A 57,671-nucleotide genomic window follows, 5' to 3' on the forward strand; every position below is an offset into this window, starting at 1 on the left:
CCGGAGTCTGTCAACATAGTTGCCATATAAAATGACTTCAGCTCTTTAAAATCCTGCGGCCTGTGGCACTGGGTCCCGTTCGGGATTTAGGTGCACTACATCCGGCAGGCTGAGTTTCCGGATGTCACCTGACCACCGTTCCGGGTGGCGCTGCTTCGCGGCTTCAAAAACCTCTCGGCGCTGCGTCAGAATGCCTTTTGCCTCGCCGTTATGACGCTGGCTCGGCGTGACGTAGCGCAGGGCGCTGTGCCGGTGCTCATGGTTGTACCACTCGGTGAATTGCTGGACCCAGTCTTGTGCCTCGGCCAGTGTGGCGAAGCCGTCGGCGGGGAACCCCGGCCGGTACTTCAGTGTCTTGAAGGCCGACTCGGCGAAGGCGTTGTCGTTGCTGACCCTTGGCCGGCTGTACGACGGGGTGATGCCCAGATCGTAGAGCTTTTCCAGGAAGGTCGCCGCCTTCATCGGGCTGCCGTTATCGGAATGCAAAATCAAAGGCTTGTGACGATCGGTGAGGTGCTCTCGCCAGCAGGCCTTCTGGATCAGCTCGGCGGCCAGCTCGCCGGTCTCGGTTTCATAGACCTCGTGCCCAACGATCTTGCGGCTGAAGACGTCCATGATCAGGTACAGGTACCACCAGGTACCGCGTGCAGGGCCCGGCAACCAGCTGATATCCCAGCACCAAAGCCGGTTTGGCGCTGTGGCCTGGTGCGTGGTCGGCGGTCGCTTGCGCTGTGGGGCCTGCTGTCGGCCCCGATGGTGTTGCTGGTCATATTCATGAAGCACTCGGTACATCGTCGACTCAGAGGCCAGGTAGTGGCCCTTGTCCGCCTGATCGGCCACGATGAAGGCGGGAGGGCGGCTCCGATACTCCGGGGCGTTGCACAGCGCCACAACAGCCTCTCGTTCCTCGGGCGACAGCTTGTTGGCCGGCTCCGGGCGATCGGCGTCGGGGCGGCGATCCGCCGTCACCTCGCCTTCCGCAACCCAGCGGTAATAGGTTCGCACATGGATGCCCATCACCTGACAGGCCTTGGCCAGCCGAGCACCGTCACGCTGGGCGTCTTGCACCAGAGTCACGATACGCTGGCGATCCGGGAGGCTGGTCAGTCGTCCTCGTCGTTGGTCGTGCCCCAGATCGCCTCGGCTTTTTTTGACAGGGCCAACAGCGCCGCCGTCTCGGCCAGGGCCTTGTCCTTGCGGTGCAGCTCGCGCTCCAGCTTACGGAGCCGCTTCTGCTCCGCCTTACGCGCCTGTCGAAGCTGCTTGGCCTGCGCTGCCGCATCGTCGTTGGCGTTCATGCAGGCATCCCGCCAGGCCTCCACCTGCTCGGGGTAGAGCCCGCGCTCGCGGCAGTAGGCGCTGACTTCAGCCTCGTTCATCGGAGCTGTCTCCAGGACGATCTGGAACTTCTCCTGACTGGTCCACTGATCTGGCTGGGTAGAACGTGATGGCAAAACCTGTCCTCGTGCTCTGGCCTGTTTCCGCCAATTGTAGAGGGTTGTTGCTGTGATGCCTTCCTGCGCGGCCAGTTCCGGGATGGTCATGCTCATGGGCGGTGCCATCTTCTTGAGGATGGCTTCCTTACGCTCTGCGGGGTAACGCACGTTGATCACCTCTCAATCGGTTTAGGTGACAACTACCTTGACGCATAGGGATACGCTCACCGCGCGGCTGAACCTCAACCTAAAGATCGCGCGACCCGAGCTGTCACCAGGCCACCTTGAAGCGCGCCACGACAAGCTGTGGGAGCAAGGCCTGGCGGGCCTGACACGCTACAACCAGCTGATGAAGGTCGCGCCGATGGAGCAGAAGCTCGATGAGTTGCAGGTCGGCACCTGGTTCGCCGGGCTGCGCCGCCAGCAGTCCAGCTCCCGCGAGCAGCGCCCGGTGATCGAGCAACGCCACGATGGGCGCCACAAGGTCTACCCGCTGATCGACTGGCACAGCCGCGACGTGCACCGCTACCTCACCGAACACGACCTGCCCTACCACCCGCTGTGGGAACAGGGCTACACCTCGGTGGGCGACTGGCACACCAGCCAACCCCTCCAGCCGGGCATGCAGGAAGAAGACACGCGTTTCTTCGGTATGCAGCGGGAGTGCGGCCTGCATCTGTAGGCGGGCGGTAGGGCACTATGTTCCCGCACGCGCGAAAGCGGCAAGGTGGGCTTGCGTTGTCGTCCGACCGGGGCCTGCCGTCCTGCCCCTCCCCCGGTCCATACCCCTTACCGCGAGCGACTCAGAAAGGAAACACCACCGGCGTCAGCACCAGCACCCCGGCCGAGTAAGTGAGGCTCACCGGTAGCCCGGTCTTGATGAAATCACTGATTCGATAGCGGCCGGGAGAGTAGACCATCAAGTGGGTCTGGTAGCCGTAGGGGATCAGGAAGCAGGCGCTGGCGCCGTAGGCCACGGCCATGACGAAGGGCATGGGGTCGGCGCCGAAGGCCTGGGCGGTCGTCCAGGCGATGGGGAAGGCCAGCGCGGCGGCGGCGTTGTTGGTGACGGTCTCGGTGAGCAGTAGCGTCATCAGGTAGCAGCCCACGAAGGCGGCGTAGATGCCGTAACCCGCAATCAGCGTCTGCATGCCCTGGGCCAGCAGCGCGGCGGCGCCAGAACTCTCCAGCCCCTGGGCGATGGCCAGCGCCGAGCCGATGATCAGCCACAGCTCGAAGGGGAAGCGTCGGCGGAGTTCCGCGGGGCTGAGCACCTTGCCGGCTACCAGCCCTGCCATCAGCAGCAACAGGCCGTGAAACAGCGGCAGTAGTTCCAGAGCCGCCAGGCCGATCACCGCCGCGAAGCCGGCCAAGGTCAGCATGCTCTCGGTGCGCTTGAGCTGCGGGCGCTTGAAGCTGCCACTGAGCAGGTGGAAGTTGCGCTCGATGTTGCGGTGCTGGCGGAAGTCGCTGCCCACCGCCAGCACCAGGCAATCGCCTACGCGCAGCGGGATCTGTCCCAGCTGCCCCTCCAGTCGTTTGCCACCGCGGCGAATGCCCACCACACCGGCGTTGAACATGCTGCGGAAGTCGACGTCCTGCAGCGTCTGGCCGGCAAGCTCCGACTCGTGAGAAACCACCACCTCCACCAGGTTGGTGGCCAGCAGGTCGTCGGCCTGGTGGCCGAACAGGGTAAGCCCGGGGAAGCGCTGAAGTGCCTGCACTTTACCGACTTCTCCGGTGAATACCAGCGTATCCTCAGCCTGCAGGATCTCGTCGGGCCCCACCGGGCTGAGCAGCCGCCCCTCACGCTCGATCTCCAGCAGGTAGAGCCCCTCCAAGCTACGCAGCTGGTTCTCCTCGATGCTCTTGCCCACCAGCTCCGAGTCCGCCTCCAAGTCGGCGGCCAGGAAGTAGGAGAGCTTCTCCTCGGTGTCTTCGGGGGGGTGCGCCGGCAGACGGCGCGCTCGCCACAGCAGCACGCCGAACGTCAGCAGTGCCACCGGTATGCCCACCAGGGTGAACTGGAACATGCCCAGCTCGAAGCCGCCGCGACCCAAAGCGAAGGAGTTCACCACCAGGTTGGTGGAGGTACCCACCAGGGTGGTCACGCCGCCCAGGATCGACGCGTAGGAGAGCGGGATCAGCAGCCGGGAGGGGGCGATGCGCTGCTGACGCGAGATGGCGCCCAGGAAGGCCGCCACCACCGCCGTGTTGTTGAGAAACGCCGAGAGCACGGCACTGGCCCCCATCAGCCGCGCGGTGGCGGTCCTCTCGCTACCCGTGAGGAGGCGCTGGGAGAGCCAGTCGAGCAGCGGCGTGCGCTCCAGCGCCAGGGAGACCAGCAACAGTAACAGCAGGGTCGCCAGCGCCGGGTTGGTGTACTGCGCAAGCAGTGTGGGGGTATCCACCAGGCCAAGCACCAGGTAGGCGCCCGCAAGGCCCACAAAGGCGATGGCCGGCCGCACCCAGCCACCGATCAGCAGAGCCAGCAGGCCTAGCAGGGAAAACAGAACCATCCAGGGAAGCATCGACGTCGAATCCTTGCGCCAGTGAACGCGGCTTGTGGGATTCTACGCAGGCTTTTATGATGACGTCGACTTTGGCCTTATACGAATTCGAGCGTTTTCTATTTTATACCGCATTGTCATACAGTTATCGCATTGAAGACCACTAAACATTTAACGCTGGAAATACTCAACCAGCGCCGACAGCAGGCGGTACGGCTACGCTTGGATGGTCACACGGTCGCCGAAACCGCCGCACGCACCGGCCTTTCCGCGCCCACGGTATCGGCGGCATGGAAGGCCTTCCGCGAAGGCGGCTGGGAGGCGGTGCCGGTACGCCCGCGAGGACGCAAGGCGGGACAAGCGACGCGCTTGGATACCCCAGCAGAAGAGGCGCTTACCGCGTGTCTTGCCGTCCTGCCGTCTGGAGATCTGCCGGCCTGGGGCAGTCGCGCACTGGCTGAGGCGTTGCACCAACAGGGCCATGAGGTATCGCCCCGGGCCATCGAGCACTGGCTTGCGGCGCGCGATCTCAAGCCCGAGCCCATGGCGCTGGAGGCGCTCGCGCACAAGCGTGGCCAGGCGGGCCGCTGGTATCGACACCAGGTGGTGCCAGTGCTCGAAGAGGTACACCAGGCCGGCGGCAGCATCTGGCGCGGCGGCGTGCGAGTCACGCGACCCGGCGATGCCGAGTCAGCCGCACCACCGCGCTGCTACCAGCTCTACCTGCACGGCAAGCGCGGCGTGCTCTATACCCAGGTGCTAAACGCACCACCGCGGGCAGCCAGCTACCTGGCGCTGTTCGAGAGACTACTCGAGCAGGCCAATGGCAAACCGGTCGTGCTGGTGTTTCATGGCGCGGATTTCCGGGCGGCACCCGAGATCGGGCGGTGGCTCAATCAGAACCCGAAAATGCGGCTGGTGGCCGTACCTGTTGGTGCATTTACTTAGGCGCTGCCTTGTGGGCTCCCGGCTTTTTAGGCGCTGCCCTGTGGGAGGCCGGCTTTGCCGGGCGAAGGCGCCGTCAGGCGCCCCAGCGGTGTTGCCTAACTCGCTGGGCTCTACCGGGAGGCCTTCGGCCTCCTTTCGCCCGGGGGACCCGGCCTCCCACCAAGGGCTGGGTGGCCACTTGCACCTTTCGGAGGCCTTCTGCCTCCATTCGCCCGGCAGAACCGGCCTCCCACCATTCACCGCCGAACGCACTCCCGCACGCCAATTTGCGAAGAACCATTTTTCACCCACACAGGCCAACGACATGACGTCACTCACCCATCTTCAGAAGCTGGAAGCGGAAAGCATCCAGATCATGCGCGAGGTGGTCGCCGAGACCGAGAATCCGGTGATGCTCTACTCGGTGGGCAAGGACAGCGCGGTGATGCTGCACCTGGCGCGCAAGGCGTTTGCGCCGGCGCCACCGCCCTTCCCTCTCCTGCACGTGGATACGCGCTGGAAGTTCCGGGCCATGTACGAGTTCCGCGACAAGATGGCCGAGGAAACCGGCATGGATCTGATCGTGCATATCAACCCCGAGGGCGTGGAGAAGGACATCAACCCCTTCACCCACGGCTCGGCGATCCATACCGATGTGATGAAGACCGAGGGCCTCAAGCAAGCACTGGACAAGTATGGCTTCGATGCCGCCTTCGGTGGGGCGCGCCGCGACGAGGAGAAGTCCCGCGCCAAGGAGCGGGTGTTCTCCTTCCGCACCGCCCAGCACCGCTGGGACCCCAAGAACCAGCGTCCGGAGCTGTGGCGGTTGTACAACACCCGCAAGCACAAGGGCGAGTCCATCCGCGTCTTCCCGCTCTCCAACTGGACCGAGCTGGATATCTGGCAGTACATCTACCTGCAGAACATCCCCATCGTGCCGCTCTACTACGCCGCCGAGCGCCCTGTCGTGGAGCGCGACGGCGCTCTGATCATGGTCGACGACGAGCGCATGCCGCTGGAACCGGGCGAGGTGCCGATGATGCGCAAGGTGCGCTTCCGCACCCTGGGCTGCTACCCGCTGACCGGCGCCATCGAGTCCGAGGCCGACACCCTGCCGTCGATCATCCAGGAAATGCTGCTCACCAAGACCTCCGAACGCCAGGGCCGCGTCATCGACCACGACAGCGCCGCCTCCATGGAAAAGAAAAAGCAGGAAGGATACTTCTGATGGCACACGCATCCGACATGATCGCCGGCGATATCGAGGGTTACCTCAAGTCGCACGAACACAAGGGCCTGCTGCGTTTCATCACCTGCGGCAGCGTCGATGACGGCAAGAGCACCCTGATCGGACGTCTGCTGTTCGAATCCAAGCTGCTGTTCGAGGATCAGCTGGCCGCCATCGAGGCCGATTCCAAGAAGTGGGGCACCCAGGGCGGCGAGATGGACTTCGCGCTGCTGGTGGATGGCCTGGCCGCGGAGCGCGAGCAGGGCATCACCATCGACGTGGCCTACCGCTTCTTCTCCACCGACAAGCGCAAGTTCATCGTCGCCGATACCCCGGGGCATGAGCAGTACACCCGCAACATGGTCACCGGCGCCTCCACCGCGGATGCCGCCATCCTGATGGTGGATGCGCGCCAGGGGATCCTGCCACAGACCCGTCGCCACAGCTTCCTGATGTCGCTGATCGGCATGCGCCATGTGGTAGTGGCGATCAACAAGATGGACCTGGTGGACTACTCCAAGGCACGCTTCGACGCGATCGTCGAGGAGTACCGTGAGTTCGCCAAGCAGTTGGGTCTGGAGGACATCACCTTCATCCCGATGTCCGCGCTCAAGGGCGACAACGTCATCGAGCATGGCCACCATATGCCGTGGTACCACGGCCCCACGCTGATGGCCTACCTGGAGACCGTGGAGGTGGACGAGGAGCGCCTGCAGCACCAGCCGTTCCGCATGCCGGTGCAGTGGGTCAACCGCCCCAACCTGGACTTCCGCGGCTTCACCGGCATGATCGCCAGCGGCAGTATCAAGCCGGGCGACGCCATCCGCGTGCAGCCCTCCGGCCAGTCCAGCACCGTCAAGCAGATCTACACCTACGACGGTAACCTGGAGCAGGCGATCGCCGGCCAGTCGGTGACCCTGCTGCTGAATGACGAGATCGATATCTCCCGGGGCGACGTGATCTCCGGGGTCGACCAGCCTGCCGAGACCGCCGACCAGTTCGAGACTAGCCTGGTGTGGATGCACGACGAGCCGCTGCTGCCGGGCCGACCGTATCTGATGAAGATCGGTACCCAGCAGGTCTCGGCCAGCGTCACCGATATCAAGTACCAGGTGAACGTCAATACGCTCGAGCACACCGCGGCCAAGCAGCTCGACCTCAACGCCATCGGCGTCTGCACCCTGAGCCTGAACAAGGCGGTGGCCTTCGATCCCTACAAGGAGAATGCCGACACCGGTGGCTTCATCCTGATCGACCGGATGACCAACAACACCGTCGGCGCCGGCATGCTGAACTTCGCCCTGCGGCGCAGCCAGAATATCCATATGCAGCATGTGGATATCGACAAGCAGGCACGCGCCCTTTCCAAGGCGCAACAGCCCGCGGTGCTGTGGTTCACCGGCCTCTCCGGCGCCGGCAAGTCGACCATTGCCAACCTGGTGGAGAAGAAACTGCACGCCGCCGGCCAGCACACCTACCTGCTGGATGGCGACAACGTGCGCCACGGCCTCAACCGCGACCTGGGCTTCACCGATGCCGACCGCGTCGAGAACATCCGCCGTGTCGCGGAAGTCGCGAAGCTGATGGTCGACGCCGGCCTGCTGGTGATCACCTCCTTCATCTCGCCCTTCCGCAGCGAGCGCCAGCTGGCCCGCGACCTAGTGGACGACGGCGAGTTCATCGAGATCTTCGTCGACACCCCGCTCGACGTGGCCGAGGAGCGCGATCCCAAGGGGCTCTATCGCAAGGCCCGCCGCGGCGACCTGAAGAACTTCACCGGCATCGACTCGGCCTACGAGGCACCGGAGAACCCCGACCTGCACATCAAGACCACCGAGATAAGCAGCGACGAAGCCGCCGATGCCATCATCGCGCTGCTGCGCGAGCGCCAGATCATCACCTGATAGAAGCCTGTGGGAGCGGTGCTCGCACCGCGAAAAAGGGGTTGCTAAACAATCGCCGTGCAAGCACGGCTCCCACAGCATGCAACCCCAGCCTGCTATGCCGGGATACCCTGATATGGATTATCACATGCCACTAAACACATCTGACCTGCTGGAACAGGTCTACACCATCGCCAAGGATGCTGGCGACGCCATGATGGCCGTTTACGCCCGCGACTTTTCCATCGAGGAGAAGGAGGACAAGAGCCCGTTGACCGAAGCGGACAAGGCCGCCCATGACGTCATCGTCAAGGGGCTAAGTGCCCTGCCGGAGGGTATCCCGGTGCTTTCGGAGGAAGACGCCGAAGGCTTCGCCGGGGTAGATGCCCAGGGCCGCTACTGGCTGGTGGATCCCCTGGACGGCACCAAGGAGTTCATCAAGCGTAATGGCGAGTTCACCGTCAACATCGCGCTGATCGAGCACGGCACGCCGGTGCTCGGCGTAGTCATCGCCCCGGCGCTGGAGGTCTCCTATCTCGCCACCGAGGGCCTGGGCGCCTTCAAGATCGATGCCCAGGGCGAGCGGGAGCCGATCGTAGTCGCCGGCCAGCCCGCCGAAGGCACCCCCTGGCGCGTGGTGGGCAGCCGCTCCCACCCCAGCCCGGACCTGGCCGAATGGCTGGATCAGCTGGGTGAGCATGACATGGTACCCATGGGCAGTTCGCTGAAACTGTGCCTGATCGCCGAAGGCGCCGCCGATGCCTACCCTCGCCTTGGCCCTACCTGCCTGTGGGACACCGGTGCCGCCCAGGCGGTAGTGGAGCAGGCCGGTGGCCGGGTGGAAACGCTGGAGGGAGAACCGCTTGACTACTCCTCGCCCGAGCAGCACCTCAACCCCTACTTCGTCGTCTGGGGCCACTGAGGCTGATCGCAGCCCATTAACGCAGCAGCCCGGCGCTAGGCCGGGCTGCTGATACGTATTGCCAGAGATGTTCTCCCCGCCCACTACGCCATGGGCGGGATTACACAGTCACGCCGTCGCCTCTGCCATCACCTCGGCCAGCACCCCGCACGTCTTATCGATCTCTTCCCGCGTGAGAGTGGGATGGCAGAGAAACATCAAACTGGTCTCGCCCAACTCGCGGGCCACCGGCAGCGGCGTTTCCGGGCGCCAGTCGGTGTGCTGGAACGCCTTCTCGCGATAGACCTCGGAACAGGAGCCGGAGAAGCACGGCACGCCGCGCGCCACCGTCGCGGCCTGGATGCGGTCGCGATCCCAGCCCGAGGCGAGGCGCTCGGGCTCGACGAAGACGTAGCACTTGTAGGCGGCGTGTTCGATGTGATCGGGAACGCCCGGCACACGCAGACCGGGGCAGTCCCGGGCGGCCTGCCAGATGCGCTCAGCGTTGGCTCGGCGCGCCGCCTTCCACGCCGGCATGCGCCCGAGCTGAATGCGCCCGATGGCGGCCTGCATCTCGGTCATGCGCCAATTGGTGCCGAAGCTCTCGTGCAGCCAGCGAAAGCCCGGCGGATGCTCGCGTTCATAGACGGCGTTCCAGCTCTTCCCGTGGTCCTTGTAGGCCCACATGCGTCGCCACAGGATCTCATCGTGGGTGGTGACCATGCCTCCTTCCCCGCCGGTGGACATGATCTTGTCCTGGCAGAACGACCAGCAGCCCACGTGGCCGATGCTGCCCACGCTGCGACCGCGATAGCGGGCGCCATGGGCCTGGGCACAATCCTCGATTACATAGAGATCGTGCTGCTCGGCCAGCGCGATCAGCTCATCCATCTCGCAGGGCCAGCCGGCCAGGTGCACCGCCATGATCGCCCGGGTGCGCGGCGTGATCTTCTCAGCCACCATCTCGGCCGTGATGTTCTGACTGTCCCGGTCGATGTCGGCGAACACCGGCACTGCGCCGGCGGTGACGATGCTGGATGCGGAGGCCAGGAAGGTGCGGGAGGTGACGATCACCTCGTCACGCCCCCTGCCCTCGCCCGAGCCGATACCCAACCCCTTCAGGGTGAGATCAAGGGCGTTGGTGCCGTTGGCCACGGCGATGGCAAAGCCCGTTTGCGCGAAGGCCGCGAACTCCTGCTCGAATTCGCGACCCTCGGTACCGGTCCAGTAGTTCACGCGGTTGGAGAGCAGCACGCGCTGCACCGCTTCGGCCTCCTCCTCAGTGAAGGAGGGCCAGGGAGAGAAAGGTCCGTTTAACATACAGCGTCCTGGGTAAGGGAACTCAGTGGATCAAGCGAGGCCGTCATCCAACCACCGTGCGCCAGATATAGCGCAGGTCGTCGGTCAGCCGCCAGTCACGGATGTAGTCCAGGTTGAGGCGCACCTTGTCCGGCCAGATGACCTCGCGGTTGTAGGCTTCCGGATCGTCGGCGGCGGCCAGCATCGCCTCCTCGTCACGATACTTGAGTGTCGCCGGGCCGGTGATGCCGGGACGGATGGTCAGCAGCAGCCGCTCCTCGCCCTCCAACGTGTCGGCAAAGCCCGGCACGTCCGGCCGCGGGCCGACGAAGCTCATGTCGCCCACCAGCACATTCCAGAGCTGCGGCAGCTCGTCGATCTTGGTGCGTCGAAAGAAGCGCCCCAGTGGCGTGATGCGCGGATCGCCCGATCGGGTCACCGTCGTGGTCAGTTCGCGGCTGGGGCGCATGGTCTTGATCTTCACCACGGTGAATAGCCGCCCATCCTTGCCGACACGGCGCTGGGTGAAGAAGCCGTTGCTGCGCGTATCGAGACTGGCCGCCACCCAAGCCAACAGGATCAGCCAACCACTCAGTGTCAACCCCACAGCAGAGACGACGACATCGAAGGCACGCTTCTGTATGGCCTGGGGCACGCTCAGTCCTTCCTGTTCAACCGCGATAGCCATAACGCTCCAACGTCTCCCCGATCAACGCTTCCAACTGTGCGACTTCGCCCTCCTCCAGCGAGGCACGCCCCTTGCCGATGCTGCGGCTGGAAACCCCGGAAACAGCATCTCGCACGGCCTCGCCGCTCACCTGCAGCCCCAGGAACTCGAACAATCGATGCAGTTCCGCCACGGGCTCGCGCACGAAGTGCTCGTAGCGCACGCGGATGACCCGATCGTCGGGCATATCGGCGAAGGCGGCCTCGGCGTTTTCCACGCAGCGCTGCCACTGCAGGGCGCACACCTCGTTGAGCGTGTGCGTCTCCAGCAGTTGCGGCATGTCATCGAGTGTCGGGCCCCAGAACGCCAGGCGCTTCTCCCGGGAGAAAAAGCGATAGAGGCGGCTCCAGAGGTAACGGCTGCCGTAGTAGGGCAGGTCCGTGAACGGCACGAAGCGAACCTTCTCCAGCAGATACGGAATATCGAGCTTGGCCTGCCAGCGCAGCTTGGCGGAACCGGTGGTGTCCAGCCCGTCACGGTAGATATAGACAAAGCGGGCGCCGGGAACGGCTCGGTCGACAAAGGGTACGCGCAGGCTGTTGGCGCAGGTCTTCTCGACCACCGTATGCGCGCTGTATCGCCGCGCCACCCACTCGAACTGCTTGCGCATATAGCTCTGCACGGCAGGCGTGGCGCGCTCGGAGGGTAGCTCGTCGGAGGGATGGCGCACGTTGCCGTGGCGCCACAAGTAGTTGATCTCGTCGCATGGCCAGGTGGCCACACCCTCGAACTGACAGAGCACGTCGCGCAGCATGTTGGTGCCGCTTCGAGGGGCACCTATTATTACCAATGGCTGCATCACTTAATGGTCTTCTTGAGAGAGTGGAAAAGCTCGTAGTATTTATTAGCGACAACAGAAAATTCATGATTGTCGTAAAAGTAGTTCGCGCCGGCTTTTCCGAGCTTATGACAAAGAGACGGATTCTCCTTCAAGCGCATCACAGCATTAGCAATCATGGAAGGATTTCCTGAAGGAACCGTGATACCGCACCTAGCAAAAGCCACGGGATCATAGTCTGTCTTATAGCTGGCGATGACGGGCTTCCCTGCATGCATGTACTCAAAGAGTTTATTGCAGGAGATACCGTAGCGATTCGCTTCGACGTCCTTCAATCCTACATAGCACGCATTAAAGCTCTGCAATTCCCTCAAAACATCGGATTTTGGAACCGGGCCCACAAACTCGATATTCGTCAGCTCATACTGCTTAGCCATATCGCGTAACTTATTGAGATCCTCGCCGCCGCCCACAATGCGGAATCGAATCTGCCGATCATCTTGCAACAGCCGGGCGGCTTCAATCAGATCATTAATACCATAATAACTACTTAAGGCGCCAACATAGCCAACTACGAAAGGTGATTCAGGTGTGCTCAAATCACCACTGCCACATCCTTCTTCAGGAAGCAAGGACACCTCAGGTACTTTATCCACATAAAAGCCGTTAGGGGCATAGAAAAAACGTTGGACGTCGAAGTCATACATCTGCTGGAAGTAATCCTTGTCGCCTGGCTTGACGGAAGCAATGACATCGGCCTTCCTAACGGCGAACCACTCGGTGAACTTCAATAGCAGCAAGTATGGATGGTAGGCAGGTGCTCCGCTCAGACCGCGAATAACCAAGGGCCATAGGTCTCTTACTTCATATAGTAAGGGAACTTTTCGCTGATGGGCTAGGCGATTTGCCGCATAGATCACAAAAGGGTGTGGTGATGAAGCAACTACCACGTCAACGTCTGCTGGAACAAGATCCGATGTGGCATACCGATATGCTTTGAAGGCAAACTGAAACTGGTTAAAAACCTGGCCTAGCCGGCGCTGATAGGATCTAGTTTTCAACCAGACATACTTGATGCCATCAATATTCTCATGGGTGACATCTCCATCAGTATTTGGAAGTTCATGATATTTATGAAAATAAGACGAGCTCACAATAGTGATTCTAAAGTCCAAATCGCGGAGCGCCTTCCCAAGGAAGTACCAGCGCATATTGGGGCCATGGTAGGGCGAGCCACCGCCATGGGTCATGATCACGATGTGCATTCATTATTTCCAAACACGTTATAAAAAACTCGAAACAAAAAATCTGATCAGCCGTTTAAGTACGCTTACACTAGGTGTTCAACAATTCTTTCTGCGGCATTCCCACCGCCATATAGATGCTGATGATCTTCAATCGCTCGACCAAAGTGGGTGCTGGAATGAGCAATGATTTCTTCCTGGTTGGCGCCAACCAGATGGTTAGCTCCGGCAGAGATAAGCTCAACCCACTCTGTCTGATCACGCATTGTGATACACGCCTTGCCGAAGAAAAAGGCCTCTTTCTGCACCCCTCCGCTATCTGTCAGGACCAGACTACAGTGGTTGAGGAGCCAGACCATCTCGAAGTAGCCCACCGGGTCAATGACATTCACCTCTAGTGATAACCCAGCCTTGTCAATCGCGGCACGAGTGCGCGGGTGCAATGGCAAAACGACTGGCGCCACGCTCTGGTGTACATGGTTAAGCGCCGAAATGATGGCAGTCAGACGTTCAGGATCATCAGTATTCTCCGCACGGTGCAATGTGCCTAGCACGAAGTTGCGATTCACTATAAAGTCACGTGGCGCCACCGCACGCTGAGCAAAAAACAACGCCGCATCTTGCATCACGTCACCGACCTGAAGCACATTGACCGGCTTGCTTGCAAAGCCTTCCTTATCCAGGTTACGAACTGCAGTGTCGGTGGGGCAGAACAGCATATCGCTGATTTGATCGGTGAGAATACGATTGATTTCCTCGGGCATTCGCATGTTGAAGCTACGCAGTCCTGCCTCAACATGCGCTACCGGAACATGCAACTTGGCAGCTGCAAGCGCGCCCGCCAAGGTAGAATTAGTATCGCCGTAGACCAGCACTCGATCTGGTTTATACTCTAGAATGCCCTGCTCTATCTCCGCCAGCATCCTGCCCGTCATAACACCATGGTTACCACCATGGATATCTAGTTGAATATCCGGCTTAGGGATGCCTAGTTGATTGAAGAAGATATCCGACATATTAGCATCGAAATGCTGACCGGTATGCAGCATGATCTCTTCGATACCGTCAGTCTTTTTGATGGTACGGGATACCACGCTAGCCTTGATGAACTGCGGGCGTGCACCTATGATTGTAAGAATTCGTTGCATAAATTCACTACTTAGCCAAAGAGGAGTAAAGTTCAAAGAGCTTTTTTTCTTCGATGCTCCAGTTGTACTGATCTTGAACAGCTCGTTGCCCATTGCGGCCCATATTTTTGACCGCTTCTGGATGAGCTACCAAATAGTCAATAGCCTCAGCTATCGCTTTGGGGTCAAGTGGATCGACACAGAGACCACACTGGTTGCCTTCAATAATCTCTTTCCAAAGAGGAAAATTTGAACCTATAACGGGCACACCAGCACTCATGTACTCGAACATTTTGTTAGGCTGGGCATCAATGTGGTTGGGTAAAGGAAGAAAAGTGACCAAACCCGCTACTGATTGAGCCAGCAAATCACGGACCTGCTCCCGGTTCGCAAAGCCCATGGCATCGACTTTCGACCAGCCAAAACTAGATAGAGCGAATTGCTGTGTACTTTTCTTATTAAATTGACCAGCCAACTTAAGTCTCGCATCCGACTCCACCTGCCCCATAGCCTGAACGACTTGCAAAATACCACGAATCTCGCTAATGCTGCCAACGTAACATATCTTGTTTCTTTTCTTTGAATAGTCAACTTCAAAGTTAGATAGCTCACAAACCAACGGATAATTGTTGATATCCACAGACAGAACGCCCATGGCGGCAAACTTGTCACGGATATAAGGCGTGGCTGCTATCACCGCATCAAACTTACGACATGCCCAGCTTTCGTAAGCTGCAAAAGCCTTCGACAAAATCCACTTAGCATGTTTGTTTAGATAGGCCTTACCCAAAATCTGTTTCGGAACATCTTCGTGAGAATCAAAAATTACTATTTTTCCCATTTTTTTCAGTTTCAAACCAATGGGAAGCAACTCAGGATCATGCAGATGGTATAAATCTGCATCTAGACAACATGCCTTTTGTAATACTCGTTTCGTAGCATTTAGGATGCGAGCCAGACGACCTTGTGACTTACCAACATCATAAATAGTTACTTTATTCTTATAATCATCCCCTTCTCCATCAGCCACAATAAGACAAACAGAAAATTCGCTATTCGAAAGAGAAGCACACTCTTTTATAAAAATACGAGTATCCGAGCGGTGATGCACGGTAGTTAAGTGTGCAACCTTCATCGATTGCCCTCATTTAACTGTACCAGGAAATGATAAAGCTCAGACAATTTTTTACCTTCATTCCTCCATGTCAACCCTTCTACTCGTTCTAGCAGCCCTTCTCTAAGAGACACTCCGTCTTGTAATGTTAACTTCCTAAGGAAATTAGAAACTGACTCAACATCATTTTCAACTACCCACCCGGCTTGATGTTTTTTTACAACTTCAGCCTGATCAGGAAGAGGGGACGCCAAAACAGGTAAGCCTGCGAGCAAACTTTCAAATAACTTATTAGGAAGACAGTAACGATGATTTAGACATGTATCCTCATACAAACAAATTCCAACATCCGCACCCGAAGCATGAGAAACAACATCTTTGGGTGGGACTGGATCCTTGTAATGAATACGAAAATCATTCTGTGCGGCGTTTCGTACAGTGTTTTCTAATGGCCCATTTCCCATAAAGACTATATGGTGCGGAACACCTTCTTGTTGAAAAGCTTCAAGCGCTATCTCAATTCCGCGCCCTTTGCTTAACCCGCCTAAGTATATGAATAGAAGGGCGTGATCAGGAATACCAAGAATCTCGCGCAGTGGCACAGCATCAATTGACTCTTCAACGGGAGCGGGAATGTTCCGAATGAGGTGAACTGGAATTTCAGGGTATCGTTCCCCGTACCACTTCTGAATAGATGGACTGACTGTAATCATGGCATCTACTTTGGGTATGAGCCGTTTCTCCAAACTTTTCGCTAAAGATTGGCGCGCACCTCGGGCGCCAGCTGTTTCAGTCTCAAGCTCATGCGCATCATATATAAGCCGCGCTCCTGTGATCTGTTTAAGGCGCACAGCTATTGGCAATGGTGTCAAGTCGTGGCAGTGGATCACATTTAGGCCTGAGTTCCGGTAACGCCGAACCAGTAAGCGGTACCATTCGGCATACTTAATAAATTGACTCACTAAATCCTTTGGAAACTTCCTTGTACGCAGTGAAGCCCTCCAAATTGTACGGCCATCATCAATTTTTTCATTTACAGGAAACCCGTCCTCCTTAAGACCTGAAATTTCTAATCTATTAAAAAGCTCACTCTCAAGAATACTCTCAGTTTCTTTCAAAACACGAGAATCATGACTTACCGAGTTTCTAACTATATGTAAATTCATGCGGAAATGCCTGCGTCTTTATGCTATTAAAAATGACTATACTTTATATTGGCTTTCGATAGGCGATCTGCTGTGATTAGCAACAAAAAACCAGCCACAAGTGTCACTGGAAACATTGACCAACTGAAGCCACTGAAAGCAAACCTACCAAGTTGCAAACCAATCCAGACGGTAGCAACTGCTTTTATGTGCGGTCTGACAATAAAACCTATACACCACTTCCAGAAAAAGAAGTAAGCGCCGACATACAAGGGAGCGACTAATACTCCCACCCACCCAAAGTTAGCATATGCTTCCCCCCAATACATCGTTGGTTGAGAGCCCACCACCCCCCGCTCCGCGAAATGAGGATTGACTATTTTCATTACCTCAGTGGTAATTTGATAGTGATCAAAAGGGAATATTCCGCTAGGATTAGGGAAGCTCCTACCCAAGAGATAATCTACTTTTTCTGGAAATATCCAAAGATAATTATAAGCACCGCTTAACTGTCCTGTAAGTGCTCTAGAGGCTGTAGATGACAGTGCTGAAATAAAGCTTCCACTACCCATAAACAATATGTACATTATCAAAACTGCTGCCAAAGAAACCAGGCTCATAGAAAGCATCTTTGCTGTTGATAACATTTTTCCTGATCGCAAGTATGAATGTACTAAAAAGATTGTTGCTAAAAAGAAAACAAATGGAGCTTTTTGCGCTGTCATTGTAAGAAAAAAAGAAGTACATAAGAAAAAAATTGAGAATAAAAACCAACCGAACACTGATCGATATGTCAAGGCTAAAGCATAAAGGGCCAATGAACAAACCCAACTTAAATCATAAAAAAACAAACTATACCAATGATAAGAACCAGAGAAATTATTAGTCATATTGCTACGTGATTGAGCAACACTTTTTCCACTTAATGATTCTAATATTGCTAAGCTGTCTATTTTGCTTATATAGACATAGGTGACAAACAAGACAACTGAAAATATTAAAGACCAAAACAAAAAAATAGGAGTCAGTGCATTTATATTCTCGTTTTCTTCATCTTTTACGGGATAGTTTAAAAATCTTTTTTTCCTTGAAATAGAGTCAAGAATGCCATAAGCTAGTATAGCTCCTATTAAAGACCATGAAGCAGCCAACATTGCTGTTACAATAATTTTTATATCTGTAATGCCAGTCATGACTCGGTAATCATCTAACTTAAAATAAAGTATTGGATATCCAAGAAATGACATCAAAACAGTCAAAGATAAAAATATTTGTATTTCACTGATCTTGCCAATTGTCAATTTTGTAGCTTTTGTGATAAAAATAAATATAAAAAGGGTTGCCGCCCAGACAAGTAAAAACAATATCGTCATAGCATTTTTCTACTAACTGGTGCCAAACTTTGTGCGTAAGCAAATGCCATCCAAGCTTGGCTCCATCTCGGATAACTTGTTTTATCTGTAACTGCAATTTTAGTCTTCGGAATTAATAATAATTTATTTTTATATTTTTTTGATTTTTTATCCCAAAGTTTTTGGTTTGTGCATTCGATTGCTTTTTCTAGCTTCTCCACCTGCTCTGTACTTAGCATTCCTCTAAATCTATCCAAAAAAAGCAAGCTTTCGGCCAAGCTGTGAGTATCGATAGACTGGCTATCCCGCATAACTTTATTATTTTTTATAAACATATCAACATACCGTCTACACCCCATCCGTAGGATTTTATCTATCCTTTCTGCATACTGAGGATAGGCATCGAATTTTTTTATTCGATCTAAGGAACGAAGGACATACCCAGTATGGTAATTATCTTCTGTAATATTTTTTGAAGGAGGTGCAGAATAGGGAAATGACTCGGATTTCTCAAAATGCTCTATTGAGTGAAGAAGAGCTCCTTCCACCTCATTAGGAATACAGTTACCGCAGGCCTTCAATGCAGCCCCCATTTCTACCGCCATTAAGTTTGCGTTGTGTACAAAGTAGCCGGAATTGGGAGTATACATGTAAAAGGGTAAATCATTATAGACTCTAGTTGGGAACACACTAAGAGAATTTATTGCGATTTTTTTCCAATTAACTTCATCAGGTAAATCTTTAACGCCACAATATTCTGCTGTATGATAAGCCAAATAGCAAAAATATGTAGTTACTAGGTTAGGGGTTTTTGCTAAAATCTCTGCCCCTTGAATGCTATACGGGAAGCCATGGCTCCACGTAAACTTATCTTTTAATCTTTCCTTATTGAGTTCTGAAAGAAGCCATCTTGCTCGCTCCTGGCTAACTTTTGACTCATCATGAAGCATATTTGCAAGAGCCGCTAGTGCCAAACACTTTGGTAACCTAGCTTTTGGAGCCCATTTTTCAGGTGCCAAACGATGACCGAAATATGTCAAACTCCGATAGACGATTGATCGTCTTAGCTTTGCATAAATCGTGTTGCTTTCTTTCCCCGCCAAGCGCAGTACAAGGGGACTAAAACGGATAGTCGATGGATCAAGCCCTTCATAATCAATAGCATGAAGGTCTCGAAGCAATATTTGCAATTTTAGTTCATAATCAATATTCATCGTTAGTACGTATTTTTTCCATGTTCACTTTTAGCTCTCTTAAAGAGATCAAAAATAAAGCAATTGTAATACCGAAAAAACCGATTATCACATCGCCATTTTTCACAACAGTCGAGTGGCAAGCCAATACGGCTAGTAGCGATGTGCCAAAAGATAACTTAAAAAAGAATGTTGTTTTCTGCCAATAGATTACTTGCAGCCTGCTTGAGGTTAGATAGTTTACAATGTATAGTAACACTGCGTAATGGATGCTCGAGAAAAGTGACAGAAGAACTATGGCAATCTCAACAGATTCGAGAAATGCGCCAATTATTATAGATGCAACGCGGAAAGAAAAAACTGATATTTCCCACAGGCTTTCAATAAACTGGTGGTTTACCGCAGTAAGCGTCTTTTTTATTGGAGCTGTTGTCAATTCAAAGTACATCCAGGGTGCTAACAACTGTGCAAAATATCCTGCTTGCGCAAAATCTTTACCGAAAAATATCGTGAATATTTCTTGCCCCCCAGCCAAAAGAAGGAGTGCAGGCGCCAAAGAGACCATCACTAAAACTTTATGCGTTTTTATAACTACATCAGAGAGATTGTTCTCTCTTATACGTTCTTCCAAACTTCCATAAAACACTTGTGCAACAGAAAGACCAACAAGCCGAATTGGTGTCAACATTATCCTTTGAGCGAGGAAATAATACCCAGCTATGGCTGGAGAAAAAAGAGCAGGAAATAATATAAGTGGAGCATTGCTAGATGCCGCATTAAACAAACCGCCCCATGTGCTAAATAACGGGAACCGCCAATGGTTTTTAAGTGCAATGAAAAATGTTAGCCTAATGCTCATCTTATGATTTGAGTGGTGCTGAATCAGCCCTTTGGCTAGTTTTGCCGCTCCCGCAGCCTGTCCCACAATTTGTCCAAGAATAAGAGCTATAGGGCCGAACGAAGATCCAGAAATTTGAATCAACGCCATGCTGCCGGCTTGAGTAAATTTTGTTTTAGATATGTCTTTATACTTTTTTTTCCTTATGCTCCAGTACGACAATGTTTGATAGATACCTAATAGAATCATTCCAACCGGGAGCAGGAAGGCATAGGAAGCTAGGGAAGGTGTATTGAGCAATAAAGCTAATTTTTCAGAAAAGAACCAAACTCCAAGGCTCACTAATAGCGCCGTGACAAAAGAAAAGATCAATGAAATTATCACTAAAGACTTTGCTTCTTGTTCTTCTTGTGGAAGAGGAATGGCCAAATGATATCGGAGCGTAACAATCACACCAAGCAAGGTTAATAAAGAACTATAAACAGCAAGAAGCCCAAAGTGTTCAGGACTATAGAGCCGGGTTAGGATCGGCGAGGCTGCTACTGCAATAATTTGACCTGCTACCGTACCGCCTGCTAAAACAGAAACACTTCTTGCGAAGCGGTTTTTAGGAAAAATATTAATCATTTTGTTTTTAACAAAGTTCAGCATTTTTTTGTAGCCGACTTCAACGAAGAAACAACCGTATTTAACTCACCATTCCCCATATATGGATGCAACGGCAAAGAAATCACTTTCTCTGCGGCACAACCACCTTCCGGAAGATTTGCTTGGCAATCTTTTACCGCCGGCTGATGATTAAGCGGTATAGGGTAATGCACGGACGTCGGGATTCCTTCTTCTTTGAGCGCTAATTGCACTGTTTCTCGGCTCTCTACACGAATAGTGTATTGGGCCCAAGCGCTTCTATTGTACGCCTCAATATGGGGTGTCGTGATGCTACCAGCTTCGTTAATAAGTTGCGTGTAGCGCTCCGCCGCGTGTTGACGCTTTACCAGCTCGTCATCGAAGATTTCCAGCTTGGGTAACAGAATCGCCGCCTGCAAAGTGTCCAGCCGGCTGTTCACCCCTACGCGGATGTGATGGTAGCGCCTATCCTGGCCGTGGCGGGCGATCTGGCGGAGGATTGTGGCCAGTTCTTCATCGTTGGTGAAGATGGCCCCGCCGTCGCCATAGCAGCCAAGCGGCTTGCTGGGGAAGAAGCTGGTGGTGGCGATGGTGCTCAGGTTGCAGGACTTGCGGCCCTTGTAGGTGGCGCCGAAGCTCTGAGCAGCGTCCTCAATGACCGGTATGCCATGTTTCTCGGCAATGGCATTGATGGCATCCATATCTGCACACTGGCCGTAGAGCGATACCGGAATAATGGCCTTGGTGCGCGGCGTGATCGCTGCTTCCAGCAGGGTCGGGTCGAGATTGTATGTGCGTGGGTCGATATCCACATAGACCGGCTTGGCACCCAGCAGGGCCACCGTCTCGGCAGTAGCGATGTAGGTGAAGCCAGGAGTAATCACCTCGTCACCCGGGCCGATGCCCAGTGCCATCTGGGCGATCTGCAGCGCATCGGTGCCATTGGCGCAGGTGATGCAGTATTTGGCGCCGGTGTAGGCGGCCAGCTTCTCTTCGAGCTCGGCGACCTCGGGCCCAAGGATGTACTTGCCATGGGCGAGAACTCGCTGGATGCCGGCATCGATCTTGTCCTTGATGCGCTCCTGCTGAGCGGCGAGGTCGATAAACGGCATCATGAGGCAATCCTCCTCAACTGCTTTCCCTCCAGTACATAGCGCTCGCCGGTATGCTGGCACACCGCCTCCCCCTGCCCCTCCAGCGGCAGCTTGAGCTGTTCGCCGTATTGGCTCATCCAACCGATCTGTCGTGCCGGCACGCCGACCGTCAGCGCATAGGCCGGCACATCCTTGTTAATGACTGCGCCCGCACCGATGAAGGCGTATTCACCGATGGTCACACCGCAGACAATGGTGCAGTTGGCGCCCAGGGTGGCGCCCTTCTTCACCAGAGTGTCGCGGTATTCGTCCTTGCGCTCGATCAATGAGCGCGGGTTGTAGACGTTGGTGAACACCATACTAGGGCCGCAGAAGACTCCCTCTTCCAGATGCACATTGTCGTACACGGAGACGTTGTTCTGCACCTTGCAGTAGTCGCTGATAATGACCTTGTTGCCCACGAAAACGTTCTGGCCGAGCGAGACGCCCTTGCCTATCCGAGCACCGCCGCACACATGCACGAAATGCCAGACGCGGGAGCCTTCGCCGATCTGAGCCCCATCGTCAACGATGGCGGAGTCGTGGATCTTCACGTTGGTGACACTCATCTCACACCACCCTGTTTAGGAAAGGGTGGGCTTCACCGGCCTCCGGGGCCTTCGGCTGTGCGGCACGGATGGTGTTCACGGTCTCGATGCAGTGGCGTGCGTCCTCGATGCCGTAGCCGCGCCCTGCGAGAATCTCCTGATAGCTCACCGTGTGCAGGTCGGTAAAGCCGCCGGAGAACTCGATCTCCTCGCCATCCACGGTGATGGAACGATAGGTAGGTTGCTTGCCCTTGACGCTTTCGGGCAGGTCGCCGGCGTCGATGGAGAGGAACCAGGGCACTCGCGCCTTCTCGTACTCCAGGTAGCCGGAGGCCTTGTCGTTGCTGGCGTAGTGCAACACGTTCTTCTGCAACTTGCCGAAGATGAAGTGCAGCATGTCGAAGAAGTGCACGCCGATGTTGGTGGCCACGCCGAAGGACTTGCGCGGGTCGCCCTTCCAGCTCTCCATGTACCACTTGCCGCGTGAGGTGATGTAGGTGAGTTCCACCTCATGCTTGTCGCTGCGTGACTCCTGCTCCACCTTCTGCTTCAGGTCGAGGATCGCCTGGTGGTGGCGCAGCTGCAGGATGTTGTAGACCCGCTTGCCGGTCTCCTGTTCGATCACTGTCAGCTCATCGAGAAGCTCAGGCGTCGGCACCAGGGGCTTCTCGCAGATCACGTCGCAGCCCAAGCGCAGGCCGGCGGCGATATGGGCGTGGTGCAGGTAGTTGGGCGAGCAGACCGCCACGTAGTCCAACGCGGTCTCGGGGTTGCGCTTGAGCCGCCAGGCGTGCTCCTGAAAGCGCTCGAACTCGGTAAAGAACTCGCTCTGGGGTGAAATGGAGTCGATGATGCCCACAGAGTCGTTGATGTCGTAGCCCACCGCCAGGTGGTTACCGGTTTCCTTGATCGCCTTCATGTGGCGCGGGGCGATATAACCGGCGGCGCCGATCAGGGCAAAGTTCTTCATTCTCTTCCTCAGGCCTTGATGATATGGGCGGCGGGTTCGCGGAAGGTGCCGCGGCTGTCGACGATCAGCTTGGCATGCTGTTGGATCAGTTCGAAGTCGAAGCGGTCATGGTCGGTGGCCAGCACCACGGCATCGAAGCTCGCCAGACTCTCGGCAGACAAATCGACGCTTGCCAGCGCGAAGTGGTGCTCGCGCATCTTGGGAAAGACCGGCACGTGGGGGTCGCTGTAGGCGACTTCGGCCCCCTTGGCCTCGATCAGCTCCATGATCTCCACCGAGGGGGACTCGCGCATGTCGTCGACGTTCTTCTTGTAGGCGATGCCCAGCACGAGCACGCGGCTGCTCTTGAGCGCCTTGCCGTGGTCGTTGAGGCCGTCCATCAGCTTGCCCACCACGTACTCGGGCATGGCGCGATTGACCTCACCGGAAAGCTCGATAAAGCGGGTATGCAGGCCATACTCCCGGGCCTTCCAGGTCAGATAGAAGGGATCGATGGGGATGCAGTGGCCGCCCAGACCCGGGCCCGGATAGTAAGGCGTGAAGCCGAAGGGCTTGGTCGCGGCAGCGTCTACCACCTCGAAGATATCGATACCCATGCGGTCGGCAACGACCTTCATCTCGTTGACCAACCCGATGTTGACCGCGCGGTGGATGTTCTCCAGCAGCTTGGTCATCTCGGCGGCCTTGGTGGAACTGACCGGCACTACCTGGTCAATGGCCGGCTCATACAGGGCCACCCCCACCTCACGACAGGCCAAGGTATGGCCGCCCACCACCTTGGGAATGGTACGCGTTTCAAAGTCCGGGTTGCCCGGGTCTTCCCGCTCAGGCGAATAGATCAGGAAGATGCTCTCACCCACGACCAGACCGCCTTCCTGCACACGGGGGAGCAGCTCCTCCTCTGTAGTGCCCGGATAGGTGGTGCTCTCCAACGACACAACCTGCCCTTCCCTCAGATAGGGCTTCAGTGCATCGGTGGTGTTGATCACGAAGCTCATGTCCGGTTCGCGGTACTTGTTGAGCGGCGTGGGCACACACAGGATGATGGCATCCGCTTCCGCCACGCGTCTGAAGTCGGTCGTGGCTTCAAAACCGGACTGGGACGCCCTGGCCACCTTCTCGGACGGAATATGCTCAATGTAGCTCTTGCCGGCGTTCAGGTGGTCGACCTTCTCCTGGTCGATGTCGATCCCCAACACACGAAAGCCGATATCGTTGTAGCGTAGCATCAGAGGCAGGCCGACATAGCCGAGGCCGACGATGCCGATAACGGCTTCCTTGCTCTGGAGTTTGTGGATCAGCACATCCTGTGGGTTAGACATAAAACCGATTCTCGTGATAGCTATGCATTAGTTTAACCTTTGCAAAGATAATTATTTATCAAGATATAAAATCACGGCGTCGTCGCAGACTAACTTCCTGATCCATCTCAGCGAGCCACTTTCACACTTAAGCCAAGAAGTCAACGCAGCAATTCGCGACAAACAGGACGTCATCAAAAGAGTGGCGACGGGGTGACGAATGGCTATTGGCATGGCTACTGGCAGCGTTCTGCCGAAACACCTGGGCCCGCCAATTGGCGGCATCGACCGTTTCGCCAAAGGCCCCGCCATTTGGCGGGGTGGTCCCGCAGCTTGGCGAAAGCGCATTACCTAACCCATTGATTTTTAAGTGTATTGACGATAAGAGAAGGCTGCCAATCGAGTCCAGACTCAGAAAAACTAGATCAACCCACGCTTTTTGGCATCAGTTAACATTGCTTTAGCAAAACTAATGATTTGTTCTTGGTAATCGTGAGCCGCATTCAACGCATCGGCCAATACTTGGGCAGACTCGATATACTCATGGATCATCTGATTACGAGTCTGACGTATTGCTAACCAGTGATCGGCGGACTCCAGCATTCCCAGCTTCTCTGCCTTGTCGAGGTTATCGACTACCGCACCCCGCTTCTCCCCAAGCGCCTGCAGCCATAGAGGAAGAAGCTTGTCTCCAACGGTGTCTTGCAGTCGGCAGAAACGGCTTGCAAACGCCTCAACCCTTTCGGCAAAAGCTTCATCAGTGGCGAGGCTGGCTGCTCGTTCGACATCCAGTGCTTGGTCAAATACACGTGTAGCAGAAAACCGCAAGTGCTGAATTTCCTTATTGACGACCCGGTTCAGAAAGACAAGGCGTTCTTGATGATTATGCGTCATGAGACAATATGACCCCCTGCTCCCGGGCGATACGGTGAATCGGCAACTCCTCGAGGTTGGGGGCCGCCAGTATCACATCCACCTTGCGACCCTGCGTGGCGCGCATGATTTTGACACTGAGCCAGGCCGACAAGCGCGCAGGATGCTCAACCGCTTCATCGAGTTCCACCATAAGGTCAATATCGCCGCCCTTGGCGGTGTCATCGAGGCGGGAACCGAAGAGCCGGACGACGGCCCTTTCGCCACAGATCTCGGTAACCACTGCCTTGATGGCATCAATGTCAGACAGGGATAGGCGCATTTTCCCTCACAGCAGTATGCCCTTCTCCTTGGCGGTCTCGTGGATCGGAAAACGCTTCAAGCCGGGAGCCTCCAGGAGAACATCGATCTTCTGCTCCCCGAGTTTCATGATGATTGAACCTTCGAGGCGCGCGCAGTCCCAGGCCGGATTCTCGACAGGCTGGGTGACCGTGACCATAAGGTCGATGTCGCCTCCCCTGGCAGCGTCGTCAACGCGAGATCCGAAGAGGCGGATCTCGGCTTTCTTGCCAAAGATCTCGGCAGCAGCCGTCTTGATGACATCGATTTCGTGCTGATTCAGTCGCATGGTCGTCTGTGCCGTGATGCTGGCCCATGGCAGTTGCCTCCTCTGCGTCTATACTGATTACTTATCCAGTATAGTCCAGCCGGTCAGGTGAGGCAGTGCCATGACCCGTGATAGCCGACCCGGCGAGCTCATCGAAGCCGATGAGGCGGTGGTGGAGTTTGAGCGCCTGCCCCAGGTGGTGAAGCGCCTATCGGCCCGGGCACGCCGGCATATCGCCAACAGCGTGTCGAAGAACACCATCCGTGGCATGCGGGCCGACCTGCGCGTCTATCAGCGTGCAGGCGGCCTGCTGCCGGCGGATGAGTTCGATATCGCCAACTTCATCGCCGATCAACGTGCTCTGGGCAAGAAGCCCGCCACCCTCGAGCGTTACCTCAACTCCCTGCATATGTGGCACCGCTATATGAACTTGCCGTCGCCGGTGAGGAGCATGCCGGTGCGTGCGGTGATGCGCGGCATTCGCCGCTCGGCCGGCACGCGACAGAAGGAGGCGCCGCCGCTGCTGCTCGAGGATCTGCATCGGCTGCTGGATCACATCGATCGCACCGACCTGCGTGGCAAGCGCGATAGCGCCCTTTTCGCGTTGAGCTTCCACGGTGCCTTTAGGCTCAGCGAGGTGGTGGCGCTCTACCTGGAGGATATCCAATGGGAGGCTCGCGGGATTCTGGTAGCCCTGCGGCGCAGCAAGACCAACCAGGAGGGGGCCGAGGAGACCAAGGCAATCCTCCGCGCGCCGGAACCCTTCTCCTACTGCCCCGTGCGCCTGCTGGAGGCCTGGTTGGCGGCCTCGGGCATTCGGCGCGGGGCGGTGTTTCGCAGCATCAGCCTGTCCGGGAAGCTGGGGGCCGGGCGGCTGACCGGCTGTGTGGTGGCACAACGCCTGACACATCACCTGAAGGCCGCCGGCATGGCCGAGCGTGGTTTCTCACCGCACAGCTTTCGGGCCGGCTTCATCACCGAGGCGCATCGTCGCGGCAAGGCCGCGGTGGATATCAAGCGCGTCAGCGGTCACCGTTACCAGAGCACCTTCGAGCGCTATATCCGGCGTAGCGATGCCTTCGAGGACCACGCCGGGGACTTCTATGGCGGCGTGGAGGAAGCGCGGCTCTATGCCTGGCGCTGCCGGTAGCGTTTCAGGCTCCCCGCAAACCGCGCCAGGAACACCAGCATCACACCGAGCATGCCACCGAGCACCAGAGAGAGCGCGAGGATCAGCGCCTTGCGGGGCTCGCTGGGGCCGGCCGGGGGGAAGGCGTACTCGACCACATCGACCACGCGCTCGGTGTGGTTGGGCTCGACCCCTTCGTCGACGCCGTAGAGGCGACCACTATCCAGCAGCTGAGCGATGCGCTGACGTTGCTCAAGATGCTGTTCGATGGCACGAATCTGGCCGTTGCTCAGCCCCTGATCGATGGCGTCGCTTAGCGTGTCACGGTCGGCCTCCAGAGCCTGGTAGCCCATGAAGTAGAGCGGCAGAGAGCCATCGCCGTTGATGTTGGCATAGATAACTTCGCTACCGGACGGCTGACGGCCGAACTGCTGTGGTGTTGTCGGCTTCTCGATCTCAAGGCGTCGAGCCACCTTGATAGCCTGTTCCAGAGCAAACAATCGATCCTCACGTGCGCTCTTCAACGACTCCTTCTCTAGTTCCAGATCGGTTTGCAGTCGTGCGATCTGGGCGCGGTTGTAATCATCGAACCGGCTGCGCAGAGTAGCCCACACCTCTTCGGCCGTAGCGCGCACATAGGCGTTGAGAACTTCTGCCCCCTGCTCGCCTTCCGGGTAACGGTAAGTCAGATCCAATGCCAGCCGACCGTCGCGTTCGGCATTCAGCCCGTCGACACTCAAGCGGCCACTGAACACTCTGCCAAGATTGGCATTCTCATCGAGCTGGAACAGATCACGGTGCTCTTCAACGAAGATCTCGAAGTTCTGATAGCTCGAGAGGCGGTTGCCAAGCGTGCGATAGGCTTCATCCGGCGAAATGGTAAACCCGTTGAGTAGGCTGAACCCTGAAAAGTTGGCGCTCGGGGCAGGCACCGCACGGAAGCGGGTCTCATAGGTCGGTGTAGTCACCGCCAGGTAGGCGAAGGCGGCCACCACCGCCACCACAATGGTGCCGAGGATCCAGTACCAGCCTTCGAGCAGCATCAGCGCCAGGTCGCGCAGGTCGATCTCGTCGCTGTAGGCATCCTGCATGGGGTCAGTGCTCATTACGGTGTCCTTTAGGTACTCTACTTCCATCGAGCGGGCACGCTACCGCCCGGGGATTGCTCCGGGCGGATTCCCATGCCCTTGCGGTGTCCTGTGAAACTCAGGCCAACTGAGTCTGCCATGCGGCTGGTAAGTCTGGAGCCTCGCTTTCTGCCAGCATCCATGCGGCACGGCAATTTTTGCTTCGGCAGCATTCTACGCGACTCTCGCGGGAGGCTCTACACTCCCCTGTCGCATCGGTGAAACCTCGAACCGCCGATGTCTGCTGGGGGCGACATCAGCATGCTTGGTACCCGAAGTCAGTCGCTGCCGAAGAGGTCGCGGGTGTAGAGCTTGTCGGTGACGTCGTCGAGCTCGGGGGCGCGGCGGTTGGTGAGGATGAGGTCCGCCTCGGCCTTGAAGGTGTCGAGGTCGCGGATGACCCGGGAACCGAAGAAGCTCTCCTCCTCCAGCACCGGCTCATAGACGATCACCTCGATGCCCTTGGCCTTGATTCGCTTCATCACGCCCTGCATGGCGCTGGCGCGGAAGTTGTCGGAGCCGGACTTCATGATCAGGCGGTAGATGCCCACCACCCTGGGCCGGCGGGCCAGCACCTGCTCGGCGATGAAGTCCTTGCGGGTACGGTTGGCGTCGACCACGGCCTGGATCAGATTGTTGGGCACGTCCTGATAGTTGGCGAGCAGCTGCTTGGTGTCCTTGGGCAGGCAGTAGCCGCCGTAGCCGAAGGAGGGGTTGTTGTAGTGCTTGCCGATGCGCGGGTCGAGGCCCACGCCCTCGATGATCTGGCGGGTGTCCAGGCCGTGGGTCTCGGCGTAGCTGTCGAGCTCGTTGAAGTAGGCCACGCGCATGGCGAGGTAGGTGTTGGCGAAGAGCTTGATCGCCTCGGCCTCGGTGCTGTTGGTGAAGAGCACCGGGATGTCGATTTTCTCGGCGCCCTGCCGTAGCAGTTCGGCGAAGCGTTCGGCACGCGCGGAGCGCTCGCCGACGATGATCCGCGAGGGGTGCAGGTTGTCGTAGAGCGCCCTGCCCTCGCGCAGGAACTCCGGCGAGAAGATCAGGTTCTCGGTGCCGAAACGCCTGCTGGCCTCCACGGTGTAGCCCACCGGCACGGTGGACTTGATCACCATCAGGGCGTCGGGGTTGATGGCCATCACGTCCTGGATCACCGCCTCGACGCTCGAGGTATCGAAGGTGTTGGTGACCGGATCGTAGTCGGTGGGGGTGGCGATCACCACCACCTCCGCGCCACGGTAGGCCTGCTCCCGGTCCAGGGTGGCGGTGAAGTCGAGCTCGCGGTGGGCGAGGAAGTCGCAGATCTCGGCATCCTCGATGGGCGAGACCTTGTCGTTGAGCAGGGCCACCTTCTCGGCGACGATATCCAGCGCCACCACCTCGTTGTGCTGGGCGAGGAGCATGGCGTTGGAGAGGCCGACGTAGCCGGTACCGGCGATGGCGATCTTCATGGGGAGTCCTTTCGCGTCGTAGGGAAGCGTCAGCGCCACATTATACGGGTCGAGCGCCGCCTTGTGTGGCCCTGGCCCGTGCGCGCCCACGCGAAGCAAGCTTTGGCCAAGCCCGAAGCCCGATCTGCTATAACTGAGTGTGCCGCTCCAACAACCACGGTGAATGGATGCACCTGCCCTGCCGCCCTGCCCTCACCACCGCCGCCCTGTTGGCGCTGCTGATCGCCGCCTCCCCGACGGCCGTGGGGGAAGAGGTCGTCCGCATCGGCGTCTACCACAACCCGCCCAAGCTCCACTTGGGTGAGGATGGCGAGCCCGGCGGCATCTTCGGCGATCTGGCGGTGGCACTGGCCGAGGAGAACGGCTGGCGGTTGGCGCCCGTGACGTGTGCCTGGCAGGAGTGCCTTGCGCTGCTGGAGGCCGGCGAGCTCGACCTGATGCCGGACGTGGCCTGGACCGCGGCGCGCGCCGAACGGTTCGCCTTCCACCAGGAGCCGGTGCTGCACAGCTGGTCGCAGCTCTACCATGAGCCGGCGCTCGAGATCGAGGGGATACAGGATCTCGCGGGGCGGCGCATCGCGGTGCTGGAGGGTTCGATGCAGCAGCGCGCCCTGGCGCGGATGCTCGAGAGCTTCGGGATCGAGGCCGAGCTGGTGGCGCTGCCGAGCTTCCAGGAGAGCTTCGCCAGCGTGCAGCAGGGAACCACGGACGCGGTGGTGAGCAACCATCTCTACGGCGGCTGGCAGGCGCCGCGCTATGGCCTGACCGCCAGCCCCATCATGTTCGAGCCCTCGCGGCTCTTCTTCGCCGCCCCACCCGGCCGGCACGCGGCGCTGCTGGAGCGGATCGACGCCCAGCTCCTGCGCTGGAAGCGTCAGCCCGGCTCCCCCTACCACCAGGCGCTGGAGCGCTGGCGCTCCGGCGAGGGAGGACACCCGGTACCGAGGTGGCTGCGCTGGGCGCTGATCGGCTCCTTCGCCCTGATGGGGCTGGCGATGCTCGGCAACCTGACGCTGCGCCGGCGGGTGCGCGACCACCTGGCGGCGATCCGCCAGGTGCGCGAGGACAACCGCCGACTGACCCTCTACGACTCCCTCACCGGCCTGCCCAACCGGCGCCACCTGATGGAGCAGCTGCACCGCCGGCTCGCCACGCCCCCTGCGGCGCACGGCTACACCGCCCTGCTGCAGATCGACCTGGACCGCTTCAAGCGGGTCAACGACACCCGCAGCCACCGCGAGGGGGACGAACTGCTGTTCCAGCTCTCCGAGCAGTTCGAGGCGGCGCTCGGCGGCACCACGACCTTCCTCGCCCACCTCGGCGCCGACGAGTTCGCCGTGCTGGTGGACGGCCTGGGGCAACGCGCCGACCAGGCGGCCCAGCGGGTCGAGCGGCTGGGCGAGCGGCTGCTCTCCGCCGTGGTGGCCGCCCAGACGCCGGAGGTGGCCGACCTGGGCATCACCGGCAGCATCGGCGTCTCGCTGTTCGATGGCGAGGCGACCGCCCCCGAGACTGTGCTGCAACAGGCCGACATGGCGGTGGGCCAGGCCAAGGCCGCCGGCGGCAACCGGCTGCGCTTCTTCGACGACGCGGTGCAGGCGGCGGTCAATCGCCAGGTGCGCCTGGAGGCGGACCTGCGCCGCGCCCTCCAGCGCGACGAGCTCAGGCTCTTCTACCAGGTGCAGGTGGACGAGGACGGCGAGGTCTCGGGGCGCGAGGCGCTGCTGCGCTGGGCGCATCCCCAGCAGGGGATGGTCTCGCCGGGGGAGTTCATCCCGCTGGCCGAGGAGACCGGGCTGATCGTGCCGATCGGGCGCTGGGTGGTGGAGACCGCCTGCCGCCGGCTGGCCGCCTGGACCAGGGATCCCGCGCTCGCCGACCAGGCGATCTCGGTTAACGTCAGCCCGGTGCAGTTCAGCGAGGGGACCTTCGTCAGCGAGCTCAGGGAGATCCTCGCCGCCACCGGCGCCCCGCCCCGGCGGCTGGTGCTGGAGGTGACCGAGTCGCTCCTGATGCAGAACCCGGAGTGCGTCAGCCAACGGCTGAGCGAGCTGCGCGAGCTCGGCGTGCGCCTAGCGCTGGACGACTTCGGCACCGGCTACTCGTCGCTCAACTACCTCAAGCGGCTGAGCCTGCACGAGCTGAAGATCGACGCCAGCTTCGTCGCCGGCATCCCCTTCGAACCCGCCGACATGGCCATCGTCGACACCACCCTGACGCTCGCCAACCGCCTGGGGCTCGAGGTCACCGCCGAAGGCGTGGAGACCGAGGAGCAGCACCGCTGGCTCCAGGCCCGCGGCTGCCGCCGCTTCCAGGGCTTCCTGTTCGGCAGGCCGGAGCCGCTGGCATAAAAGACCTGCGAGGGCGCCTGACGTCGCCAGTCGCGCGGCAAAGCCGCCCTCCTACAGGTAACGCCATCCTCGAATGGCAACACCGACGAGGCGCCTGACGGCTCCCGGACCGCTGGTAGGAGGGATGCTCCGCATCGCGACTGGAGGCCGAAGGCCTCCCCAGTAACGCCAGAGAGTTCAGCAACACCTTCGGGGCGCCTGACGGCGCCAGTCGCGCGGCAAAGCCGCCCTCCTACAAGGCAACCTGCCGCGCGGCGAAGTCGAAACGCCAAACCGCTCCCTCCTACAGCGCGGTATCCATGGTCCTTGACTGGGCACGGTCGAGCAGGCTGTGCCAGCGGGTGAGGATGGGGGCGTCGCTGTGGTGGACCTCGGCAAGCAGGCGGCGGAACGCCTGGCGGGCCTTGGCGTCGGCGGGGTCGACTAGGGTGAGCCAGGCCTCCAGGGCGGCGATCTGCTGGTGCAGGTTGCCGTCGTGGCGGGCGTGCTCCTGGGCCAGCTCGATCAGGGCGACGATCTCCTCGCGGGGGTGGCCGAGCAGGTGGCGCACCCGGGCGAGCTGCACCGCGAGCTCCGGCACGAACAGGGTGGTGCGCTCACGCGCCAAAACCAGCGCCTGGTCCAGGTACTCCTCGGCGCGGGCGTGCTCACCCAGGGCGATGCAGGCATCCACCAGCCACAGCGAGGGACGGGTGTAGGGGTCGCGGCCGGTGAGCTCGGTGAGCTCCTCCTGGGTGGCCTGGATCTGGGCAAGGCCGTCGCGGTCGCCGGCGATGGCGCGCTGCCAGCCGAGCACGCCGCGGGCGGCCATCTGCCAGAGGTGCAGGTCCGGCGTACCGGTGAGCTCATGGGCACGCTCGGCGCGGGCGGCGGCGAGGTGCACATGGCCCAGCTGGCGGTAGAGGGCGGCGGCATACATCAGCGCCATGGCCAGGCTGCCGGGATGGCCGATGCGCTCGGCCAGGCGGATAGCGGACTCCACCTGGGTCTCGGCACGGCGATAGTCGCCGCGCAGGCAGAGCGTCCAGCCCTGGAAGCAGGCGGCGGCCACCTGGGGGTGGTCCGAGAAGGGCAGCCACTCGATCATCATCTCGGACTCGAGGGGGTTGATCTCGTCCAGGTGGTCATAGGCGAGCGGGATGCGCCCGGCCCAGTACTCGCAGCTGGCCTGGGCGTACTCCGCCAGGCGCGCGTAACGCGGATCCTCGAGCTCGCGGGCCAGGTCGGCCAGCTTGGCGGCGAGGCGGAAGGCATCTGCGTGGGCGTGGCGCTGGCTGCAGCCCACCCACAGCCCCCACTTGACCAGGAAGGCCTGCTCCAGATCGACGCTCTCGCCCTCCTCGGCCAGCGCCTGGGTCAGCTCACGGGCGCGCACGAAGCTCTCGTGGGCGGTGGGCGAGCCATGCCCCTCCAGGGCGAAGGCGGCCTGGCCGCGCACGGTGAGCAGGCTGATCTCGCGCTCGGTCTGCCCGGCCACCTGGCGCAGGCTGACCAGGCCCAGGTCGGCCATCTTCAGGGCGGTGCGGTTGGCGCTGACCTTGAGCGCCTCGCGGGCGGCGAGCTCGTAGTAGCGGGCACCGCGGGCATAGTGGCCGCTGCGCCGCAGGTGGGTGGCGAAGTCGCCGGGGTGGCGGCTGATCCACATCGGGAAGCGCCCCTCGATCAGCTCCACCACCTGGCGGTGGATGGCGGTGCGCACGTCCCGCGGGCAGGAGAGGTAGGCGGCCTCCTGCAGCAGCTGGTGGGTGAACTGGAACTCGCGGCCGGCATCGTCGCCCTCGGCGGGCTCGATGATCTCGAGGCGGCGCATCTGCTCCAGCGCCTGGGTGAGGCGCGCGCCGTCGAGCTCGCTGCACTCGGCCAGGAAGTCGTAGCGGAAGCGACGCCCCAGCACCGCCGCCATATGGGCCACCTCGCGGTCGCCGTCGAGCTGGTCGATGCGGCTGGCAAGCAGGCCGAGCAGGCCGTGGGGCAGCTCGTCGAGCTGCACGCTGCGCCCCTCGCGGCGGTCCATGTCGACGCGGCGCACGATCTCCTGGAGATAGAGTGGCACACCGTCGCAGCGCTCGATGATCTGGCCGCGCAGGCGCGGGCTGATATGGATGCGGTAGCGGCGCGCCAGCTGGGAGAGCAGCCGCGAGGACTGCATGGCGTCGAGCTTGCCGAGGGTGATCTGCTGGTCCCAGTGCAGCTTGGCGGGCAGCCCCTCGCGGCCATGGTGGCTGGCCACCAGCATGAAGGCGCAGTTGATGGGTAGGCGGGCCTGCAGGCCGGCCAGCACCTTGACGCTGGGCTCGTCGAGCCACTGCAGGTCGTCGATCATCAGCACCAGGGTGCGCTCGGCGGCGATGCGGCCGATCAGCCGCTGCAGCAGGCCGACCACCAGCTCCACCGCCTCGCCGCTCTGGCTGAGCTCGGCCACGGCGTGGGATTCGCGGGCACCGAGTGCCTCCTCCAGCAGGCGCAGGCGGGCCTCGTCGCACTCCGGCATCTCAAGCGTCTGGCACAGGCTAGCAAGGCTCTCGGCGTCGATCGCATGGCCCAGGTGCCAGCGCAGCAGCTTGCGCGCCACGCCGTGGGGCTCCTGCACCGAGAGGCGGGTGGTGGGCTGCCAGCAGATGGCGGCGTCACGGCTCTGCTCCAGCTGGCGGAAGCCCACCATCAGCGCCGACTTGCCCATGCCGGAGGGGCCGCGCACCAGCACGCTCTGGCGCAACCCGATGCCGGCCCTGGCCAGGGCGTCGCGCAGGGTGCGCAGCTGGGGCTCGCGCCCCACCAGGCTCGGCGGCAGCGCCTCGCGGCCGCCCTCGTTGGCACCGAGTACCAGGGCGCGCAGGCGTACCCTGCCGTCGCTCGCCACCAGTCGCGAGCTGAGCCGCGGCTGCAGGTCCAACGCCGGTGGCATGTGCTGGCTGGCCTCCTGGGAGATAACAAGCTCGCTGCCCTCGGCGGCACTCATCAGGTCGAGCGCGCCCTGGGTCACCTGACCCAGCGGGTCGACCAGGCGTCGTTCGGGCAGGTAGACCACGCGGCCGCTATTGAGGCCGGCGGCCAGCTCGATGCGCGGCGGCTCGCCCTCGCCGCTCCAGTGGCGACGCGACTCCTCCGGCAGCATGCGCCGGCAGTGCTCGTAGAGGGCGACCAGCTCGGCGAGCTGGTGGGCCGGGCCATGGGTACCGAAGCAGGCAAGGCCCAGGCCGCCGGTGGCACCGGGCAGCCAGAAGCCGCCCAGGTGGTGGCACTGCTCCTCCAGCCAGCGCATCAGCTCGAACTGCAGCATCAGGCAGGCGCGGCTCGCCGGGCGCGTGGAGAGGTCACCCTTGAGGCGCAGGCGGATGGCCATCACCGAGAGCTGGCGCTGTTCGATCTCCTCCTCGCGCAGGGGAGAGCTGTCCGGCGCCAGGGTGCGCGAGAAGCCGACGCTGGCTGCGCCCGCGGCATCGGCCTGGGCGTCGGACCAGTAGCGCGCCAGCTGCAGGAAACCGGGCTCGGGCTGCTGCCCGGAGAGCGCCAGCAGCTGCAGGTAGGCGTTGTACTGCTCGTGGGCGGCGGCGAGCTGGCCCTGCTCGGCAAGTTGGCGCACCAGCCGCTCATGGAAGGGGCCATAGCCGGAGAAGCGGTTGACCAGGGTCTCCAGCAGGGAGTCTGGAGCCGACTCGAAGCGGTCCAGCACCGCCTCGGCGAAGCGGATCACGCGCTGGCGCCAGTCGTTGCGCACCTGCACCAGCCAGCGCTGGTACTCGGGGCAGTTGGTGATCTGTAGCTCCTCCACCAGATCGCCGTGGTAGTGCTCGAGCAGCGCGGCCAGGGTCGGCAGGTCGCGCTCGTGCTCCAGCAGGCGCTGGATGTCGTGGAGGTCGAGGCCCCAGGCCGGAGGCAGCTGGAAGGCGATGGTCTGGCGCGAGACCACCAGCACCTCGTCGGCGCTCTCGCCCAGCGACTGGCGCAGGCAGTGCAGCGCATGGCGCAGGTTGGTGCGCCCGGACGACAGCCCCTGGTCGGGCCACAGCAGCTCGGCCAGTGTCGCGCGGCTCACCGGCTGCTGGTGCAGCAGCAGGTAGACGAGCAGCGCCTTGACCTTGTCGTAGCTGAACTGGGTCAGGGTGTCCTCGCCCAGGCCGAGCGAGAAGTGGCCGAAGAGGGTCAACCGAGCCTGGGTCGGGGTATCGGTGACGTCGGAAGCATCCCGCATCGTGGTTTTCCTGCGTCCTGGTCGGCGGGCCGGGATCAGGCCGGCACGCCGCTGTGAAAACGAAAGGCCGTATCCGGCTCTTGTATGAGCGCCGCTTCGCGTTCGGCGAAGAAGGCGATTCGGGACTCGATGGGCGCATCGGTAAGGTGCCGCGCCAGCATCAGGTAGTCCTCATAGTGGCGTCCCTCCGACTTAACCAGAGTGCGATAGAACTTGGCAAGCTCGGCGTCGAGGTGGGGGATCAGCCGGGCGAAGCGCTCGCAACTGCGCGCCTCGATGAAGGCGCCGATGATCAGGATGTCGCACAACCGCTCGGGGTCGTTGGCGCGCACATGGCGGCGTAGCCCCTCGGCGTAGCGCGAGGCGCTGAGGTGGCGATAGGCGATGCCGCGCGCCTCCATCAGCTTGACCACCTGCTCGAAGTGCAGCAGCTCCTCCCGGGCCAGCTGGCTCATCTTGGTCAGCAGCAGCGGCTGGTCGACGTAGCGGTAGAGCAGGCTCATGGCGGTGGAAGCCGCCTTCTTCTCGCACTGGGCGTGGTCGATCAGCAACAGCTCGGGGTTCTCGAGCGCCCAGTCCACCCAGGCATCGGGGGTGCGGCAGGCCAGAAACGCCAGCAGCTCGTCGGAGAGCAGCGCCTCGGCATCGGCGACGGAGGGTTCGGCATGTGACTCGGTGAGTGTCTCGGTCATGGGGTCGCGCTTCAGCGGGTGAACATAACGTTAAAACGCCATGGTAGCGCGAACCGCGACCGGATAGGAGGTCATTCGACCTTGGTGTAGGTGGGGACCAGCCCCCTGAGGCGTTGGGGCTGGCCTTGATGGAGGAAGGTTACTCCCCCGCTCGATAGAGTTTCTGGATGCTGGAGAAGTCGAGCTGACCGTTGCCCTGGCTGCTGTGCAGGGCGAAGAGGTTGCGGGCCTGGGAGCCCATGGGCACGGTGGCCCTGGAGCCGAGCGCCAGTTCCCAGGCGAGGCCGAGGTCCTTGGCCATCAGGTCGGTGAGGAAGCCGCCCTGGTAGTCGCGGCCGGCGGCCGAGCCTTCCATCACCCCGGGCCAGGGGTTGTAGACGTTGAGCGCCCAGTTGCCGCCGCTGCTCTGCTTCATGATCTCGGAGAGTACCGCCGGGTCCATGCCGTTCTTCACACCCAGCGCCAGGGCCTCGGCGGTGCCGCTCATCAGGATGCCGAGCAGCATGTTGTTGCAGATCTTGGCGACCTGGCCGGCGCCGCTGTCGCCGGCGTGGAAGATGTTCTTGCCCATCGCCTCGAGCACCGGCTTGGCCTGCTCGAAGCCGGCCGCCTCACCGCCGACGATAAAGGTCAGGGTGCCGGCCTTGGCGCCGCCCACGCCGCCGGAGACAGGGGCGTCTAGCCAGGTGAACCCTCGCTCCCTGGCGGCGGCGGCGACGGTACGGACATCCTCCGGCGAGATGGTGGAGGCGTCGATGATCAGGGGCCTGGTGTTGGAAGCATGGGCCTCCAGGGCATCGAGCAGGCCGGGGGCGCCGTCGCGACCCAGGTAGAGGCCCTTGACGTGGACGCCGGCAGGCAGCATGGAGATGACCACCTCGGCCCCCTTGGCGGCGGCCTCGGCGCTCTCGGCGCGCCTGGCCCCCTCCCCTTCCAGCGCCTGCATGGCGCTCTCGACCAAGTCGAAGACGGTGACGTCATGGCCGGCCTTGACCAGGTTGCTGGCCATGGGCGCGCCCATGTTGCCGAGGCCGATAAAGGCGATTTTCATGATTGACTCCTTGTGATTGTTAGCCTTAACAGTGCTGGAAACATTGGTGGTACAGCGGGGCATTCACAGCAGTAGGAGGGCGGCTATGCCGCGCGACTGGCGCCGCCAGGCGCCTTGGCGGTGTTGCCGGGGAGGCCTGCGGCCTCCAGTCGCGATGCAAAGCATCCCTCCTACTGAATTCGTTAGCCCACCCGATGCCCCCAGCCGAGGTCGCGCAGCGGATGCGTCTCGGCGGACCAGGGCGACTGGAACATGGCGTCGAGGAAGGCGTCGGGGACGCTGGCCACGTCGGGGTGGGTCCAGCGGGGATTCTTGTCCTTGTCGACCAGCAGGGCCCGGACGCCTTCGGTAAAGTCACCCAGGCGGCCGCACTGCACCGAGAGCACCAGCTCGTCGCGGAAGGCGTCGGCGAGGCTGGAGTGGGCGTGGCGCTCCAGCATGCGCCACACCAGGTGCGCGCTGATCGGGCAGCCGGCGGCGAGACGTGCGCGGTTGGCGGCGAGCCACTTGTCGTCGCTGTCGTCGGCAAGAATCCGCGCCACGGCGGTCTCGACGTCGACGTGGCCGACCAGCGCCTGGATGGCGTCCTGGTGCGGCTGCACCTGTCCCTTGGGGGCCTGGTCGCGGGCCTCGAACCGGTCGAGCACCGCCTGCACGGCGGCACGACGCGCCTCGGGGCCGCGGTCGCCGAAGTCGGCCTCGCCGAGTGCCTCGAGCAGGGCGTCGCGCCTGTCACGGGGCACGAAACGGTCGGCCAAACCCAGATCCAGGGCATCACGGGCGTTGAGCTGGGCGCCGGTGAGACCCAGGTAGGCGCCCACCCCGGGCGGCATTCGGTTGAGGAACCAGCTGGCGCCGATGTCCGGATAGAGCCCGATGGTGATCTCGGGCATGGCGATCAGGGTGGTCTCGGTGACGAGGCGGTGGGAGGCGCCGGCGGTCAGCCCCAGGCCGCCGCCCATCACGATGCCGTCGGCCCACACCATCACCGGCTTGGGGTAGGTGTGGATGCGGTAGTCGAGGCGGTACTCCACGGTGAAGTAGGTGCCCGGCAGCTCGCTGTCGCGACCGGCACCGCTGTTCTCGCCCTCCTCGGTGAGGGCGCGGTAGAGCGCCACCACGTCGCCGCCGGCGCAGAAGGCCTTCTCGCCGCTGCCCTCGAGCCACACGGCGACGATGTTGCGATCCACCGCCCAGGCGTCGAGCTTGGCCTCGAGCTGGCGGGCCATCTCCAGGGAGAGCGAGTTGAGCGAGCGCGGCGCGTTGAGGGTGGCGACGCCGATGCGGCCGCCACAGGCGGTGGGCCGCTCGTCGAAGATCACGGGAAGATCCGACATCCTGGTTTCCTTCTATTGGCAGCGAGCTTATTGAAGCGCTTCGATCACGCCATCGGCGAGCAGGCGCCGGGCCACGATCAGGCGCATGATCTCGTTGGTGCCCTCGAGGATCTGGTGCACCCGGGTGTCGCGCACCAGCCGCTCCAGGGGGTACTCGCGGATATAACCATAGCCGCCGTGCAGCTGCAGGGCCTCGTTGCAAACGCTGAAGCCCATGTCGGTGGCGAAGCGCTTGGCCATGGCGCAGTGGGCGGGAGCCTCGGGGTCACCCTGGTCCAGGCGCCAGGCGGCCTGGCGCACCATCAGCCGGGCGGCGGTGAGCTCGGTGGCCATGTCGGCGAGCTTGAACTGCAGCGCCTGGAACTGGTTGAGCTCGCGGCCGAACTGCTTGCGCTCGGCGAGGTAGTCGCGGGACAGGGTCAGCGCCTGCTGGGCGGCACCCAGCGAGCAGCTAGCGATGTTGAGGCGGCCACCGTCGAGGCCCTTCATGGCGAACCTGAAGCCCTCGCCCTCCTCGCCCAGGCGATTGGTGACCGGCACGCGCACGCCGTCGAAGCTGACCAGGCGGGTGGGCTGGCTCTTCCAGCCCATCTTCTCCTCATTCTTGCCATACTCGATGCCCGCGGCATCGGCGGGCACCACGATGGCGGAGACGCCACCGGCGCCGCTGTCCGGGGCGCCGGTGCGCGCCATCACCACCAGCACCTCGGTGCTGCCGGCGCCGGAGATGAACATCTTTGAGCCCGAGATCACATACTCGTCGCCCTCGCGGACGGCCTTGGTGCGCAGGCTGGCGGCGTCGGAGCCGGCGCCGGGTTCGGTGAGGCAGTAGGAGCCGAGCGCCTCACCCGCTACCATGGCCGGGACCCAGCGCTCGCGCAGGGCGTCGTCCCCCCAGCTGGCGATCATCCAGCTGACCATGTTGTGGATGGTGAGGTAGGCGGTGGTGGCCACGCAGCCCTGGGCGAGCTGCTCGAAGATCAGCGAGGCGTCGAGGCGCGAGAGCCCCAGGCCGCCGTGCTCCTCGGGGGTGTAGATGCCCAGGAAGCCGGCCTCCCCGGCGCGGCGGATCACGTCCACGGGGAAGTGGGAGGCGGCGTCCCACTCGGCGGCGTGCTCGGCCAGCTCGGCCCTGGCGAAGTCGGCGGCGGCCTGCGCCAGCGCCTTCTGGTCGTCGGTCAAGGAGAAGTCCATGGCAGTCCTCGTCTCGTCGTGGTGGCTCTTGTTGTCGTGGCGATGCTGGAAAAAGCGACGTGCATCAGGAATTGGTGTCGGAGCCCAACCTAGCACTTGCTTGGTTTTTACCCTATCACCCCATGGTCGAACAAGCACTTTACGTTAACGTAAACCTCGGCTAGTGTTGCCTGCAGGCGGGCGAGCCACGCGCCGCCAGCCAATAAAAAACGGAAGACGCCCATGACTCAGACCACTTCCTCTCCGGCTAGCGCTCCGAACAGCGAGGCCCACCGGGACGGTCCCCTGCCCCGCCAGCGCCGTACCTACAGCATCGGCGAGCTGGCCAAGATGTTCGAGGTGACCAACCGCACCATCCGCTTCTACGAGCAGGAGGGCCTGCTGGCCCCGGAGCGGCGCGGCCAGACCCGCATCTATAGCGAGAAGGATCGGGTGCGGTTGAAGCTGACCCTGCGCGGCAAGCGCCTCGGCTTCTCGCTGGCCGAGATTCGCGAGGTGGTGATGATGTATGACGCCATGCCCGACGGTAACCGGCGTCAGCTCAAGCGTCTTCTCGAGATCCTGGCCAACAAGCGCGCCGATCTCGAGCAGCAGCTGGAGGATATCCGGCTGATGCAGCTCGACATCGACGACGTCGAACGGCGCGCCCGCGACGTCCTGGCGAGCCTCGGCGACGAGGCCAACGACTAGCCGCCGGCCCGGATCGTGATCGTGTAGTCCCTGGACCTACAAACTGGACGTACAAACGTCGGACCAACAACTTCCAGCCACCATCGCGAGACGCACACATGACACGCCAACACACTCCCGCAAGCTACGTCAGCGGCATCAGCGACACCCCCCTCAAGGGGCAGACCATCGGCGACTGCTTCGATGACACCGTGGCCCGCTTCCCGGACGGCGAGGCCCTGATCAGCCGCCATCAGGGGCTGCGCTACACCTGGAAGGAGCTGCAGGCAGCGGTGGACGAGGCCGCCCGCGCCCTGCTCGCCCTGGGCGTGAAGAAGGGCGAACGAGTCGGCATCTGGTCGCCCAACTGCGCCGAATGGACCATCACCCAGTTCGCCACCGCGAAGATCGGCGCCATCCTGGTCAACATCAACCCCAGCTACCGCACCCACGAGCTGGAGTACGCGCTGAAGCAGTCCGGCACCTCGACGCTGATCCTGCAGGGCAAGTTCAAGAGCTCCGACTACGTGGCGACCCTGGCCGAGCTGGCCCCGGAACTGCGCGACGGCGGCCCCGGCACCTTCAAGAGCGCCAAGCTGCCCGAGCTCAAGCGGGTGGTGTGCCTGGACGCCGATCGCGCCCTGACCGGCATGTTCACCTGGCAGTCGATGCTGGCCCACGCCGACGAGGTCTCCGCGGAGCACCTGGCCGAGGTGCAGGCGACCCTGCAGTTCGACGACCCCATCAACATCCAGTACACCTCCGGCACCACCGGTGCGCCCAAGGGCGCTACCCTCTCCCACCACAACATCCTCAACAATGGCTTCTTCGTGGCGCGCACCATGGCGCTCACCGAGAAGGACCGCATGGTGATTCCGGTGCCGCTCTACCACTGCTTCGGCATGGTGATGGGCAACCTGGGCTGCGTGACCCACGGCGCCACCATGATCTACCCGGGCGACGGCTTCGACCCCGAACAGACCCTGACCGCGGTCTCCGAGGAGAAGGCCACCACTCTCTACGGCGTGCCCACCATGTTCATCGCCGAACTGGAACACCCAGAGTTCGAGCGCTTCGATCTCTCTCACCTGCGCACCGGCATCATGGCGGGCTCCATCTGCCCCATCGAGGTGATGCGCAAGGTGATCGATCGCATGAACATGCAGGACGTCACTATCTGCTATGGGATGACAGAAACCAGCCCAGTCAGCACCCAGACCCAGACCGACGCGCCGCTCGAGAAGCGCGTCACCACCGTCGGCACCATCCACCCCCACCTGGAGGTGAAGCTGGTGAGCCCCGATACCGGCGCCGTGGTGCCCCGCGGCGAGACCGGCGAGCTGTGCACCCGCGGCTACAGCGTGATGCTCGGCTACTGGAACAACCCGGAGGCCACCGACAAGGCTATCGACGAGGCGGGCTGGATGCATACCGGCGACCTCGCCACCATGGACGACGAGGGCTACGTGGCGATCGTCGGGCGCATCAAGGACATGATCATCCGCGGCGGCGAGAACATCTATCCCCGCGAGATCGAGGACTTCCTCTATACCCACCCGGCGATCTCCGATGTCCAGGTGATCGGCGTGCCCGACGAGAAGTACGGCGAGGAGGTGATGGCCTGGGTCAAGCTCACCGACGGCGAATCGCTGGACGAGGAGGCCCTCAAGGCCTTCTGCAAGGGCAAGATCGCCCACTACAAGGTCCCGCGCTACGTGAAGTTCGTCGACGAGTTCCCGATGACGGTCACCGGCAAGATCCAGAAGTTCAAGATGCGTGAGGAAGCCACCCACGAGCTTGGACTGGCGTAGGCGGCCAAGGGAAAAGTAGAAAGTAGAAAGAGAAACCCCGCGGGCCTCAAGGGCCGGCGGGGTTTCTGATTCTATGCACCGCCACCCGCCGGGAGGCCGACCAACTATGGCAGGAAGGCTGGGTGTGGTGGGAGGCTGGGGGCTGTGGTGGGAGGCCGGGTCCCCCGGGCGACTGGAGGCCGAAGGCCTCCCGGTACGTCTCCATACCTTGTCAACACCGCCGGGGCGCCTGGCGGCGCCAGTCGCGAGGCAAAGCCTCCCTCCTACCACAACGGCACCATCGCGCCACTCTTGCGGCTTACATCCCCTTGGGCGCGAAGATCCCCGGGGCGTTGCGCCAGTAACCCTTGATATCCATGCCGAAGCCAAAGACATAGCGGTCGGCGACCTCCAGGCTGCAGTAGTCGGCCTTGAGGCCGGGTACCGCCTTGCGGTCGTGCTGCTTGTCCACCAGCACCGCGGTGGTGATGCTGGCCGCCCCCGCCTCGCGGCAGTAGTCGAGGATGGCGGCGAGCGTCGCGCCCTCGTCGAGGATGTCGTCGACGATCACCACATGGCGCCCGGCCATGGGGATCTCCGGGGAGACGCGCCAGAACAGCTCGCCGCCGCGAGTCTTGCCGCGGTAGCGGGTGGCGTGGAGGTAGTCCACCTCCAGCGGGAAGCCGAGCCGGGTCAGCAGGTGGCCGGTGGTGATCAGCCCGCCGTTCATCACGCAGTAGAAGACCGGCAGCTTGTCGCCCAGGTCGCGGGTGATCTCGTCGGCCATGCGGTCGAGGGCGCCCTCCACCTCCGCCTGGCTGATCAGGCAGTCGGCGCTCTCCATCAGCTCGCGCATATGGTGCAGGGAGTCGTGGGTCTGGGGATCGAGTTGGGACATCGTCGGGCGTCTCGTGGTTAGGTCGAACATGGGTCAGCCCCCTCAGGGGACCGAGGTTCAGGTGGCTTGGTGGTCTGACCCCAGGGCCTCGAGGTGGGCGTGCAGGCGCCGCCAGCGGGAGAGCGCGGGCAGGCTCTCCAGGGTCGGGCGCGCTCGGGAGTAGCGCAGCCTGTTGAGGCGCGGTGCCGGCGAGTGCTGGCGACAGGCATCCAGAACCTCCAGTGCGGCGGCGCGGTCGTTGCACACCAGCAGCATGTCGCAGCCGGCGGAGAGCGCGGCCCGGGCGCGCTCGGCCGGGGAGCCGGCGGAGGCGGCACCGGCCATGCTCAGGTCGTCGGAGAAGATCACGCCCCTGAAGCCAAGGCTCTCGCGCAGCATGCCGAGCCAGGCGGGGGAGAAACCGGCCGGGCGCGGGTCGAAGGCCGAATACACCACGTGGGCGGGCATCATGGCGTCGAGCTGGCCGGCCAGGCGCTCGAACGGCACCAGGTCGTGGGCGCGCAGCGCCTCCAGCGAGCGCTCGTCGACAGGCAGCTCGAGGTGGGAATCGGCCGCCACGCTGCCGTGGCCGGGGAAGTGCTTGCCCACCGCCACCATGCCGGCCTCGTGCAGGCCGTCGATGAAGGCGCCGGCCAGGGCGGCGACGGTCTCGGGAAAGCGTGAGAAGCTGCGGTCGCCGATCACCGTGGAGGTGCCGCCGTCGACGTCGAGCACCGGGGCGAAGGTCAGGTCGAGGCCACAGGCGGCCATCTCCATGCCCAGCAGCCAGCCGCTGTCCTGGCACAGGCGGCGGGTGACCTCGGGATGGCTGGCGGCGTCACGTCCCAGGCGGCGCATGGAAGGCAGTCGCGTCACCCCGTCGCGGATGCGCTGCACGCGCCCTCCCTCCTGGTCGATCCCGATCAACAGTTCCGGGCGTACCGCACGCATGGCCCCGCACAGCTCGCGCACCTGGGCGGCGGCCTCGACGTTGCGGGCGAACAGGATCACCCCGCCCACCTCGGGACGACGCAGCAGCGTGCGTTCCTCGTCGGTCAGGCGAGTGCCCTCGAGGTCGAGCATCACCGGGCCCAGCGGCGGAGCGGACGACGAACGGGGCGCTCGGGCGCTGGCGTCGGCCATGGTCACGCCTCCCGTACGCCGGCGGGCGCCGGCGCGGGCAGCGGCGCCTGCATGGCGGCCACCACCACCGGCCGCAGCCGGCGCACCAGGTCGCGCACGGTGACGTGCTCGTTGTAGTCCTTCTCGGCGATGTCACGCAGAGCATCCAGCCCGGAGAGGGTGAAGATCACCGTGCCCAGCACGAAGTGCAAGCGCCAGAAGCGCTCGGCGTCGGGCAGTTCCGGCGTGGCCTGGCGGATCAGATCGGTGAAGCGGGTGAAGACGCTGCCGTACTCCTCCTGGATGTAGCGGCGCAGGTGGCCTTGGGCCTGGCTGTAGGCGAGCCCCAGCAGGCGCATGAAGACCTTGAGGCTGTTGCGCTCCGCCGGCACCTCCAGCACGCTGCGCGCCATGGTCTCGAGTAGTTCCTCGAGGGGAATGGCCTCGCCCCGATAACGGCGCTCGAGCTCATCCAGGGCGCCATGGAAGCGCTCGGTGAAGGGGTCGAGGTAGCGCGCGAAGACCGCCTGGATCAACGACTTCTTGGAACCGAAGTGGTAGTTCACCGCCGCCAGGTTGACCTTGGCCTTGCTGGTGATGGTGCGCAGCGATGTCTCGGCGAAGCCGCGCTCGGCGAACAGTACCTCGGCGGTGTCGAGAATCCGGGTGACGGTATCGTTCTGGGCCATGGGCGGAGCGTCCGGTAATAAACATTTGTTTCAAACGTGGCGCAATTCTACGCCAGACGCACGTTGCGGCTCAACGCTGGTCCCACGCATCGTTTGAAACGGCACGCAACATTACTGTACGGAACAACATGCTGTATACTTGATCACTACGGTACTGCCATCCGCACAGGAGGTCCCATGGCACGCCCCCTTACCCAGCGCCAGCAGAACGTCTACGACTTCATCGTCAAGACCATGCAGGAGCTCGGCTATCCTCCCACCCGCGCGGAGATCGCGCGCGCCCTGGGCTTCCGCTCCCCCAACGCCGCCGAGGAGCACCTGCGTGCCCTGGAGCGCAAGGGGGCCATCCGCATGATCTCGGGCACCTCACGGGGCATCCGCCTGCCCGCCCAGGAGGCGGAGGCCGAGGAGAGCGGCGACGAGGCCCCCTCCCAGGGCCTGCCGATCATCGGCGAGGTGGCGGCGGGCAGCCCGATACTGGCCGCCGAGCATATCGACCGCTACTGCCCCCTTCCCCCGGAGTACTTCACCCCCCGGGCGGACTACCTGCTGCGGGTGCGTGGCCTCTCCATGAAGGACATCGGCATCCTCGAGGGCGACCTGCTCGCCGTGCACCGCACCGACCGGGTGCGCAATGGCCAGATCGTGGTGGCGCGCCTGGAGGAGGAGGTGACGGTGAAGCGCTTCGAGCGCCACGGCCACCGCGTCACCCTGCGCGCCGAGAACCCCGATTTCGCGCCCATCGAGGTGGACCTGCGCCACGACCCGCTGGAGATCGAGGGCGTGGGCGTCGGGGTGATCCGTGGAGGCAATGGCCAGGCCCTCTCCTGAGCGCAAGATCCTCCACGCCGACTGCGACTGCTTCTACGCGGCGGTGGAGATGCGCGACAACCCCGCGCTGCGCGACATCCCCCTGGCGATCGGCGGCAGCGTCGATCGCCGCGGGGTTATCGCCACCTGCAACTACCCGGCGCGGGCCTATGGCATCCATTCGGCGATGCCCACCGCCCGCGCCCTGCGCCTCTGTCCGCACCTCACCCTGCTGCGGGGCGACTTCGACAAGTACCGCGAGGTCTCCCGCCAGATCCAGGCGATCTTCCATGAGCTCACCCCCCTGGTGGAACCGCTCTCCCTGGACGAGGCCTTCCTCGACGTCACCGGGGTCGAGCGCTTCTCGGGCAGCGCCACCTGGATGGCACGCTGGATCAAGGAGGAGAGCCTCCGGCGCACCGGCATCACCGTCTCGGTGGGGGCCGCCCCCGCGAAGTTCCTGGCCAAGATCGCCAGCGACTGGGAGAAGCCCGATGGCCTGACGGTGATCCCGCCGTCGAAGGTGGACGCCTTCGTCAGCGCCCTGCCGGTCAAGAAGCTCCACGGCGTGGGCCCCGCCACCGGAGCAAGGCTCGATGCCCTAGGCATCACCACCTGCGCCGAGCTGCGCGAGCTGCCCCTGGAGCGGCTGGTCGAGGAGTTCGGCAAGTTCGGCCGGCGCCTCTTCGAGCTCGCCCGGGGCATCGACGACCGGCCGGTGAGGGTCGAGCGCGAGCGCAAGTCGGTGAGCGTGGAGACCACCTTCGCCCGCGACCTGCCCGACCTCGCCCACTGCCGTGAGGCGCTGGTGCCGCTGTGCGAGAAGCTGGAGGAGCGCCTGGCCCGCCACGGCCACCCGCCGCTCGCCGGCATCGTGGTCAAGGTGCGCTTCGACGACTTCAGCCTCACCACCCTGGAGAGCCGGGGCCTGGCGCCGACGCCCGAGCACTACGCCCGGCTGCTGGAGCAGGCCTGGGAGCGCGGCCGACGCCCGGTGCGCCTGCTGGGTGTGGGCACCCGGCTGGTGGCGGCGGATGCCAGGCGCCAGCTTAGCCTGCCTCTTTAACTCCCCTGTAGCCGAACCCACACGCCGCCGACCAAAGTGCAAGGCCCGCCACCATGGGCCTCGCTTAACATTGTCGACAGTCTCGCGTAGAATCGCGGCCACCTGAGACGGGAGTTCACACCCCCTGTTCCACGCGCCAGAGGCTTGTTCCGGCGACGTTTCTGCCGGGTCGCGACACTCTGGCCCCACACGCAATGAGGGCCCTAACGTGCTTGAAGCCTATCGCCAACATGTCGAGGAGCGCGCCGCGGAAGGCGTGCCGCCGAAGCCGCTGAACGCCGAGCAGGTCGCCGAGCTGGTCGAGCTGCTGAAGAATCCGCCGGCCAGCGAGGAGGAGTTCATCCTCGACCTGCTGACCAACCGCGTGCCCCCGGGCGTCGACGAGGCCGCCTACGTCAAGGCCGGCTTCCTGACCGCCATCGCCAAGGGCGAGGCCGAGTCGCCGCTGATCGACAGGATCCACGCGGTCAAGCTGCTGGGCACCATGCAGGGCGGCTACAACATCGTCTCCATGGTCGAGCTGCTGGACGATGCCGACCTGGCCAAGGAAGTGGGCGAGCAGCTCAAGCACACCCTGCTGATGTTCGACGCCTTCCACGACGTGGAAGAGCGCGCCAAGGCGGGCAACGCCGTGGCCAAGGAGGTCATCCAGTCCTGGGCCGACGCCGAGTGGTTCCTCTCCAAGCCGGCGCTGGAAGAGAAGATCACCCTCACCGTCTTCAAGGTGCCGGGCGAGACCAACACCGATGACCTCTCCCCCGCCCCCGATGCCTGGTCGCGCCCCGACATCCCGGTGCACGCCAACGCCATGCTCAAGAACGAGCGTGACGGCATCGAGCCGGAGGAGCCAGGCGTCAAGGGCCCGCTCAAGCAGATCGAGGAAGTGAAGGCCAAGGGCTACCCGGTCGCCTACGTGGGCGACGTGGTGGGTACCGGCTCCTCGCGCAAGTCCGCCACCAACTCCGTGCTGTGGTTCTTCGGCGACGACATCCCCAACGTGCCCAACAAGCGCGCCGGCGGCTTCTGCTTCGGCGGCAAGATCGCGCCGATCTTCTTCAACACCATGGAAGACTCCGGTGCCCTACCGGTGGAGATGGACGTCTCCAAGATGGAGATGGGCGACGTCATCGACGTCTATCCCTATGAGGGCAAGGTGTGCAAGCACGGCACCGACGAGGTGCTGACCACCTTCGAACTCAAGACCCAGGTGATCCTCGACGAGGTGCGCGCCGGTGGCCGCATCCCGCTGATCATCGGCCGCGGCCTGACCACCAAGGCCCGTGAGTCCCTCGGTCTGCCCGCCTCCGACGTCTTCCGCCTGCCCGAGCAGCCCAAGGACAGCGGCAAGGGCTACACCCTGGCCCAGAAGATGGTCGGCAAGGCCTGCGGCATGGAGGGCGTGCGCCCGGGCATGTACTGCGAGCCGAAGATGACCACCGTGGGCTCCCAGGACACCACCGGCCCGATGACCCGTGACGAGCTCAAGGACCTCGCCTGCCTCGGCTTCCAGGCCGACCTGGTGATGCAGTCCTTCTGCCACACCGCCGCCTACCCGAAGCCGGTGGACGTCAACACCCACCACACCCTGCCCGACTTCATCATGAACCGTGGCGGCGTCTCGCTGCGTCCGGGCGACGGCATCATCCACAGCTGGCTGAACCGCATGCTGCTGCCCGACACCGTGGGCACCGGTGGCGACTCCCACACCCGCTTCCCGCTGGGCATCTCCTTCCCGGCAGGCTCCGGCCTGGTGGCCTTCGCCGCCGCCACCGGCGTGATGCCGCTGGACATGCCGGAGTCCGTGCTGGTGCGTTTCAAGGGCAAGCGTCAGCCCGGTGTCACCCTGCGTGACCTGGTCCACGCCATCCCCTACTACGCCATCCAGCAGGGCCTGCTGACCGTCGAGAAGTCCGGCAAGAAGAACGCCTTCTCCGGTCGCGTGCTGGAGATCGAGGGCCTCGAGGACCTCACCGTCGAGCAGGCCTTCGAGCTCTCCGACGCTTCCGCCGAGCGCTCCGCCGCGGGCTGCACCATCACCCTCTCCGAGGAGAGCGTGACCGAGTACCTGAAGTCCAACATCACCCTGCTCAAGTGGATGATCGCCAATGGCTACGGCGACCGCCGTACCATCGAGCGCCGCATCCAGGGCATGGAGGAGTGGCTGGCCAACCCGAGCCTGATGCGCGCCGACAAGGACGCCGAGTACGCCGAGGTGATCGAGATCGACCTCGACGCCCTCGACCAGCCGGTGCTCTGCGCCCCGAACGACCCCGACGACGCCCGCCTGCTCTCCGAGGTGGCCGGCGAGAAGATCGACGAGGTCTTCATCGGTTCGTGCATGACCAACATCGGCCACTTCCGCGCCGCCGGCAAGCTGCTCGAGAAGCAGCCGGCCGGCAGCCTGAAGACCCGCCTGTGGCTGGCACCGCCCACCAAGATGGACCAGCACCAGCTGACCGAGGAGGGCTACTACGGTATCTACGGCCGCGCCGGCGCGCGCATGGAGATGCCGGGCTGCTCGCTGTGCATGGGTAACCAGGCCCGCGTCGCCGCCAAGTCCACCGTGGTCTCCACCTCCACGCGTAACTTCCCCAACCGCCTGGGCGACGGTGCCAACGTCTACCTCGCGTCAGCGGAACTGGCCGCCGTGGCCGCAGTGGAAGGCCGCCTGCCCAGCGTCGACGAGTACCGCCGCTACATGGGCGAGTTCGACGCCATGGCCGGCGAGATCTACCGTTACATGAACTTCCACGAGATCGAGGAGTATCAGAACGCCGCTTCCAACGTGATTCCCGTCGCCCAGGAAGCCTGATACCCCCAGGGTCTGATAGACTCAACCTCGACGCCGATGCTCGCAACATCGAAGGCCGCCCTTCGGGGCGGCCCGGCCTGAAGCCACTGCTTCACGCCGACGTCGATAAACGAAGCGCCCCGCCAGGGGCGCTTTTTTTATACAGGCCCTGTACGAATCGATTCGAGCGAGTAGGATAGACCTATCATCATCGACCGCTATCAGGAGCCCCCCATGGACCAGGAGACCTTCCAGCACAGCATCCGCAAGCTGCTCAAGAATGTCGGTGTGACCACCCAGCAGGAGATCGAGAAGGCCGTCGCCGAGGGCCTCGAGGCGGGTCACCTCACCGGCGACGAGCGCCTCCCGGCACGGGTCACCGTCGAGGTGGATGGCCTCAGCCTGGCGCTGACCTTCGACGGGGACATCACCCTTGAGTGAGGCACGGGATGCCACCGTCATCCGCGTCGAGGGGCTCTCCAAGACCTTCGCCGGCGGCTTCGAAGCGCTCAGGGCGGTCGACCTGGAGATCCGGCGCGGCGAGATCTTCGCCCTGCTCGGCCCCAACGGCGCCGGCAAGACCACCCTGATCAGCGTCATCTGCGGCCTGGTCAACCCCAGCCAAGGTCGGGTGCTGGTGGACGGCCATGACAGCGTGCAGGAGTTCCGCGAGGCGCGGGCGCGCATCGGCCTGGTGCCCCAGGAGCTGACCAACGACGCCTTCATCAAGGTGTGGGACACCGTGAGCTTCAGCCGCGGGCTCTTCGGCAAGCCTCCCGATCCGGCGCACATCGAGCGGGTGCTGCGCTCGCTGTCGCTGTGGGAGAAGCGCCACAACCGCATGATCACCCTCTCCGGGGGCATGAAGCGCCGGGTGCTGATCGCCAAGGCGCTGGCCCACGAGCCGGAGATCCTGTTCCTCGACGAGCCCACCGCCGGGGTCGACGTGGCCCTGCGCCGGGACATGTGGGAGGTGGTGCGCCAGCTGCGCGATGCTGGGGTGACCATCATCCTCACCACACACTACATCGAGGAGGCCGAGGAGATGGCCGACCGCATCGGGGTGATCCGCTCGGGCGAGCTGCTGCTGGTGGAGGGCAAGCATGCCCTGATGCAGCAGCTGGGACGCAAGGAGCTCACCCTGCACCTGCGTGAGCCCCTGGCGACGGTACCGGAGCGCCTGGCGCGCCATGCCCTGTCGCTGGCCGAGGAGGGCCACGCCCTGGTGTATACCTATGACGCCGAATCGGGCGAGGAGGACGGCACCGGTATCGCCGAGCTACTGGCCGACCTCGAGGCCGCGGGCATCGCGGTCAAGGACCTGCACACCCGGCAGAGCTCCCTGGAGGAGATCTTCGTCAACCTGGTCAAGGAGGAGGCGTGAACCTCGAGTCCGTGAAGACGCTCTACCGCGCCGAGATGGCGCGCAGCCTGCGCACCGTGCTGCAGAGCATCGTCTCGCCGGTGCTCTCCACCTCGCTCTACTTCGTGGTGTTCGGCGCCGCCATCGGCACGCGGATCAGCGAGGTGGACGGGGTCAGCTACGGCGCCTTCATCGTGCCAGGGCTGATCATGCTGATGCTGCTCACCCAGAGCGTCTCCAACGCCTCCTTCGGCATCTTCTTCCCACGCTTCTCGGGCACCATCTACGAGGTGCTCTCGGCGCCGATGTCCTACTGGGAGGTGGTGGTTGGCTACGTGGGGGCGGCGGCCAGCAAGTCGCTGATCCTGGGGATCATCGTGCTGGTCACCGCGCGGCTGTTCGTGCCCTACTCCATCGAGCATCCGCTGATGATGGCGCTCTTCCTGGTGCTCACCGCGGTGACCTTCAGCCTGCTGGGCTTCATCATCGGCATCTGGGCCGACGGCTTCGAGAAGCTGCAGCTGGTGCCGCTCTTGGTGATCACCCCGCTCACCTTCCTCGGCGGCACCTTCTACTCCATCGACATGCTGCCGCCGTTCTGGCAGGCGGTAACCCTGGCCAACCCGGTGGTCTACCTGGTGAGCGGCTTCCGCTGGAGCTTCTACGGCATCAGCGACGTCAGCCCGCTGGTGAGCCTCGCCATGATCCTGCTGTTCCTGGCCGCGGCGCTGGCCGTGGTGGCCTGGATCTTCCGCACCGGCTACCGGCTGAAGCCCTGAGCGAGTATCATGCCGGCCCCGCGTCCGACCACGGAGCCGCCATGCCGATCCTCAACGCCATCGTCCATCGCATCGAGAAGGCCGGCGAGGCCCCGGCACGCCTGCTGCCGGCCAGCGCCCCATTGCCTGCCTCCGATGCCCTGGAGGCGATGCTGGAGGCGCTGACCCGCGCCTACCATGCCAAGAGCAAGGCCTGGGGCCACTTCGCCGATACGGCCATGGAGGCAGACGCCGCGCAAGGGGAAGACGACACGGGCCGATCGCCGCTGGCCGCGGAGATCGGCGACTACCTCGCGGAGCAGCGCGACTTCGTGGCCCTGACTCGCCCCCTCGCCGAACGGCTAGCCAGGCTGCTGGACGACCACCTGTCGGCCTCCGGTGATCTGCTGGTGCTGGACACCCGCTTCGGCGGTGCGCGCTTCCTGACCCTGGCCCTGCTGCACCATCGCGAGGGATTCGCCATCGACGATGCCCTGCAGCCGGTGCCGACGCGCCAGCTCAACCTGACCCAGATGAGCCTGGCCGCCCGGCTCGATGTCAGCCAGTGGCAGGCCGGCGATTCCAGGCAGTACCTCTCCTGGACCCGCGAACGTGGCGGCAAGGCGCTGGCCGAAGGCTTCGCGGCGCTGCTGGGGGCGGTGGAGGGCGTCGATGCGCCAGGCGAGACCCGCACCCTGCTCAAGGCCTTCAGCGACTACGTGGAGAAGGAGGACCTGGCGGAGGACGCCAGCCGTGAGAAGACCGAGACGCTGGTCGACTATGCCAGCGACCAGGCCAGCCGCGGCGAGCCGATCACCCTGGAGGAACTCTCGGAACTGCTGGATGAGCAGCAGCCGAGGGCCTTCTATGAGCATATCCGCAACGCCGACTACGGCCTCTCCCCGGAGATCCCGCCGGACAGGAAGACCCTCAACCGCTTCAAGCGCTTCACCGGTCGCGCCGGTGGCGTCTCCATCAGCTTCGACTCACACCTGCTGGGCTCCAGCGTGGAATACGACGAGGCCGGCGACCGGCTGATCATCAAGCAGGTGCCCAAGCAGCTCAAGGAGCAGCTGAAGTCCGGGAGCTGAACCGCCAGCGCAGCGAAGAGCACACCCTCAATAAAAACATGTTTATAAAGAAAAAACGGATCAGGTAAGCCATCTCCTACGCCGTCTGTACGCCCGATGGGACAGCATCGGCCTGCGACTGGCGCAAGTGGCCATCGGGGGCCAAGCTGAAGCGATAATTCGCTACCGCCTGGGCGAACGTTCCAGGCCTGGGGGCATGACATGGATCGCAGGCAAGGCGCGGCGGTGGGACCACTGCCGCCGGGGTGGCCGGGGTGAAAGCCGACTCCCGGCGTCTGGAGGGGCTGAACTGGCAGGCCGAGTTTCACGACCCCGCGATGGAGGCCCTGTTCCGGCGCACCCTGGTGGCCTATCACGCCTGTCAGCTGCGGTTGGCGCTGGCCGTAATCTCAGGCCTCTTCCTGGCCTTCGCCCTGGCAGACTACAGCGTGCTCGGCCCCGGCCAGACCTTCCAGGCACTGCTGGTCATGCGGCTGCTGGTCATTCTGGTCAGCCTGCTGCTTGCCCTGGCCGCCTGGCGCCGACCGGTGGTGGCCCAGGCACCACTCCCCGTCAACCTGGCTTGCCTGCTCGGCCTATCGGTACTACTGCTGACCATCCCCCTGCGTCCCGGCGAAGGCATCCACGTCGCCTCGGTGGTGACCGCCAGCATGGCGCTCTACCTGTTCATCCCCAACCGTATCCGCTGGATGCTGGCCACCAACACCTACCTGCTGCTCGGCTTCCTGGTGGCCATCACCCTCTGGGCCCCCCTGCCGCCGGGCCTCGTGTTGACCAGCCTGCTGCTTCTGGCCTTCGTGAACCTGCTCGGCTGGGCGACCATCTCACGGATCAAACGCCTAAAGCGTGAGCAGTTTGCCATGCTGCTGGAAGAGCGCTCGGCGAACCGCCGCCTCAAGGACGAGATCCTCGAGCGCGAGACACTCGAGGCGCAGCTGCGTCATATGGCCTGCACCGACGACCTGACCGGCATCGCCAATCGCCGCCACTTCTTCGAACTGGCCGAACAGGAGCTGCGCCGCGCTCGACGCGACGGGACACCCCTGGCGGTCTGCATGGTCGACATCGACCTCTTCAAGCGTCTCAACGACCACCATGGCCATGCGCTGGGCGACCGGGTGCTGGCGATCGTGGCCGGCTGCTGCCAGTCGGTGCTCCGGGACTCCGACGTACTGGGCCGCTATGGTGGCGAGGAGTTCGTGATCGCCCTCCCCCTTGCCGACCTGGACATGGCCACCACCATCGCCGAGCGACTGCGTGAGAAGGTCAGTTCCCTCAAGCTGCCGATGCTCGGCGACGAGACACCCCTTACCGTCACCGTGGGCATCAGCCGGGTGGAGGAGGGGGAGTCACGCATCGACCCCGCCCTGCTGCGAGCCGATCAGGCGCTCTATGCCGGCAAGGCACAGGGGCGCAACCGAGTGGTGGTGGCGCCCCGACCGGTCCCCGAGTGTGGCGATCCGCTGGAACCCTCTGCCTGGCGCACCGACGGATTGGCTATGCCAGGTGCGGACGCAGCCATTGACGCAACTGCGTCCCCTGCATGGCTCCGGCCTGGCGGGCCACCTCCCGGCCGCCTTTGAAGACAATCAGGGTGGGAATGCTGCGGATGCCGAAGCGTCCGGCCAGGGCCTGCTCCGCCTCGGTATCGAGCTTGGCGAAGCGGATGCGCGGCTCCAGTTCGCGGGCCGCCTCGGCGAAGACCGGCGCCATCATCTTGCAGGGGCCGCACCAGCCGGCCCAGAAGTCCACCACCACCGGCAGCTCGCTGCGCTCCACCAGGGCCCGGAAGTTGGCCGCGGTCAGCGTCACCGGTTCGCCGGTAAAGAGCGGCCGCTTGCACTTCCCGCAGGTGGGGCCGTCGTTGAGGCGCGCCCGGCTGATACGGTTGACGGCGTGGCAGTGGGGGCATCCCAGGGTCAGGGCTTCGGACATCTTACGCTCCTCGAAGAAAGGGCCTGTTGAGACTATGGGCCCGCCACGTGCCGGTCTCAAGTGGTGGCTTGCCACCACCCGGGTGCGACATTCCGTCCGCCTCGGCCGTCGATGGCGTTGATCTGGGTCACGGGAGAGCCACTGAGCGGCCTAGCCGAACAACCCCAGCTGGCGATCGACCAGGGCGGCGAAGTCGTCGCCCACGAAGGGCAGGATGGCATCCGCGACCGGTTGCAGCTGACGACTCAGGTAATGGTCGATGTCGATGGACGAGCGCCATGCCTCCAGGGGCTCAGGACCGGCCACGGTGATCACGTAGCGAATCCAGCCACCGCGCTGATAGCGGCGCGGCCGGCCCAGGCGATCGTTCTCGGCATCGGCCAGGCGGGCCGCCCGGACATGGGGCGGCACGTTGCGCCGGTACTCCTCCAGGCGGCGGCGCAGGCGCTTGCGATAGACCAGCCGCTCATCCAGCCCCTCGCCCCTGGCACCCTCGATGAAGGCGTTGACGTAATCCCGCACATAGTCCCGGTAGGGCTCATCCCGGAAGATGCGTCGATAGAGCTCGCGCTGGAACTGCTGGGCCAGCGGCGTCCAGTCGCTGCGCACCGTCTCCATGCCCTTGAAGACCACCCGCTCATTCCCCTCGAGGTCACGTACCAGTCCGGCATAGCGCTTCTTGCTGCCCGCCTCGGTCCCGCGGATGGTGGGCATCAGGAAGCGTCGATAGTGGGTCTCGAGCTGCAGCTCCAGGGCACTGGCCAGGCCATACTCTGCCTGCAGGTGGTCACGCCACCAGGCATTGACATGATCCACGAGCGCCTTGCCGATCGCTGCAGCGTCATCCTCCTCGCAGGCTTGACCGAGCCAGACGAAGGTGGAGTCGGTGTCGCCGTAGATAACGGTATACCCCTTGTCCTCGATCAGCCCCCGCGTTAGCCGCATGATCTCATGCCCGCGCTGAGTGATGGACGAGGCGAGCCGCGCATCGAAGAAGCGACAGCCCCTGGAGCCCAGCACGCCGTAGAAGCTGTTCATGATGATCTTCAACGCCTGGGACAATGGCGCGTTGCCCTCCGCCTTGGCCGCCTCGCGCCCGGCCCCGACTCGCTCGACGATGGCCAGAAGCGCATGCCGGGTACGCGAGAAGCGCGCGCCGCGAAAACCCGGCACCGAGGCGGCCTCCGAAGGCTCGGCCAGCCCCGCCACCAGCCCCGCCGGGTCGATCAGGAAGCTGCGGATGATCGAGGGGTAGAGGCTCTTGAAGTCGAGCACCAGCACCGAAGCGTAGAGCCCCGGCCGGGAATCCATCACGAAGCCACCGGGGCTCTCGGCCGCCTCTCCCTCGCCGAGGTTGGGTGCCACCCATCCCAGCCGATGCAGCCGCGGCAGGTAGAGGTGGGTGAAGGCGGCCACCGAGCCGCCGCTGCGGTCGGCGGGCAGGCCGGTCACCGTGGCGCGCTCCAGCAGGAAGGTCAGCAGTTGGGTCCTGGCGAAGATGCGCGTGACCAGCTCACAGTCCTTGAGGTTGTAGCGGGCAAGCGCCGGCTTGTCCTCGGCGAACATGCGCAGGATATCGTCGAGGCGCCGGTAGGGATCCTCTATCGCCTTGCCCTCGCCGAGCAGCGTCTGGGCCACGCTCTCCAGGCTGAAGGAGGGGAAGCTCCAGGTGGCCGAACGCAGCGCCTCGATGCCATCGATGATCAGCCGCCCCTCGGCGGCGGCAAACAGATGGTTGGGCGGATGGCCATGGGCACGCAGCTCGAGTGCCGCCCCGCCGCGCCCGAGCCGCAGCGGCACGCCCAGCTGCCGGGCATGCTCCTGGAGCAGGCGCAGGTCGAACTGCACCAGGTTCCAGCCGATGATGGCATCGGGATCATGCTCGGCAAACCAGGCGTTAAGCCGTTCAAGAAGCTCGCCTCGGGTGGCGCAGTAATCGAGAGAGAAATCCCGCGTTCCCGCCTCGCCGTTGGCCGGCCCCAGCATGTAGACCTGGCGCTGCCCGCAGCCTTCCAGCGCGATGGAGTAGAGCTCGCCCCGGGCGCTGGTCTCGATATCCAGCGAGACCGTGCGCAGGCGCGGGCGGTAGTCCGGGCCCGGTCGCAGGCGCACCCCCACCAGGCCGCCCTGCCCGTCCGGCGACCCCTGAACCTCAACGGGCGCGGTGATAAAGCGCTCCATCAGATAGCGCTCCGGGGGACGGATGTCCGACTCGTACAGCGTGACGCCGGCCTCCTCCAGCCGACGCCCCGCCGCCTGAAGCTGTCGATACTGGCGGGCATAGAGCCCGAGTACCGGCCGTTGCCGGAAGTCCTCGAGCTCGAGGCCACGCAGCTCGAGGCCCGGCTCGTCACCGATCACCGCCTCGGCACGGGCCCGCTGCTCGGCAGGCAGGAAGGCCACTGCCCGCTGCGGCGGCAGGGTGACGCGC

The 57,671-nt window shown here is 62.5% G+C and carries 48 protein-coding genes (1 of these 48 running past the window's edge); 17 read left to right on the top strand and 31 right to left on the bottom strand.

Annotation, left to right across the window (positions count from 1 at the left end; genetic code table 11):
* Nucleotides 1–45 precede the first annotated feature (45 nt).
* Nucleotides 46–1,562 (bottom strand): IS3 family transposase gene (locus BLP95_RS12695; protein ID WP_089678271.1). Its coding sequence is split into 2 segments (ribosomal slippage): nt 46–1,125 and nt 1,128–1,562, totalling 1,515 coding nucleotides; the frame shifts between segments, so codons are not numbered across the junction.
* 79 nt (nt 1,563–1,641) lie between these two features.
* Here BLP95_RS12695 and BLP95_RS12700 point away from each other — a divergent pair.
* Nucleotides 1,642–2,118, top strand: a complete 477-nt coding sequence (locus BLP95_RS12700; RefSeq protein ID WP_245678748.1) for a phosphoadenylyl-sulfate reductase — start codon at nt 1,642–1,644, stop codon at nt 2,116–2,118.
* A gap of 121 nt (nt 2,119–2,239) precedes the next feature.
* Here BLP95_RS12700 and BLP95_RS12705 read toward each other — a convergent pair whose 3' ends face one another.
* Nucleotides 2,240–3,967, bottom strand: a complete 1,728-nt coding sequence (locus BLP95_RS12705; protein ID WP_089679956.1) for an SLC13 family permease — start codon at nt 3,965–3,967, stop codon at nt 2,240–2,242.
* 132 nt (nt 3,968–4,099) lie between these two features.
* Here BLP95_RS12705 and BLP95_RS12710 point away from each other — a divergent pair, with 132 nt between their 5' ends.
* The 4 genes from BLP95_RS12710 (at nt 4,100) to cysQ (ending at nt 8,906) form a co-directional block, all read left to right on the top strand.
* Nucleotides 4,100–4,894: a helix-turn-helix domain-containing protein gene (locus BLP95_RS12710; RefSeq protein WP_176760289.1), complete on the top strand. Its 795-nt coding sequence runs from the start codon at nt 4,100–4,102 to the stop codon at nt 4,892–4,894.
* 304 nt (nt 4,895–5,198) lie between these two features.
* Nucleotides 5,199–6,101, top strand: coding sequence for a sulfate adenylyltransferase subunit CysD (cysD, locus tag BLP95_RS12715; protein ID WP_089679960.1), 903 nt, complete (start codon nt 5,199–5,201; stop codon nt 6,099–6,101).
* Nucleotides 6,101–8,005, top strand: a complete 1,905-nt coding sequence (cysN, locus tag BLP95_RS12720) for a sulfate adenylyltransferase subunit CysN (protein WP_089679962.1) — start codon at nt 6,101–6,103, stop codon at nt 8,003–8,005. The genes cysD and cysN overlap by 1 nt, the downstream gene beginning before the upstream one ends.
* Nucleotides 8,006–8,132: 127 nt before the next feature.
* Nucleotides 8,133–8,906, top strand: coding sequence for a 3'(2'),5'-bisphosphate nucleotidase CysQ (cysQ, locus tag BLP95_RS12725; protein WP_089679964.1), 774 nt, complete (start codon nt 8,133–8,135; stop codon nt 8,904–8,906).
* Nucleotides 8,907–9,014: 108 nt separating this feature from the next.
* On the opposite strand, the gene BLP95_RS12730 is transcribed toward cysQ, so the two are convergent.
* The 17 genes from BLP95_RS12730 to BLP95_RS12800 form a co-directional block, all read right to left on the bottom strand.
* A complete protein-coding gene (locus BLP95_RS12730) occupies nt 9,015–10,205 on the bottom strand; it encodes a DegT/DnrJ/EryC1/StrS family aminotransferase (protein ID WP_089679966.1) in 1,191 nt (396 codons plus the stop codon).
* 43 nt (nt 10,206–10,248) lie between these two features.
* Nucleotides 10,249–10,839, bottom strand: coding sequence for a sugar transferase (locus BLP95_RS12735; protein WP_245678749.1), 591 nt, complete (start codon nt 10,837–10,839; stop codon nt 10,249–10,251).
* Nucleotides 10,840–10,855: 16 nt separating this feature from the next.
* On the bottom strand, nt 10,856–11,710 hold the full coding sequence (locus BLP95_RS12740) for a sulfotransferase family protein (RefSeq protein ID WP_089679970.1): 855 nt from the start codon (nt 11,708–11,710) through the stop codon (nt 10,856–10,858).
* Nucleotides 11,710–12,954 carry a glycosyltransferase family 4 protein gene (locus tag BLP95_RS12745; protein WP_089679972.1) on the bottom strand — a complete coding sequence of 415 codons (1,245 nt, stop codon included), beginning with the start codon at nt 12,952–12,954 and terminating at the stop codon, nt 11,710–11,712. Before BLP95_RS12745 ends, BLP95_RS12740 begins: the two co-directional genes overlap by 1 nt.
* A 65-nt stretch (nt 12,955–13,019) precedes the next feature.
* The gene (wecB, locus tag BLP95_RS12750) at nt 13,020–14,174 is read right to left on the bottom strand and encodes a non-hydrolyzing UDP-N-acetylglucosamine 2-epimerase (RefSeq protein ID WP_245678751.1); all 1,155 of its coding nucleotides are present in this window, start codon (nt 14,172–14,174) and stop codon (nt 13,020–13,022) included.
* Nucleotides 14,089–15,195, bottom strand: a complete 1,107-nt coding sequence (locus BLP95_RS12755) for a glycosyltransferase family 4 protein (RefSeq protein WP_089679975.1) — start codon at nt 15,193–15,195, stop codon at nt 14,089–14,091. Before BLP95_RS12755 ends, wecB begins: the two co-directional genes overlap by 86 nt.
* Nucleotides 15,192–16,340 carry a glycosyltransferase gene (locus tag BLP95_RS12760; RefSeq protein WP_089680134.1) on the bottom strand — a complete coding sequence of 383 codons (1,149 nt, stop codon included), beginning with the start codon at nt 16,338–16,340 and terminating at the stop codon, nt 15,192–15,194. Before BLP95_RS12760 ends, BLP95_RS12755 begins: the two co-directional genes overlap by 4 nt.
* Nucleotides 16,341–16,366: 26 nt before the next feature.
* Entirely contained in the window at nt 16,367–17,692 is a 1,326-nt protein-coding gene (locus BLP95_RS16725) for an oligosaccharide repeat unit polymerase (protein ID WP_143004424.1), read from the bottom strand.
* Nucleotides 17,689–18,885: a hypothetical protein gene (locus BLP95_RS16730; RefSeq protein ID WP_143004425.1), complete on the bottom strand. Its 1,197-nt coding sequence runs from the start codon at nt 18,883–18,885 to the stop codon at nt 17,689–17,691. The genes BLP95_RS16725 and BLP95_RS16730 overlap by 4 nt, the downstream gene beginning before the upstream one ends.
* The gene (locus BLP95_RS12765) at nt 18,875–20,353 is read right to left on the bottom strand and encodes an oligosaccharide flippase family protein (protein ID WP_089680136.1); all 1,479 of its coding nucleotides are present in this window, start codon (nt 20,351–20,353) and stop codon (nt 18,875–18,877) included. Before BLP95_RS12765 ends, BLP95_RS16730 begins: the two co-directional genes overlap by 11 nt.
* A complete protein-coding gene (locus BLP95_RS12770) occupies nt 20,347–21,441 on the bottom strand; it encodes a DegT/DnrJ/EryC1/StrS family aminotransferase (protein ID WP_281187380.1) in 1,095 nt (364 codons plus the stop codon). Before BLP95_RS12770 ends, BLP95_RS12765 begins: the two co-directional genes overlap by 7 nt.
* The gene (gene wbpD / locus BLP95_RS12775; protein ID WP_089679979.1) at nt 21,441–22,031 is read right to left on the bottom strand and encodes a UDP-2-acetamido-3-amino-2,3-dideoxy-D-glucuronate N-acetyltransferase; all 591 of its coding nucleotides are present in this window, start codon (nt 22,029–22,031) and stop codon (nt 21,441–21,443) included. Before wbpD ends, BLP95_RS12770 begins: the two co-directional genes overlap by 1 nt.
* 1 nt (nt 22,032) lies before the next feature.
* On the bottom strand, nt 22,033–22,980 hold the full coding sequence (locus BLP95_RS12780) for a Gfo/Idh/MocA family protein (protein ID WP_089679981.1): 948 nt from the start codon (nt 22,978–22,980) through the stop codon (nt 22,033–22,035).
* Nucleotides 22,981–22,988: 8 nt separating this feature from the next.
* Complete coding sequence (wbpA, locus tag BLP95_RS12785; RefSeq protein ID WP_089679983.1) at nt 22,989–24,302, bottom strand: UDP-N-acetyl-D-glucosamine 6-dehydrogenase; 1,314 nt, start codon at nt 24,300–24,302, stop codon at nt 22,989–22,991.
* 399 nt (nt 24,303–24,701) lie between these two features.
* On the bottom strand, nt 24,702–25,175 hold the full coding sequence (locus BLP95_RS12790) for a hypothetical protein (protein WP_089679985.1): 474 nt from the start codon (nt 25,173–25,175) through the stop codon (nt 24,702–24,704).
* Nucleotides 25,165–25,476 carry a nucleotidyltransferase domain-containing protein gene (locus BLP95_RS12795; RefSeq protein WP_089679987.1) on the bottom strand — a complete coding sequence of 104 codons (312 nt, stop codon included), beginning with the start codon at nt 25,474–25,476 and terminating at the stop codon, nt 25,165–25,167. Before BLP95_RS12795 ends, BLP95_RS12790 begins: the two co-directional genes overlap by 11 nt.
* A gap of 6 nt (nt 25,477–25,482) precedes the next feature.
* Nucleotides 25,483–25,782, bottom strand: coding sequence for a nucleotidyltransferase domain-containing protein (locus tag BLP95_RS12800; protein WP_089679989.1), 300 nt, complete (start codon nt 25,780–25,782; stop codon nt 25,483–25,485).
* Between the two features lie 100 nt (nt 25,783–25,882).
* On the opposite strand from BLP95_RS12800, the gene BLP95_RS12805 reads away from it, so the two are divergent.
* Nucleotides 25,883–26,911: a site-specific integrase gene (locus BLP95_RS12805; protein ID WP_245678752.1), complete on the top strand. Its 1,029-nt coding sequence runs from the start codon at nt 25,883–25,885 to the stop codon at nt 26,909–26,911.
* On the opposite strand, the gene BLP95_RS12810 is transcribed toward BLP95_RS12805, so the two are convergent.
* Both BLP95_RS12810 and BLP95_RS12815 read right to left on the bottom strand, forming a co-directional pair.
* Nucleotides 26,890–27,996 (bottom strand): Wzz/FepE/Etk N-terminal domain-containing protein, encoded by a 1,107-nt coding sequence (locus BLP95_RS12810; protein ID WP_176760290.1) that lies wholly within the window; start codon nt 27,994–27,996, stop codon nt 26,890–26,892. The two genes, BLP95_RS12805 and BLP95_RS12810, sit on opposite strands and share 22 nt — an antisense overlap.
* A 299-nt stretch (nt 27,997–28,295) precedes the next feature.
* Entirely contained in the window at nt 28,296–29,462 is a 1,167-nt protein-coding gene (locus tag BLP95_RS12815) for a nucleotide sugar dehydrogenase (RefSeq protein WP_089679993.1), read from the bottom strand.
* A gap of 167 nt (nt 29,463–29,629) precedes the next feature.
* Between BLP95_RS12815 and BLP95_RS12820 the strand changes: the two genes are divergently transcribed.
* Nucleotides 29,630–31,813 carry a putative bifunctional diguanylate cyclase/phosphodiesterase gene (locus BLP95_RS12820; protein WP_089679995.1) on the top strand — a complete coding sequence of 728 codons (2,184 nt, stop codon included), beginning with the start codon at nt 29,630–29,632 and terminating at the stop codon, nt 31,811–31,813.
* A 283-nt stretch (nt 31,814–32,096) separates the two neighbouring features.
* Here BLP95_RS12820 and BLP95_RS12825 read toward each other — a convergent pair whose 3' ends face one another.
* The 5 genes from BLP95_RS12825 to BLP95_RS12845 all read right to left on the bottom strand — a co-directional run bounded on the left by BLP95_RS12825 (nt 32,097) and on the right by BLP95_RS12845 (nt 40,279).
* Nucleotides 32,097–36,005: an ATP-binding protein gene (locus BLP95_RS12825; protein ID WP_089679996.1), complete on the bottom strand. Its 3,909-nt coding sequence runs from the start codon at nt 36,003–36,005 to the stop codon at nt 32,097–32,099.
* Nucleotides 36,006–36,040: 35 nt separating this feature from the next.
* Complete coding sequence (locus tag BLP95_RS12830) at nt 36,041–36,697, bottom strand: MiaE family protein (RefSeq protein WP_089679999.1); 657 nt, start codon at nt 36,695–36,697, stop codon at nt 36,041–36,043.
* A gap of 139 nt (nt 36,698–36,836) precedes the next feature.
* Complete coding sequence (mmsB, locus tag BLP95_RS12835) at nt 36,837–37,748, bottom strand: 3-hydroxyisobutyrate dehydrogenase (RefSeq protein ID WP_176760291.1); 912 nt, start codon at nt 37,746–37,748, stop codon at nt 36,837–36,839.
* A gap of 182 nt (nt 37,749–37,930) precedes the next feature.
* Entirely contained in the window at nt 37,931–39,085 is a 1,155-nt protein-coding gene (locus tag BLP95_RS12840; RefSeq protein ID WP_089680001.1) for an enoyl-CoA hydratase/isomerase family protein, read from the bottom strand.
* 27 nt (nt 39,086–39,112) lie between these two features.
* On the bottom strand, nt 39,113–40,279 hold the full coding sequence (locus tag BLP95_RS12845; RefSeq protein ID WP_089680003.1) for an acyl-CoA dehydrogenase family protein: 1,167 nt from the start codon (nt 40,277–40,279) through the stop codon (nt 39,113–39,115).
* A 222-nt stretch (nt 40,280–40,501) separates the two neighbouring features.
* Here BLP95_RS12845 and BLP95_RS12850 point away from each other — a divergent pair, with 222 nt between their 5' ends.
* Entirely contained in the window at nt 40,502–40,969 is a 468-nt protein-coding gene (locus tag BLP95_RS12850; RefSeq protein WP_089680005.1) for a MerR family transcriptional regulator, read from the top strand.
* Between the two features lie 98 nt (nt 40,970–41,067).
* Nucleotides 41,068–42,759: an AMP-binding protein gene (locus BLP95_RS12855; protein WP_089680007.1), complete on the top strand. Its 1,692-nt coding sequence runs from the start codon at nt 41,068–41,070 to the stop codon at nt 42,757–42,759.
* Between the two features lie 298 nt (nt 42,760–43,057).
* Here BLP95_RS12855 and BLP95_RS12860 read toward each other — a convergent pair whose 3' ends face one another.
* The 3 genes from BLP95_RS12860 to BLP95_RS12870 are packed head-to-tail and all read right to left on the bottom strand — an operon-like array spanning nt 43,058 to nt 45,426.
* The gene (locus BLP95_RS12860) at nt 43,058–43,636 is read right to left on the bottom strand and encodes a hypoxanthine-guanine phosphoribosyltransferase (protein ID WP_089680009.1); all 579 of its coding nucleotides are present in this window, start codon (nt 43,634–43,636) and stop codon (nt 43,058–43,060) included.
* Nucleotides 43,637–43,693: 57 nt separating this feature from the next.
* Nucleotides 43,694–44,758 (bottom strand): beta-N-acetylhexosaminidase, encoded by a 1,065-nt coding sequence (gene nagZ / locus BLP95_RS12865; protein WP_089680011.1) that lies wholly within the window; start codon nt 44,756–44,758, stop codon nt 43,694–43,696.
* Nucleotides 44,759–44,760: 2 nt separating this feature from the next.
* Nucleotides 44,761–45,426 carry a TetR/AcrR family transcriptional regulator gene (locus BLP95_RS12870; protein ID WP_089680013.1) on the bottom strand — a complete coding sequence of 222 codons (666 nt, stop codon included), beginning with the start codon at nt 45,424–45,426 and terminating at the stop codon, nt 44,761–44,763.
* Nucleotides 45,427–45,603: 177 nt separating this feature from the next.
* Here BLP95_RS12870 and lexA point away from each other — a divergent pair, with 177 nt between their 5' ends.
* The 8 genes from lexA (at nt 45,604) to BLP95_RS12910 (ending at nt 54,888) form a co-directional block, all read left to right on the top strand.
* Nucleotides 45,604–46,257: a transcriptional repressor LexA gene (gene lexA, locus BLP95_RS12875; RefSeq protein ID WP_089680015.1), complete on the top strand. Its 654-nt coding sequence runs from the start codon at nt 45,604–45,606 to the stop codon at nt 46,255–46,257.
* Nucleotides 46,238–47,302: a DNA polymerase IV gene (gene dinB / locus BLP95_RS12880; protein WP_089680017.1), complete on the top strand. Its 1,065-nt coding sequence runs from the start codon at nt 46,238–46,240 to the stop codon at nt 47,300–47,302. The genes lexA and dinB overlap by 20 nt, the downstream gene beginning before the upstream one ends.
* 208 nt (nt 47,303–47,510) lie before the next feature.
* Nucleotides 47,511–50,114, top strand: coding sequence for a bifunctional aconitate hydratase 2/2-methylisocitrate dehydratase (gene acnB / locus BLP95_RS12885; protein ID WP_089680019.1), 2,604 nt, complete (start codon nt 47,511–47,513; stop codon nt 50,112–50,114).
* 213 nt (nt 50,115–50,327) lie between these two features.
* A complete protein-coding gene (locus BLP95_RS12890) occupies nt 50,328–50,534 on the top strand; it encodes a DUF6494 family protein (RefSeq protein WP_089680020.1) in 207 nt (68 codons plus the stop codon).
* A complete protein-coding gene (locus tag BLP95_RS12895; RefSeq protein WP_176760292.1) occupies nt 50,527–51,477 on the top strand; it encodes an ABC transporter ATP-binding protein in 951 nt (316 codons plus the stop codon). Before BLP95_RS12890 ends, BLP95_RS12895 begins: the two co-directional genes overlap by 8 nt.
* Nucleotides 51,474–52,235 carry an ABC transporter permease gene (locus tag BLP95_RS12900; protein ID WP_089680023.1) on the top strand — a complete coding sequence of 254 codons (762 nt, stop codon included), beginning with the start codon at nt 51,474–51,476 and terminating at the stop codon, nt 52,233–52,235. The genes BLP95_RS12895 and BLP95_RS12900 overlap by 4 nt, the downstream gene beginning before the upstream one ends.
* Before the next feature lie 41 nt (nt 52,236–52,276).
* On the top strand, nt 52,277–53,305 hold the full coding sequence (locus BLP95_RS12905) for a nucleoid-associated protein (protein ID WP_089680025.1): 1,029 nt from the start codon (nt 52,277–52,279) through the stop codon (nt 53,303–53,305).
* Between the two features lie 254 nt (nt 53,306–53,559).
* Nucleotides 53,560–54,888, top strand: a complete 1,329-nt coding sequence (locus BLP95_RS12910) for a GGDEF domain-containing protein (protein WP_143004426.1) — start codon at nt 53,560–53,562, stop codon at nt 54,886–54,888.
* On the opposite strand, the gene trxC is transcribed toward BLP95_RS12910, so the two are convergent.
* The gene (gene trxC / locus BLP95_RS12915; RefSeq protein ID WP_089680029.1) at nt 54,803–55,240 is read right to left on the bottom strand and encodes a thioredoxin TrxC; all 438 of its coding nucleotides are present in this window, start codon (nt 55,238–55,240) and stop codon (nt 54,803–54,805) included. The genes BLP95_RS12910 and trxC overlap by 86 nt on opposite strands.
* Before the next feature lie 150 nt (nt 55,241–55,390).
* On the bottom strand, nt 55,391–57,671 hold the 3' portion of the coding sequence (locus BLP95_RS12920; RefSeq protein ID WP_245678753.1) for a DNA polymerase II. Its footprint extends 98 nt past the window's final position; the window shows 2,281 of its 2,379 coding nt (coding positions 99–2,379); its start codon lies beyond the right edge, outside the window; it ends in the stop codon at nt 55,391–55,393.

Origin of the sequence: Halomonas shengliensis, assembly GCF_900104135.1 — a bacterium.
In the GTDB taxonomy this organism is placed as follows: domain Bacteria; phylum Pseudomonadota; class Gammaproteobacteria; order Pseudomonadales; family Halomonadaceae; genus Halomonas; species Halomonas shengliensis.

Coding starts and splice junctions, on each gene's coding strand:
- lexA (WP_089680015.1), top strand. CDS start 45,604: ATGGCACGCCCCCTTACCCAGCGCCAGCAGAACGTCTACGACTTCATC.
- wecB (WP_245678751.1), bottom strand. CDS start 14,174: ATGGGCAACGAGCTGTTCAAGATCAGTACAACTGGAGCATCGAAGAAA.
- BLP95_RS12840 (WP_089680001.1), bottom strand. CDS start 39,085: ATGTCGGATCTTCCCGTGATCTTCGACGAGCGGCCCACCGCCTGTGGC.
- BLP95_RS12825 (WP_089679996.1), bottom strand. CDS start 36,005: ATGCGGGATGCTTCCGACGTCACCGATACCCCGACCCAGGCTCGGTTG.
- BLP95_RS12800 (WP_089679989.1), bottom strand. CDS start 25,782: ATGCGACTGAATCAGCACGAAATCGATGTCATCAAGACGGCTGCTGCC.
- wbpD (WP_089679979.1), bottom strand. CDS start 22,031: ATGAGTGTCACCAACGTGAAGATCCACGACTCCGCCATCGTTGACGAT.
- BLP95_RS12765 (WP_089680136.1), bottom strand. CDS start 20,353: ATGCTGAACTTTGTTAAAAACAAAATGATTAATATTTTTCCTAAAAAC.
- BLP95_RS12730 (WP_089679966.1), bottom strand. CDS start 10,205: ATGTTAAACGGACCTTTCTCTCCCTGGCCCTCCTTCACTGAGGAGGAG.
- BLP95_RS12705 (WP_089679956.1), bottom strand. CDS start 3,967: ATGCTTCCCTGGATGGTTCTGTTTTCCCTGCTAGGCCTGCTGGCTCTG.
- BLP95_RS12870 (WP_089680013.1), bottom strand. CDS start 45,426: ATGGCCCAGAACGATACCGTCACCCGGATTCTCGACACCGCCGAGGTA.
- BLP95_RS12790 (WP_089679985.1), bottom strand. CDS start 25,175: ATGACGCATAATCATCAAGAACGCCTTGTCTTTCTGAACCGGGTCGTC.
- BLP95_RS12820 (WP_089679995.1), top strand. CDS start 29,630: ATGCACCTGCCCTGCCGCCCTGCCCTCACCACCGCCGCCCTGTTGGCG.
- cysN (WP_089679962.1), top strand. CDS start 6,101: ATGGCACACGCATCCGACATGATCGCCGGCGATATCGAGGGTTACCTC.
- BLP95_RS12755 (WP_089679975.1), bottom strand. CDS start 15,195: ATGAAGGTTGCACACTTAACTACCGTGCATCACCGCTCGGATACTCGT.
- BLP95_RS12810 (WP_176760290.1), bottom strand. CDS start 27,996: ATGAGCACTGACCCCATGCAGGATGCCTACAGCGACGAGATCGACCTG.
- BLP95_RS12815 (WP_089679993.1), bottom strand. CDS start 29,462: ATGAAGATCGCCATCGCCGGTACCGGCTACGTCGGCCTCTCCAACGCC.
- BLP95_RS12860 (WP_089680009.1), bottom strand. CDS start 43,636: ATGTCCCAACTCGATCCCCAGACCCACGACTCCCTGCACCATATGCGC.
- BLP95_RS12805 (WP_245678752.1), top strand. CDS start 25,883: ATGACCCGTGATAGCCGACCCGGCGAGCTCATCGAAGCCGATGAGGCG.
- BLP95_RS12830 (WP_089679999.1), bottom strand. CDS start 36,697: ATGACCGAGACACTCACCGAGTCACATGCCGAACCCTCCGTCGCCGAT.
- nagZ (WP_089680011.1), bottom strand. CDS start 44,758: ATGGCCGACGCCAGCGCCCGAGCGCCCCGTTCGTCGTCCGCTCCGCCG.
- BLP95_RS12780 (WP_089679981.1), bottom strand. CDS start 22,980: ATGAAGAACTTTGCCCTGATCGGCGCCGCCGGTTATATCGCCCCGCGC.
- BLP95_RS12845 (WP_089680003.1), bottom strand. CDS start 40,279: ATGGACTTCTCCTTGACCGACGACCAGAAGGCGCTGGCGCAGGCCGCC.
- BLP95_RS12745 (WP_089679972.1), bottom strand. CDS start 12,954: ATGCACATCGTGATCATGACCCATGGCGGTGGCTCGCCCTACCATGGC.
- BLP95_RS12905 (WP_089680025.1), top strand. CDS start 52,277: ATGCCGATCCTCAACGCCATCGTCCATCGCATCGAGAAGGCCGGCGAG.
- BLP95_RS12795 (WP_089679987.1), bottom strand. CDS start 25,476: ATGCGCCTATCCCTGTCTGACATTGATGCCATCAAGGCAGTGGTTACC.
- mmsB (WP_176760291.1), bottom strand. CDS start 37,748: ATGAAAATCGCCTTTATCGGCCTCGGCAACATGGGCGCGCCCATGGCC.
- BLP95_RS16725 (WP_143004424.1), bottom strand. CDS start 17,692: ATGACGATATTGTTTTTACTTGTCTGGGCGGCAACCCTTTTTATATTT.
- BLP95_RS12855 (WP_089680007.1), top strand. CDS start 41,068: ATGACACGCCAACACACTCCCGCAAGCTACGTCAGCGGCATCAGCGAC.
- trxC (WP_089680029.1), bottom strand. CDS start 55,240: ATGTCCGAAGCCCTGACCCTGGGATGCCCCCACTGCCACGCCGTCAAC.
- BLP95_RS12850 (WP_089680005.1), top strand. CDS start 40,502: ATGACTCAGACCACTTCCTCTCCGGCTAGCGCTCCGAACAGCGAGGCC.
- BLP95_RS12760 (WP_089680134.1), bottom strand. CDS start 16,340: ATGAATTTACATATAGTTAGAAACTCGGTAAGTCATGATTCTCGTGTT.
- wbpA (WP_089679983.1), bottom strand. CDS start 24,302: ATGTCTAACCCACAGGATGTGCTGATCCACAAACTCCAGAGCAAGGAA.
- BLP95_RS16730 (WP_143004425.1), bottom strand. CDS start 18,885: ATGAATATTGATTATGAACTAAAATTGCAAATATTGCTTCGAGACCTT.
- dinB (WP_089680017.1), top strand. CDS start 46,238: ATGGCCAGGCCCTCTCCTGAGCGCAAGATCCTCCACGCCGACTGCGAC.
- BLP95_RS12740 (WP_089679970.1), bottom strand. CDS start 11,710: ATGCAGCCATTGGTAATAATAGGTGCCCCTCGAAGCGGCACCAACATG.
- BLP95_RS12890 (WP_089680020.1), top strand. CDS start 50,328: ATGGACCAGGAGACCTTCCAGCACAGCATCCGCAAGCTGCTCAAGAAT.
- cysD (WP_089679960.1), top strand. CDS start 5,199: ATGACGTCACTCACCCATCTTCAGAAGCTGGAAGCGGAAAGCATCCAG.
- BLP95_RS12770 (WP_281187380.1), bottom strand. CDS start 21,441: ATGCCGTTTATCGACCTCGCCGCTCAGCAGGAGCGCATCAAGGACAAG.
- cysQ (WP_089679964.1), top strand. CDS start 8,133: ATGCCACTAAACACATCTGACCTGCTGGAACAGGTCTACACCATCGCC.